This is a genomic window from Blautia sp. MCC270 (assembly GCF_018785605.1).
GTDB lineage: Bacteria > Bacillota > Clostridia > Lachnospirales > Lachnospiraceae > Blautia_A > Blautia_A fusiformis.
In genome coordinates this window covers 1-40989 of record NZ_WQQD01000053.1, presented here as the reverse complement: position 1 = coordinate 40989, position 40989 = coordinate 1, and the positions used below count along the sequence as shown (strand labels likewise).

At 44.6% G+C, this 40989-nt stretch carries 34 protein-coding genes and 6 tRNA genes; 29 read left to right on the top strand and 11 right to left on the bottom strand.

The annotated features are described in order from the left end of the window. Window positions 1-479: 479 nt before the first annotated feature. Complete coding sequence (locus GPK58_RS11760; protein WP_022426832.1) at window positions 480-1091, top strand: ECF transporter S component; 612 nt, start codon at window positions 480-482, stop codon at window positions 1089-1091. A 239-nt stretch (window positions 1092-1330) separates the two neighbouring features. On the opposite strand, the gene GPK58_RS13115 is transcribed toward GPK58_RS11760, so the two are convergent. Beyond that, window positions 1331-1633, bottom strand: coding sequence for a helix-turn-helix transcriptional regulator (locus tag GPK58_RS13115; protein ID WP_242981835.1), 303 nt, complete (start codon window positions 1631-1633; stop codon window positions 1331-1333). A gap of 309 nt (window positions 1634-1942) precedes the next feature. On the opposite strand from GPK58_RS13115, the gene GPK58_RS11750 reads away from it, so the two are divergent. Continuing rightward, entirely contained in the window at window positions 1943-3349 is a 1407-nt protein-coding gene (locus tag GPK58_RS11750) for an MATE family efflux transporter (protein ID WP_144095119.1), read from the top strand. On the opposite strand, the gene GPK58_RS11745 is transcribed toward GPK58_RS11750, so the two are convergent. From GPK58_RS11745 to GPK58_RS13260, 3 genes are all read right to left on the bottom strand, one after another. Further along, window positions 3331-4473: an RluA family pseudouridine synthase gene (locus tag GPK58_RS11745; protein WP_110103460.1), complete on the bottom strand. Its 1143-nt coding sequence runs from the start codon at window positions 4471-4473 to the stop codon at window positions 3331-3333. The genes GPK58_RS11750 and GPK58_RS11745 overlap by 19 nt on opposite strands. A gap of 65 nt (window positions 4474-4538) precedes the next feature. Then, window positions 4539-5159, bottom strand: coding sequence for a response regulator (locus tag GPK58_RS11740; protein WP_215638684.1), 621 nt, complete (start codon window positions 5157-5159; stop codon window positions 4539-4541). A 133-nt stretch (window positions 5160-5292) separates the two neighbouring features. Then, complete coding sequence (locus GPK58_RS13260; RefSeq protein WP_330627252.1) at window positions 5293-6252, bottom strand: sensor histidine kinase; 960 nt, start codon at window positions 6250-6252, stop codon at window positions 5293-5295. 570 nt (window positions 6253-6822) lie between these two features. Here GPK58_RS13260 and GPK58_RS11730 point away from each other — a divergent pair. From GPK58_RS11730 to GPK58_RS11700, 7 genes are all read left to right on the top strand, one after another. Next, the gene (locus GPK58_RS11730; protein ID WP_059086850.1) at window positions 6823-7752 is read left to right on the top strand and encodes an ABC transporter ATP-binding protein; all 930 of its coding nucleotides are present in this window, start codon (window positions 6823-6825) and stop codon (window positions 7750-7752) included. 12 nt (window positions 7753-7764) lie between these two features. Beyond that, a complete protein-coding gene (locus GPK58_RS11725) occupies window positions 7765-8889 on the top strand; it encodes an ABC transporter permease (protein WP_022426839.1) in 1125 nt (374 codons plus the stop codon). Next, entirely contained in the window at window positions 8876-10021 is a 1146-nt protein-coding gene (locus GPK58_RS11720) for an ABC transporter permease (protein ID WP_015524317.1), read from the top strand. Before GPK58_RS11725 ends, GPK58_RS11720 begins: the two co-directional genes overlap by 14 nt. Window positions 10022-10092: 71 nt before the next feature. Continuing rightward, on the top strand, window positions 10093-11064 hold the full coding sequence (locus GPK58_RS11715) for a D-2-hydroxyacid dehydrogenase (RefSeq protein ID WP_215638683.1): 972 nt from the start codon (window positions 10093-10095) through the stop codon (window positions 11062-11064). A 138-nt stretch (window positions 11065-11202) separates the two neighbouring features. Continuing rightward, the gene (locus GPK58_RS11710) at window positions 11203-11802 is read left to right on the top strand and encodes an NUDIX hydrolase (RefSeq protein ID WP_161208576.1); all 600 of its coding nucleotides are present in this window, start codon (window positions 11203-11205) and stop codon (window positions 11800-11802) included. A 176-nt stretch (window positions 11803-11978) separates the two neighbouring features. Then, window positions 11979-12770, top strand: coding sequence for a uridine phosphorylase (gene udp / locus GPK58_RS11705; RefSeq protein ID WP_215638682.1), 792 nt, complete (start codon window positions 11979-11981; stop codon window positions 12768-12770). A 36-nt stretch (window positions 12771-12806) separates the two neighbouring features. Next, on the top strand, window positions 12807-13235 hold the full coding sequence (locus tag GPK58_RS11700; protein WP_015524321.1) for a cytidine deaminase: 429 nt from the start codon (window positions 12807-12809) through the stop codon (window positions 13233-13235). A gap of 172 nt (window positions 13236-13407) precedes the next feature. Here GPK58_RS11700 and GPK58_RS11695 read toward each other — a convergent pair. Together GPK58_RS11695 and GPK58_RS11690 are read right to left on the bottom strand one after the other, a co-directional pair. After that, window positions 13408-13478 (bottom strand) — tRNA-Trp (locus GPK58_RS11695). A 127-nt stretch (window positions 13479-13605) separates the two neighbouring features. Further along, window positions 13606-13693: transfer RNA gene (locus GPK58_RS11690), tRNA-Ser, on the bottom strand. A 156-nt stretch (window positions 13694-13849) separates the two neighbouring features. Between GPK58_RS11690 and epsC the strand changes: the two genes are divergently transcribed. From epsC to GPK58_RS11665, 5 genes are all read left to right on the top strand, one after another. Continuing rightward, window positions 13850-14770 carry a serine O-acetyltransferase EpsC gene (gene epsC / locus GPK58_RS11685; protein ID WP_022426729.1) on the top strand — a complete coding sequence of 307 codons (921 nt, stop codon included), beginning with the start codon at window positions 13850-13852 and terminating at the stop codon, window positions 14768-14770. A gap of 125 nt (window positions 14771-14895) precedes the next feature. After that, a tRNA-Gly gene (locus tag GPK58_RS11680) sits at window positions 14896-14966 on the top strand. Between the two features lie 3 nt (window positions 14967-14969). Continuing rightward, window positions 14970-15042 (top strand) — tRNA-Gly (locus tag GPK58_RS11675). A 35-nt stretch (window positions 15043-15077) separates the two neighbouring features. Further along, window positions 15078-15148 (top strand) — tRNA-Gly (locus GPK58_RS11670). Between the two features lie 3 nt (window positions 15149-15151). After that, a tRNA-Gly gene (locus GPK58_RS11665) sits at window positions 15152-15224 on the top strand. Between the two features lie 105 nt (window positions 15225-15329). Here the strand turns inward: GPK58_RS11665 and GPK58_RS11660 are convergent. After that, window positions 15330-15545, bottom strand: coding sequence for a DUF378 domain-containing protein (locus tag GPK58_RS11660; protein ID WP_015524323.1), 216 nt, complete (start codon window positions 15543-15545; stop codon window positions 15330-15332). Window positions 15546-15756: 211 nt separating this feature from the next. After that, complete coding sequence (locus tag GPK58_RS11655; protein WP_244095926.1) at window positions 15757-16920, bottom strand: DUF5067 domain-containing protein; 1164 nt, start codon at window positions 16918-16920, stop codon at window positions 15757-15759. Between the two features lie 240 nt (window positions 16921-17160). On the opposite strand from GPK58_RS11655, the gene GPK58_RS11650 reads away from it, so the two are divergent. The 3 genes from GPK58_RS11650 to GPK58_RS11640 all read left to right on the top strand — a co-directional run bounded on the left by GPK58_RS11650 (window position 17161) and on the right by GPK58_RS11640 (window position 20207). Further along, window positions 17161-18099, top strand: coding sequence for an alpha/beta fold hydrolase (locus tag GPK58_RS11650; RefSeq protein WP_092071513.1), 939 nt, complete (start codon window positions 17161-17163; stop codon window positions 18097-18099). Window positions 18100-18196: 97 nt separating this feature from the next. Then, entirely contained in the window at window positions 18197-19741 is a 1545-nt protein-coding gene (malQ, locus tag GPK58_RS11645; RefSeq protein ID WP_118609046.1) for a 4-alpha-glucanotransferase, read from the top strand. Window positions 19742-19778: 37 nt separating this feature from the next. Further along, on the top strand, window positions 19779-20207 hold the full coding sequence (locus tag GPK58_RS11640) for a hypothetical protein (RefSeq protein ID WP_215638681.1): 429 nt from the start codon (window positions 19779-19781) through the stop codon (window positions 20205-20207). 129 nt (window positions 20208-20336) lie between these two features. On the opposite strand, the gene GPK58_RS11635 is transcribed toward GPK58_RS11640, so the two are convergent. Continuing rightward, window positions 20337-20867, bottom strand: a complete 531-nt coding sequence (locus tag GPK58_RS11635) for a VanZ family protein (protein ID WP_138277249.1) — start codon at window positions 20865-20867, stop codon at window positions 20337-20339. 224 nt (window positions 20868-21091) lie between these two features. Here GPK58_RS11635 and thyA point away from each other — a divergent pair, with 224 nt between their 5' ends. Then, window positions 21092-21940 carry a thymidylate synthase gene (gene thyA / locus GPK58_RS11630; protein WP_092071400.1) on the top strand — a complete coding sequence of 283 codons (849 nt, stop codon included), beginning with the start codon at window positions 21092-21094 and terminating at the stop codon, window positions 21938-21940. 23 nt (window positions 21941-21963) lie between these two features. After that, window positions 21964-22458, top strand: coding sequence for a dihydrofolate reductase (locus GPK58_RS11625; protein ID WP_015524334.1), 495 nt, complete (start codon window positions 21964-21966; stop codon window positions 22456-22458). Window positions 22459-22604: 146 nt separating this feature from the next. Here GPK58_RS11625 and GPK58_RS11620 read toward each other — a convergent pair whose 3' ends face one another. Further along, on the bottom strand, window positions 22605-23630 hold the full coding sequence (locus GPK58_RS11620; RefSeq protein WP_059085425.1) for a branched-chain amino acid aminotransferase: 1026 nt from the start codon (window positions 23628-23630) through the stop codon (window positions 22605-22607). A 149-nt stretch (window positions 23631-23779) separates the two neighbouring features. On the opposite strand from GPK58_RS11620, the gene GPK58_RS11615 reads away from it, so the two are divergent. From GPK58_RS11615 to GPK58_RS11590, 6 genes are all read left to right on the top strand, one after another. Then, window positions 23780-25015 (top strand): 5-bromo-4-chloroindolyl phosphate hydrolysis family protein, encoded by a 1236-nt coding sequence (locus tag GPK58_RS11615; protein ID WP_173746143.1) that lies wholly within the window; start codon window positions 23780-23782, stop codon window positions 25013-25015. A gap of 71 nt (window positions 25016-25086) precedes the next feature. After that, window positions 25087-26235 (top strand): toxic anion resistance protein, encoded by a 1149-nt coding sequence (locus GPK58_RS11610; protein WP_059085427.1) that lies wholly within the window; start codon window positions 25087-25089, stop codon window positions 26233-26235. 84 nt (window positions 26236-26319) lie between these two features. Further along, window positions 26320-27384, top strand: coding sequence for a flavodoxin-dependent (E)-4-hydroxy-3-methylbut-2-enyl-diphosphate synthase (gene ispG / locus GPK58_RS11605; protein ID WP_173758668.1), 1065 nt, complete (start codon window positions 26320-26322; stop codon window positions 27382-27384). After that, complete coding sequence (locus tag GPK58_RS11600) at window positions 27384-31877, top strand: PolC-type DNA polymerase III (RefSeq protein ID WP_129975635.1); 4494 nt, start codon at window positions 27384-27386, stop codon at window positions 31875-31877. The genes ispG and GPK58_RS11600 overlap by 1 nt, the downstream gene beginning before the upstream one ends. Window positions 31878-31975: 98 nt before the next feature. Beyond that, complete coding sequence (locus GPK58_RS11595; protein WP_129975637.1) at window positions 31976-33934, top strand: fructose-1,6-bisphosphatase; 1959 nt, start codon at window positions 31976-31978, stop codon at window positions 33932-33934. Window positions 33935-33994: 60 nt separating this feature from the next. After that, window positions 33995-34753, top strand: a complete 759-nt coding sequence (locus GPK58_RS11590; RefSeq protein ID WP_110103452.1) for a hypothetical protein — start codon at window positions 33995-33997, stop codon at window positions 34751-34753. Between the two features lie 106 nt (window positions 34754-34859). Here GPK58_RS11590 and GPK58_RS11585 read toward each other — a convergent pair whose 3' ends face one another. Further along, complete coding sequence (locus GPK58_RS11585; protein ID WP_015524345.1) at window positions 34860-35075, bottom strand: helix-turn-helix domain-containing protein; 216 nt, start codon at window positions 35073-35075, stop codon at window positions 34860-34862. A gap of 220 nt (window positions 35076-35295) precedes the next feature. Here GPK58_RS11585 and GPK58_RS11580 point away from each other — a divergent pair, with 220 nt between their 5' ends. The 4 genes from GPK58_RS11580 (at window position 35296) to codY (ending at window position 40823) form a co-directional block, all read left to right on the top strand. Next, window positions 35296-36831: a YifB family Mg chelatase-like AAA ATPase gene (locus GPK58_RS11580; RefSeq protein ID WP_252195805.1), complete on the top strand. Its 1536-nt coding sequence runs from the start codon at window positions 35296-35298 to the stop codon at window positions 36829-36831. A gap of 25 nt (window positions 36832-36856) precedes the next feature. Next, window positions 36857-37744, top strand: a complete 888-nt coding sequence (dprA, locus tag GPK58_RS11575; protein WP_110103465.1) for a DNA-processing protein DprA — start codon at window positions 36857-36859, stop codon at window positions 37742-37744. A 75-nt stretch (window positions 37745-37819) separates the two neighbouring features. After that, window positions 37820-39892: a type I DNA topoisomerase gene (gene topA / locus GPK58_RS11570; RefSeq protein WP_021651815.1), complete on the top strand. Its 2073-nt coding sequence runs from the start codon at window positions 37820-37822 to the stop codon at window positions 39890-39892. Between the two features lie 145 nt (window positions 39893-40037). Further along, on the top strand, window positions 40038-40823 hold the full coding sequence (gene codY, locus GPK58_RS11565; RefSeq protein WP_015524350.1) for a GTP-sensing pleiotropic transcriptional regulator CodY: 786 nt from the start codon (window positions 40038-40040) through the stop codon (window positions 40821-40823). Window positions 40824-40989: the final 166 nt, after the last annotated feature.

Here is a 40989-nt window from a genome sequence, read left to right as displayed (position 1 = left end):
GGGCTTGACCAACAAGCCGAGGAAGCGGGCAGGATGTAACAGAAATGGGGCGGAACAAGCTTGCTTGTGGAGAACCATTTCTGGTACAGACTGAACATTTGCGAAGCAAATGACATCGAACGACGGAGTCGTGAGATGACCACCGCTGGAGTAGCCAAAAGAACAGGTGATGCAGCTTTAGCTGCGAGCCCGTGAAGAAAGCTACGGATCGGTACGCAGGTTAAAATTGATTCAAAAAAGATTAACGATCATCAATAGAACATGTATGTAGTTTTGAATATACAATCATGAAAGAGTGGCTTAAACAGCCACTTTTTTATTACCCATAAAAACTGTCCCCTAAAAAAACATAAAAATTGCCCCTTGTAATATACCCAAACAAGCGGTACTATAACATCCAAGTTATTACATTCCTACATTAATACAATCATACATTAAAGTAATAACAAAGGTAATAACGAAACGAGAGGGGAATTATTATGAACACACAGAACAACACAGTAGTTAAACTTGCAGAAACTGCGTTATTAGCAGCTTTATGTTATGTATCCTTCACATTTCTGCAGATCAAGATCCCGGTGCCGGGCGGAGACGCAACATCCATTCATATCGGAAATGCTTTCTGCGTACTTGCAGCACTGCTTCTGGGTGGCGTATATGGCGGACTTGCCGGAGCTATCGGAATGGGAATTGCAGATATCATGGACCCTGTTTATATCACAGGCGCACCGAAAACCTTTGTACTGAAATTCTGTATCGGTCTGATCGTAGGTCTTGTGGCACACAAGGTTGCAAAGATCAATGAGAGTACAGATAAAAAATATGTTTTCAAATGGAGTGTGATCGCATCTATCGCAGGACTTGCATTTAACGTAATTGCAGATCCTATCGTAGGATATTTCTACAAACAGTACATTCTGGGACAGCCACAGGAACTGGCACAGGCACTTGCAAAAATGAGTGCGGCGGCAACCTTTATCAATGCAGTTGTATCTGTAATTCTGGTAGCGATCATCTATAATGCAGTACGTCCGGTACTGATCAAAAGTCATTTGATCACAGTTACCAACAACAAAAATCAGGTTGCGTAAAACGACATACTAAAAAAATAATAGAAAACAAGAAATAACACAAGACAGCGAAATGGAAGTTAAAATCCATTTCGCTGTCTTTTTATGCGGGTATAGGATCATTTTTTATATGGTTATCCGCACATAGAAAACAAATTTCGGAACAACCAAGATCTGTTTTGACGTATCCATGGCAGTGATTGCTGCGGTACTTTCCTTCGTATTTGCGGGAAGACTGGATGGTGTAAGAGAAGGTACTGTTATTTCCGCATATTCTCCCGCACCTTCGTAGGTGTGCACCCGAAGTGCTCCTGGAACATCCGTCGAAACAGCTTATAATTGTTGAATCCATGGCGTTCCAGAATCACATGCACGGGGGCTTTCGTATTGATCAGATCTTTGTAGATAAAAGAAAGTCTGTATTCATTCTGATATTCCAGAAATGTAACCCCCATCTTTTTCTTGAAAAAACGGCAGAAATATCCAGTCTGGAGATAAGCAACACCTGCGATCTCATCCAGAGAAATAGGCCGTTTGTAATTCTCAGAAATATAATTCAGCACCAGATTCAGTCGGTCCAGATCTTTTTTCTGCCGGCTTAGATCACTTTGAAAAATTTTGACACTGAAATTGTGACACAGCTGGAATAAAAGTTCAAAGATCAGGATATTGCAGACGAGAGTCGTATGGTGGAGTAAAAAGATACAAAAAAAGCGGAGATTTATCGTTATAAAGACTATTGAAAATAAAAGAAGTTTGTAGTAAGGTAGTAGCTACAACGCTTACGAAAGGGAAGAATGTTTCAGGTGGGCAGTCTCCTTTTTGTGGAGAATTTTGGATGAAGGAAAACGAAAAACAAGGGGGAAGAATTTATGGAGAAGGTAAAAGAGAAATCTTCTTTTTTCCGAAAGTTCGTAGGAGATAAGAGGTTTTATCTGATGGTCCTGTCTATTGCAGTACCGATCATGGTACAGAACGGGATCACAAATTTTGTCAGTCTTCTGGACAATATTATGATCGGTCGTATCGGTACCGAACAGATGTCTGGAGCGGCGATCGTCAATCAGCTGATCTTTGTATATAATCTATGTATTTTCGGCGGGGTGTCCGGAGCGGGAATTTTTACAGCACAGTATTTCGGACAGAAGGATCATGAGGGTGTCCGCCAGACACTTCGTTATAAACTGTGGATGGCAGTGATTCTGACAGCGATCACCATTATACTGTTTCTGACAGCAGGGGGTTCACTGATCAGCATGTATTTAAAAGGTGACGGAACCGCACAGGAGATCAGGGATACTCTTATTTATGGGAAACAGTATTTATGGATCATGCTTCTGGGACTTCCGCCATTTATGATGGTGCAGGTCTATGCAAGTACCTTACGTGAATGCGGTGAGACCGTACTTCCAATGAAGGCCGGGATCGTGGCAGTGCTGATCAATCTGATATTTAATTATCTTCTGATCTATGGAAAATTCGGATTCCCGGAAATGGGAGTAAGAGGTGCGGCTGTTGCCACAGTGCTCTCCAGATATGTGGAAGCCTGCATTGTCTTGAGTTGGACACATAAGCATACAGAAAAGAATATTTTTGCACAGGGTCTGTATTCAACATTAAAGGTTCCGGCGAACCTGACAAAGAAGATACTTATTAAGGGAACCCCGCTGCTTCTGAATGAGACTTTATGGGCAGCCGGAGTGGCCATGCTGACACAATGTTATTCAGTCCGTGGACTGAACGTGGTTGCGGGATTAAATATTTCCAATACCATCAACAATGTATTTAATATCATATTTATCGCACTTGGAGATTCGGTAGCCATTGTTGTAGGACAGCTTCTGGGGGCAGGTAAGATGAAGGAAGCCAGAGATACGGACAACAAGATGATCGCATTTTCTGTGTTCTGCTGTACCTGCGTGGCAGCTGTGATGTTTGTAATGGCACCACTGTTTCCAAGGCTTTACAATACCAATGCTGAGGCACGTACTCTGGCGAAATATTTTATTATGCTCACAGCATTTTTCATGCCGCAGAATGCATTCTTGCATGCAACATATTTTACTTTGCGTTCCGGTGGAAAGACCATCGTTACATTTCTGTTTGACAGTGTGTTTATCTGGGTGGTAAGTGTAACGATCGCATTTACCTTAAGCCGTTTTACAGGTCTGCCTGTACTTGTGATCTACGCAATGGTCCAGGCAGCGGATATGATGAAATGTGTCATTGGATTTATCCTTGTAAAAAAAGGCGTATGGCTTCAGAATATCGTTTCATAGAATTTTTTGAAATCTTCCGGGAGGGGTGCTTCCAGGGAGATTTCTTTTTTGGCATTTTTGTCATGATGCATGGAAGCCCGGGTGTCGGAAGCAGATTCATCAATTGAAAATGGAAGTTGAAATTTAAGCTTCCATGCGTGGAGTGCAGCCCGGGAAAACGGATTCGATATGTCCGATAAACAGTACAGAGAATCACCCAGAAGAGGATGCCCGAGAGATGCCATGTGTACACGGATCTGATGGGTACGGCCGGTTTTCAAACGGAGCATTACAAGAGAAGCCGGAGCTGCTGCGTCAGGGCCGTTAGATTTCAGAACAGAATAAAGGGTTTCTGCATGTTTGCTTCCGGGAAGCGTGCCATCTGTGGATACGACCATTTTCAGACAGTTATCCGGGTCAGGTGCAAGGGGAACGGAGATCCTGTGAAAAGCTCCATCTTCATCCACAGGCATGAAACCGGAAACTGCAGCCAGATAGGTTTTCTCTGAAATCCCTTCTTCACGCTGGTTCTGTAATCTGGCGGCAGCAGTCTGGTTCCTGGCAAAGAGCAGGATACCGGAGGTTTCTTTATCCAATCGTCCGATAGACCGGACTTTGGTAGGCTCTCCTTTGGAACGGAAATAGGAAGCCACCTGGTTGGCGAGACTGTCACTGTAGTGAGAACCGGAAGGATGAGTGACAATCCCGGCAGGTTTATTTATGGCGAGGATATCCTGGTCTTCGTATATGATCGCCAACTCAGGAAGAATCTGTGACGTTGCAGCCAGTGAATGATAAATGTGAGAATTGACATCAGAACCTGCAAATTCTGAAGCTGCGGAATCAGAATATGAAATTGCGTCTGCGGAGAACTGGAAATTGTGATTGGACGAATAGACGGTAAAGGATGAAGATTCCAGCTGGGCAGAATCCACATCGTCCGCTTCCAGGCATACTATGATCTGATCCCCGGGATAAGCGGTTTCCGTTACCCGGCACTGTTGTCCGTTTTTTCGGATACCACCGGGACGGAACTTCGCCTGGCTGATCTGCTTTTTTGTAAGACCTGCCTGCGTGCGAAGAAAGCGGGAGACAGGTGCCGGAACAGCTGTTTTCGGGATATAGATAGTAAGATAGCGGTTCATTGTGAGGAATCCTCCGATTCTATTAAATTAATAAATATTTACAGGAATTTGGATGCAGGAGATTTTTACTTATGCTGATAATAAAAAACAGCAACTTGAGTCCGATCCCTCAGCTGCAGTTTATCCAGAATGGAACTGAGATAATTTCGTACCGTTCCCTCACTGAGAAACAGTTCTGCGGCAATCTCCTTATTGCTGTATCCGTTGGCGATCAGCCGGATGATATCCAGCTCCCGTTCGCTGATGTTTCTGGAAGCATAATCAAATCCGTCGGAAGACTGCAGGAGTTCAGGGATTTTGGATATGATCTCTGTGCCGAATACGGTCTGGCCGGAGTAAACCGCCTGAAGAGCCGGAAGAATGCTGGTATGATCCTGCTTCAGAAGATAACCCTTTGTGCCGAGGCGGAGGGCTTTTACAATATATTCATCATCGGAAAAAGTAGTCAGAAGAAGAATTTTTGCCTCCGGAAATTCGCCCAGGATCTTTCTGGAAGCTTCCAGTCCGTCCATTCCTTTCATACGGATATCCATCAGAAGAATATCCGGAAGATACTCTCTGTACAGAGAGCAGGCTTCTTCACCATCAGAGCCGGTGGCAGTCACTTCGATATCCGGGGTTGCTTCAAGAATGGTTTTTAGTGCTCCTGCAACCAGGCAGTCGTCGTCTACGATTATAATTTTCATGTCAAAATCTCCTGTTTATGAGTTATAAAAAGTAAATTTACAGATCAGAAAAAACAGACGGATCCAATATGCCGGGAAAGTACTTTGATCAAATCAGGAAGGTTTCCGGAAAAGTGAGAAATATCTGTCTGATTCAATTAGAAACAGATTTCGGGATCGTCACAAAGATCCGAAAACCATTCTCCTGCGTAATCTGGACCGTACCGCCCAGCGCCTTTGCACGGTCACGGATATTGGACAGTCCCATACCACCGGAAGTATTTTTTGCCTTATTGCTGTCTGATCCAGTTTGAATATCCGGAATTCCATTTTCCGGTGTCCCATTATCCTCAATGCACAATTGATAAAGTGCAGGATGCTCCCGCAGAAGAATATCCACAGAATCCGCATTACTATGCCGCATTACATTGGAAAGCCCTTCCTTTGTAATACTGATCAGACTGTATTTCACCTCTCTTGGAATCTGCCTGGACATATCATAAGTAAGATTCACCGGGCAGAAGGTGAAATCCTTTACAAGTCCTTTTATGGCATCTTCCAGATCTATCGCATCGTCATGAAGATCATGTACACTGGAACGGATGCTGTTCATAGCACCGTTCAGGGATTCTTCCAGATTTCCAAGCAGAGGATCAAGAGAATCATTTTTGTTGATGGTTTTGCAGGCAGCAGTCATAAGGATAGAACGGGATAGTACATGTCCCACATTATCATGGATCTCTCTGGCAATTCTGTTTCGCTCGCGCAATGTAGCAGCATAAATCTCGTAATCCTGTTTTTCCAGAAGTGCCTTGTTTTTTTCAGAAAGAAGAAGCGTATGTTCCTCACTGTCATCCCGGATCTGATGAAAATCCTGGTAAAGAGCCTGATATTTTCCGGCATAGAGCCAGAGAAAAAATGAGAGAACGAAACCAAAAATCCCAAGCAGACAAAGAACTGCCGGAAATCTATTGATCTGAAAAACCAGAAATCCCCAAAGTGGAAGCGCAGCCACTGCCAGAGGAAAAAGCCCAGCAGATAAGGTCTGATACAGCAGCAGCGGGAAAAATAGAAGAAGATCCGAAAACCACAGGGAACATAATCCAAAGATCACATAGCTCTTCCTGCAAGAACCGGAATGATATTTCCGGCGGGTTTCAATACTGGCAAAGAATTGTGTGAACAGGATTCTGTTTTACATACCCTGCCCAGATAAGTAATGCAGCAAAGGATCACCGCAAAAAGGAGGGCAAACACAAGAGCCTGATCTGCAGGCACATAAAAAAATGTTAAAGTACTGTATAAAAGCAATAGTATGGAATCTGTAAAATAACGCATAAAAAATATACCCTCCTTTCTCAGAATTACAGCCTTTTCCGAAAGTCAGGCAGATAACCGGCTAAAATTATCGTATCCTGTTCCGGGAGAACCCCTTTTGCTGCACAAATTTCTGAAATCAATGTGCCTTTATTATAATATACCGGTTCCTTTCCTGCAAAGAAAAATCTATCCTTCTGAAAAAGACATGACATTTGTCATTTGCAGGTGGTGACATTCAACACTTGGAGCAGACAGAAGAAAAGGATATAATGGCATCATAGAAGAAATATGAATTTCTGCGAAAAAGACATAAAAGTCCTGCTTAACGGACTGTAAAAAAGGAGGAAAACATATGCCACAGAGTATGGTCCACATAGAAAATCTGGTAAAACGATATGGTGATCTTACCGCACTGAATCATCTGGAACTGGATATCCGGGAGGGTGAGATCTTCGGATTACTTGGTCCCAACGGCTCGGGAAAGACAACGGCCATCAGCTGCCTCTTGTCACTTCTGAAATATGACAGAGGTGAAATAAAGATATTCGGAGAAGAGATGAAGCCGGACAGCTATAAGCTCAAGGAACAGATTGGGATCGTGCTTCAGAATGTAGCCGTTTTTGATGAGCTGACAGTGCAGGAAAATATCGATTATTTCTGCGGCCTTTACATACGGGACAGGAAACGGAGAAAAGAGCTGGTGGAGGATGCCATTGAATTTACAGGTCTTGAAGATTTCCGCAAAATGTACCCGAAGAAGCTTTCCGGGGGCCTTTTACGAAGATTGAACATTGCCTGCGGGATCGCCCACAAGCCAAGACTGATCATTATGGATGAGCCGACGGTAGCTGTAGATCCACAGAGCAGAAACAAGATCCTGGAAGGGATCCAGACGCTGAACCACCAGGGCTCCACCATTATCTACACATCCCATTACATGGAAGAAGTGGAGCAGATCTGTACCAGGATCGCCATCATGGATCACGGAAGAGTCATCGCTCAGGGAACAAAGGAAGAATTGAAGCAGATGATCAAAACAGGAGAGACCATTACCGTAGAAGCCATTGCCCTGGAAGAAAAAAATCTCCGGGATATCCGCACACTGGAGCATGTGTTTGATGTGCAGTATGAAAAACAGGTGCTGGTCGTGCGCTGTACCGATGCGAAGCATAACCTGATCCGTCTTCTTAATTATCTGCAAAGCCAGGATATTTCTTTTGGAAGAGTCTTTTCCGAACTGCCTACATTAAATGATGTCTTTCTGGAGATCACCGGAAAACAGCTAAGAGATTAGGAGGGATGGGAGATGTTGCATTTACTGAAATACAGTTTTCTTTCCAAGATCCGGAATTTTAACATTGTATTCTGGCCGCTGGTCTTTCCGCTTGTGCTTGGAACTTTTTTCTATTTTGCATTCGGAAATATCAATGAAGCAGATTTTCAGACGGTTCCGGTGGCAGTGGTGAAGGAAGCTTCTGCGGATACGTTTTTTATGACCTATCTGGATGAAGTGGAAAAAAGCAGTCCGGATCTTTTAAAAGCAGAAGAAATGTCGGAAAAGGAAGCGCTGGAAGCACTGCAGGATAAAAAAGTAGAAGGGATTTATTATGTGGGAAAAGAGCCTTCCCTTACAGTAGCAGGAACCGGAATAGAAGAAAGTATCCTTCAGACAGTTCTCGACAGCTGTGAAAACACCAGAACGACTATCACCAATATCATGAAAAAAAATCCGCAGATGGATATGGAAACCATGAAATCCTTGTTAAGTTCCGACAGCCTGGTAAGGGAAGTCTCTCTTGGCGGCCGGACCATTGACGGAAATGTGCAGTTCTTTTACGCACTGATCGCCATGGCCTGCCTGTATGGATGCTTTATCGGATTTGGCTCTGCGATCGGGATCCAGGCCAATATCACACCTCTGGCAGCTAGACGGTGTGTAACGCCGACCCACAAGCTGAAGCTGATCCTTACAGACCAGCTGACATCTTTTGCTCTGGGCTATGTGGACGTGATCATTCTGATCCTGTATCTCCGGTATATTCTCAATCTGGATTTTCAGGGACAGATGGGAAAAATGCTGGTGGTATCTTTTTTCGGAAGTCTCATCGGTGTATCTATGGGAATGTTTATAGGCAGCTTCGGAAAAATGCAGGAAGGCGTCAGAATCGGGCTCATGCTTGGAATCTCTATGGTAAGCAGCTTTCTTGCCGGACTGATGAACGGAAATATGAAGGATATCGTGGAAAAAAGTGTTCCGTTTGTGAACCGGATCAATCCTGCATCACTGATCTCAGATGCGTTTTACTGTATCAATGTATATGATGATATGACCAGATACTATAGAAATCTGATCACACTGGCGGTAATGTGCGTGGTGCTGGTGATGGCATCCTTTTTCATGGTCAGGAGGGAACGTTATGACAGTATTTAAAGGCTATATGAGGATCATGAAAAAAAATACAGGTCTGATCCTCCTGTATCTGGGCATTTTTTTCGGAGTGACAATGGCACTTCAGGCAGCGGCCGGTAAGGAAACTTATACCAGCTATGAAAGCGAAAAAATAAAGATCGGAGTGGTGGATAAAGACAACGGACCACTTGCAGAAGGACTGGTAAAATGGCTTGAAGGTACGCATCACGTGACCATGTTGGAGGATAACAGGGAGAAGCTTCAGGAAGAGCTTTTTTACAGAAATGTAGAATACATCGTGGTGATTCCTGAGGATTTTTATGAGAACTGTATGGTAAACGGCGAAAGTATTTCTGTGACCAAGGTGCCCGGATCTTATTCGGCATATTATGTGGATCAGCAGCTGGAGAGCTGTCTGAATACAATGCGGACATATCTGAAAGCCGGTTTTTCCCAGAAGGAAGCGGCAACAGCGATCCTGGATAAAAAAAGAGGAGAAGTCACCATGCTGGATACAGATGAAAACAGTGGTACGTCCGGATGGCTCTATTATTTCCGATATATTCCATATCTGTTTCTTGCATTACTTTGCTATGTGATGGGATATGTTCTGATGGCTTTCAAAAAAGACGATATACCAAAGAGAATGCAGGCATCTGCGATCTCTGCAAGACGACAGAGTCTGGAAGGGCTTCTGGCCATGTTTGTGATGGGTGGGGGCTTATGGGGAATCGGTATGGCTGGAGCTATCCTTATGTATGGAAAAACATTTCTCAGTTCAGAAAATTTCGGATACTATGTACTGAACACTCTGGTAATGATGGCAGTGGCACTTTCACTTTCCTATCTGATCGGTCTTTTTGTAAAAAACAGCAACATGTTAAGCGGGATCGCAAATATCCTGTCTCTTGGAATGTGCTTTCTGTGTGGTGTGTTTGTTCCCATGAATATTATGGACAGAAACGTTCTGAAGGTGTCTCAGTTTCTTCCTGTGTACTGGTATGAAAACGTAAATGAGACTCTTGGAAGTTATAGCCACCTAACAGGTGAGGCAGCTGTATCGGTGTGGAAAGGCATTGGACTGGAAGCTATGTTTGCGGTAGTTTTTGTCTGCATGATCCTGGCAGTGACCAGGTATCAGCGGCAGAAATAACAGAAAATAATAGCAGATGGCTGTTAATTATGGTAGGATATAGCTGATAAAGATGATTTGCGGAGAAAAACATGAAAAAAATACAAGTTTTACTAAAACCACAATGCAATGCAGAAATTCAAAATCAGTTTGCAACAAAATTCGGAGATCAGTGCGAATTTACATTTCAGGGCAAAGAAACTGAGGATGCGATCGTAGCAGCAGAAGTAGTGATCGGAGAGCCAGAGGAAGAAGAAATCCTGAAAGCAGAAAATCTTCGCTGGATCCAGCTGACCTGGGCCGGTGCGGACAAATATACAAAAATGAAAGCATTCCCGACAGGAGTTACATTAACCAATGCTTCCGGCGCTTTTGGAAAGATCATATCAGAATATGTGATCGGGAATATCATTGCGCTGTACCGTGAACTTCCGAACTACTGGAAGAACAAACAGAAACACCTCTGGGTACAGAATAGATCATCAGAAACCATATATGGAAAAAACATTCTCATCCTGGGAACCGGGGATATAGGAAGAAATATTGCCCATAGAATGAAAGCGTTTGAAACGCATGTGACTGGAATAAAAAGAACTGCAGTCCCGGAGCATTTGCAGCAGATGAAAGAGTTTGATGAGGTATATGATCTGACAGCGCTGGATCAGCAGCTTCAGAAAGCGGACATTGTGATCGGCTGTCTCCCGGGAACACCGGAAACAAAAGGCCTTCTGAATTACGAACGGCTGTATTCCATGAAAAAAGATGCAATTCTGGTTAATGTAGGAAGAGGAAGCCTCATTCCAACAGAAGACCTGATCAGAGTACTGGAGGAAGGCCACTTAAAAGGAGTGGTCCTGGATGTATTTGAAACAGAACCATTGCCGGAGACATCACCTCTTTGGAATATGGAAAACGTCCTTATCACTCCACACATTGCAGGCCCGAGTTTCGGTGGAAACGCTGAAGTCCAGGATATGATCTGGAACATCTGCATGGAAAATATGGAACGATATCTGAATGGAAAAAAATTAAAAAATATTGTCCGGTTAAAGGATGGGTATTAAATAAAAAAGATAGTTACAAGCTCCTTCTGATAAACTGTGAAGCAGTTATCCGGTTATGAGCAAGTAGCGAAGCGGATGCTTTTATCCGCTTGACTAAAAATACATTTATGGATATTTAAGAAAGAGACAGAGTGCATAATGATAACACGCCAGAAACTGATCGATCAGATAGAAAAATACAAGCCATATAATGAGCAGGAAGAAAAAGATAAAATCCTGATCCTGGACTGGATCAGAAATAATGAGAATGCTTTTTCCAGGGAAAATGCAGTAGCCCATATGACAGCTTCTGCCTGGGTAGTAAACAGAGAACGGACGAAAGTCCTTATGGTATATCACAACATATACAATTCCTGGTCCTGGCTTGGAGGACATGCAGATGGTGAGACGGATTTACTGTCCGTTGCTGTCAGAGAAGTAAAAGAAGAGGCAGGGATTTCCAATGTTCATCCGGTGTCAGAAGAGATTTTTTCCCTGGAATCCCTGACTGTAGACGGCCATATGAAAAAAGGAAAATATGTATCCAGCCATTTGCACTTTAACCTAACATATCTCCTTGAGGCAGATTCAGAAGAGGCTGTTTCCATAAAAGCAGATGAAAACAGCGGTGTAGCCTGGTTTTCACCGGAAGAAGCATTGATGAGATCAACAGAACCGTGGTTTGTGGAACATGTTTATATTAAGCTTTTGAAGAAAATGAATCTATGTTATAATGGGATAAAGACAAAAGAGGTTTGACATTGACTGAGCAAATACGAAAATCTGACTGTAATGTAAGACAATACAGTTTTGCAGAGATCGACGGGAAGCAAGGTTAAAATAAAAGAATAAAGGACTGGATTGTATGAAAATGCAGTCTTTTTTTTATTCATAAGGAACAGGGAAACTGTTAGCTGAGAAAGGGGGAAACAAACATGAAAAATTATTCAGAGGATGCGGACAGACAGTATCACATTCAGGTAGCAAAAGGAGAAGTGGGGCGTTACGTTATTTTACCGGGAGATCCGAAACGCTGCAAAAAGATCGCACAGTATTTTGATGATCCGGTTTTGGTAGCAGATAACCGGGAATACGTAACATACACCGGAACACTGGACGGAGTGAAGGTAAGTGTGACATCTACCGGAATCGGCGGACCGTCCGCTTCTATCGCAATGGAAGAGCTTTATCGGTGCGGGGCTGACACATTTGTACGCATCGGAACCTGCGGTGGAATGCAGCTGGAGGTAAAAAGTGGTGATATTGTTGTTGCAACGGGCGCGATCCGCATGGAGGGTACCAGCAAAGAGTATGCACCTATTGAATTCCCGGCAGTGGCAAATCTGGAAGTGATCAATGCACTTGTGGAAGGAGCAAAGAAAGAAGGATGTGAATTCCACACAGGTGTGGTACAATGTAAGGATTCCTTTTATGGCCAGCATGAGCCGGAAACCAAGCCGGTCAGCTATGAACTGATGAATAAATGGGAGGCGTGGAAACGTCTCGGCTGTCTTGCGTCGGAGATGGAATCCGCTGCTCTTTTTATAGTGGCAAGCCATTTAAAAGTACGTGTGGGCTCCTGCTTCCTGGTGCTTGCAAATCAGGAAAGAGAAAAGCTGGGTTTGGATAATCCTGTGGTACATGATACCGATAAGGCGATCCAGGTTGCAGTACAGGCAATCCGTGAACTGATCCGTGCAGATCAGGCACAGAAAAAAGAAGAATAACGTATACATGCCTGATTCAGGAAAGGTGGGAAAATTATGGAAGAAAAACAGATCAAAGAAATGATCGATCTGGCGATCAGACAGATGGACTATTCCTATGCGCCATACTCACATTTTCATGTAGGGGCGGTACTTCTTGCAAAAAACGGTACCTATTATACCGGGTGTAACATAGAAAATGCTGCCTATACTCCAACAAACTGTGCGGAAAGAACTGCTTTTTTCAAAGCGGTCAGTGAAGGCATGAGAGACTTTCAGGCAATCTGTATCGTTGGCGGCAAGGATGGTGTTCCTACAGAGTATGCAGCACCCTGTGGAGTATGCAGACAGGTTATGATGGAGTTCTGTGATCCGGAAACCTTTCAGATCATACTGGCAGTCAGCAGAGAAAAATATGATATCTTTACGTTAAAGGAACTGTTGCCATTTGGATTTGGACCGGATAATCTGAAGAAACTGAAGTGATAAGCGCATGTGGATACGTGCAGAGATTTTCACGATATGAATGCAGTGAGAAGTAAAATATTGAAAAGTGATCGCCCGGATGTTGATATGACAGGCCGGGCGATCACTTTTTCTGCCATACAATAAAAAACGCTGAAAATCCTTAATTAAGGTTTTTCAGCGATTCTAATAGCAGGGGATGAGAGAATCGAACTCCCACCAAAGGTTTTGGAGACCCCTATCATACCATTTGACCAATCCCCTATATTAAATTGTGTTTTCATCACTGTTGCAATTATACATATAAAATATACAATTGTCAAGAGATGAGAGTGCTTTTTGTATAATAAAATATAAATAAAATTCTTCCTGTCATAAATCGGCAGAAAAGCGGAGATGGAGGGATTTGAACCCTCGCGCCGGTTGCCCGACCTACCGCATTTCGAGTGCGGACCCTTCAGCCACTTGGGTACATCTCCGGATGCAAACCTTTATTATTATATAAGGTATCCGGAGAAAGGTCAATCTTTTTTAAAACTTTTCTTTTTTGTATTATTGACGAATCTTCCAGACTATAATATGATAATGAGATAAAGTGTACAGACAGAAGTGGATGTGCAGAAATGGAGGGAATTATGAGCGATAAGAAATCAGCGATTCTCAGAGCGGCGAAGGGTCTTACTGAGAATTATGCTTCAGAAGAACTTTTTATGCCGAAGAGCGGTAGACGTCTGCCGAACCGTTCGGTGATCATTGATATAGTAAGAGATCTGAAATCTATTGTATTTCCGGGATATTTCAGTACGGATACCAGTGCTACCGTATTTCCGGAGTATTATGTGGGACACAGACTGAATGATCTTTATGACAGATTGAAGAATCAGATCGAGATCGCACTTCTTTATCACGGAGAGGAACCGGAAGAAGCAGCAGCTCATGCAGACAGAACTGCCTGTGGATTTTTTGAGCAGCTTCCTGAGATCCAGCGACTGCTTCTGACAGATGTACAGGCTGGTTTTGATGGTGACCCCGCAGCCAAGAGCAAGGAAGAGATCATTTTTTCATATCCGGGATTATTTGCTATCTACGTGTATCGTCTGGCACATGTTCTTTATAAAGAAGAGATTCCATTTATCCCGCGCGTGATGTCAGAATATGCTCATGGCCGTACAGGAATCGATATCAACCCGGGAGCGACCATCGGAGAGTATTTCTTTATCGATCATGGTACCGGTGTGGTTGTAGGTGAGACTACAGAGATCGGAAATAATGTAAAACTGTATCAGGGAGTGACACTGGGAGCGCTTTCCACAAGAAAGGGACAGCAGCTTGCCAATGTAAAACGTCATCCGACGATTCGTGATAATGTAACGATCTATTCTAATTCCACAGTGCTCGGTGGTGAGACGGTTGTAGGAGAGAATACGATTATAGGTGGTAATACCTTTATCACAGAATCCATTCCTGCAAATACCAAGGTCAGTGCAAAAAGTCCGGAGCTTGTGATCAAGAAACCGAAGGCCCAGGTTTCTGCCACAAATGTATGGGAGTATTGATAAAAAATCCAATAAATAAAAAAATTAAAAAAAATAAAAAAACCTGTTGACAAATAAAACAGTATGTTATATACTAATCATCGTTGCAGCGGTCAAGCGATCGGTAATCACCGAAGCGACGATGCGCGGGTGTAGTTCAATGGTAGAACACCAGCCTTCCAAGCTGGATACGTGGGTTCGATTCCCATCACCCGCTTATGCGATAGTGGCGTAGTTGGTAACGCGCGACCTTGCCAAGGTCGAGACCGCGGGTTCGAGCCCCGTCTATCGCTCTCATCGAAGGATGAAGATTTATAATTTCATAACTGCGGGTGTAGTTCAATGGTAGAACACCAGCCTTCCAAGCTGGATACGTGGGTTCGATTCCCATCACCCGCTTGTGCGATAGTGGCGTAGTTGGTAACGCGCGACCTTGCCAAGGTCGAGACCGCGGGTTCGAGCCCCGTCTATCGCTCTTCGGAACTCTGAGGATGATCAGAGTTCTTTTTTGTTGCGAAAAAATCCTCTGCTTTATTTTTATGCAGCAGAGGATTTTTCGCGTTATGTGTTACTGCGTAGCTTATTCAGTTGTTTCACCCTGATCGATCAGAGTATAGAAGGTCAGAAGATAAAGCCCACATAAGCCTACAAGTCCGTAGATGATCCGGGAGAGCCAGCTCATGCTTCCGAACAGGAATGCTACCAGATTAAAATTAAAGAAGCCGATCAGACCCCAGTTTATGGCACCGACCACAGCAATGGTCAGGGTGAAGTACTGCAGACATTTATTTGACATAAGTCACCATCCTTTCGTTATACAGGAAATAGTTTTTCATAGAATCGAAAAAATATACACAGGAATGAGAAAAAGAAAAACGGAAATTTCTGCCAGCCATGAAAAAATCATGAAGGAGAAATTTCCGTTTTCCTTTCATATGCAAGATAAAATGTAAATTTCCGGTTTATCGAATTTGGATCGTAAATATCTGCCAGGCGATTCCGATATCTTACTTCAGCTTCAGAATCTGAGAGGTTGTCTGTCCGCCGCTTACATTCAGAGTTTCTTTGCCCTGAAGCGTTACATCACTGGTAGTATCCTTCAGAAGAAATACCTGGCATACAGTGACGGTTTTTCCGGGATCAATGGTGCTCATGTAGTTATCTACAGCATCATCGCTGGCTTCCGGATAAGTTCCTTCCAGAACTTCTCCGTTCTGGGAAGCCTGCAGGGTGAAGTCTACAAATGCACTGGACTGGGAATCGCCGGAGTTTGTATAGTCGTAGTAGATCATCAGACAGGGATTTCCGCCGTAGTCCTTGGAAATCGCAAACTGTTTGAAACGGACGGAGAATTTGTCAGTTGTAATATCAATGGATGCACTTGTGCCCTCAGCAGAGGCCGTGCTGCCTGGGGTGGAAGAATCCTCTGCAGCGGCAGAACTGCTATCTGTGCTGTCATCCGTAAGCTGGGATGATATTTCGTCTTTTACGCTTTTGAAGTTTGCGCACATAACCTTGACGGTGGTGTCATCCAGAGAAACGATCTTCCAGTCGCTGCCGATTTTGATCAGAGGATAGGTAATATCGATCTCACTGTATTTCTCATCAGCTGTGGAAGCATTTTCGGCAAGAAGTGCAGCGAGCATTTCCTGGATATCATCCTGTGTCATTTCCTTTCCGGCATAGGCTGCGACAGCAACCTTACGGGTGTATTCCTGAATAGTTGCTGCATAGATATTGGTTCCGTCAATATATTTCATGTGAACCGTTATCCTGGCAGTTCCGTTCTGGATGTCAAATTTGTTTTTGGTGATCTTGTAGGTCATTTTTTTGTTGACGGTAGTGAAGAAATCTGTGTAAGCAGAATCACGGATATCTGCATCATCCAGAGCGCTGAGATCATGACTCTGGAGAAGGTTCTCCATTGTGGTAAAATCCATGTTCTGCATTCCTGTGAGAAATTTTTCTGTGGCTTCTACCGGTTTATGGCGCTGCATCATATACCAGGCGGTTCCGCCGGCTGCGGCAGCGATCAGAAGGATGATCAGACAGATCACGAGAGGCTTTTTGCTTTTTTTCTTTCTGTGGGGAGTGTCGCCTTCAAAATCATTGGAGATCAATGATCTGGAGAGCTCATCGTCATAAAAATCATTATTGTCTTCTGTATTCATTATTCCTCCTTACAATAAGTCATTCTGGTTTTCGGGTGGGTAAGTCAGAGGATATCTGTTTGCATTTGCGGGCAAACAGCATCACCCTGTGTTACCGTAACGATTATATCATAGGTTTACTGTTTGAGAAACCCCCTGTGTTATGATATACTGGAAGACACAGAAAAAGTGGTTGAGTACAGGTGACAAAGCGGAATGCGAATGCCCGCTTTATGCAGCAGAAAAGGTGAGGTGAAATATATGTTACGGACAATTCAGTATTCATTTCCTTCAAAAGCAGACGGATTGGAAATTTCCTGCCTGGCAGTAGTGCCGGAGTTGGAACGTAATGAGAAATACCGTGGGATCATACAGATCGTTCACGGAATGAGTGAGTACAAGGAACGCTACATTCCTTTTATGGAATATATGGCAGAGCGAAAATATATAAGTGTGATCCATGATCACCGTGGCCATGGGAAAAGCGTACGCAGTAAAGAGGATCTTGGGTATATGTACGGTGGTGGGGCGGATGCCATGCTGCAGGATATCCATACGGTGAACTGCTTGATCAAGGATCATTTCCCAGGTATTCCGCTGATCCTTTTCGGACACAGCATGGGCTCTCTGGCAGTTCGTGCCTATGCAGCTCATCATGACAGCTGTATGGATATGCTGATCGTCTGCGGCTCACCCAGCTATAATGTATTTCGTCCGGTCGGAGTAGCTCTGGCAAAAGCGGGAAAGACTGTTTTCGGGCCTAAACACAGTGCGGGTCTGATCGAGATGATGTCTTTTGGAAGCTATGCAATGCACTTTAAAAAAGAAAAAAACCGTTTTTCCTGGATCTGCTCTGATCCGCAGGTTGTACAGGATTATTCGGATTCAGAATACTGTGGATTTACCTTTACGGATGATGCATATCTGGCACTTTTTGACCTGATGAAAAGAGCCTATGATGTGAAGCACTGGAAGTGTACAAAGCCGGAAATGCCGGTGCTGTTTATTAGTGGGGCGGAGGATCCCTGCATGGGAAATGTGAGACAGTTTGCAAAGGCCGTCCGTGCCATGCGTTGTGCAGGATACCGGGATGTCCGGGGAAAATTATATCCGGGAATGCGCCACGAGATCCTGAATGAGAAAGACAGGGAAAAGGTTTATCATGATATATTTACATATATCTGCAAAAAAGGACTTTGAACGATCTGTGACAGAGTGATATAATAAAAATCTGAGTGCTCCTGCAGACATCTGTGAGAGGGCGCAACTACTGAGAAAACAGGAGGATTCGTAAATTATGAGAGCAAGTGGGATTTTACTTCCAGTATCCAGTCTGCCATCGAAATATGGGATCGGATGCTTTTCTGAGGAAGCATATGAGTTTGTAGACCAGCTGGCAAGAGCAGGACAGAAATACTGGCAGATTCTTCCTCTCGGACCTACCGGATATGGAGATTCACCATACCAGTCTTTTTCTACCTTTGCGGGAAATCCGTATTTTATTGATCTGGAGGCTTTTGTAAAAGAGGGATATCTGGATAAAAGTGATTGCGAGGACTGTGACTGGGGTACAAACGAGAGCTATGTGGATTATGAGAAGATTTATAATTCCAGATTTCGGCTTTTGAGAAAAGCCTTTGAAAATTATGACTGTGAGACAGATCAGGAGTACCGTAAGTTTGTAAAAGAAAATGCTGCCTGGCTGGAAGATTACAGCCTGTATATGGCAATCAAGGACAGCCTGAATGGGATCAGCTGGATCGAATGGCCTACGGAACTCAAAAACAGAGAAAAAGCTGCATTGGCTGAAGAAAGAGAGAAGCTTGCAAAAGAAGTGGGATTTTACTGTTTCCAGCAGTTCTGCTTTTTTAAACAGTGGACAGCACTGAAAGCTTATGCAAATGCTAAGGGAGTGGAGATGATCGGAGACATCCCGATCTACGTTGCGTTTGACAGTGCGGATGCCTGGGCACAGCCGGAATTGTTCCAGTTTGATAAGGAAAATATTCCGATCGGCGTTGCCGGATGTCCGCCGGATGCTTTTTCCGCCACAGGGCAGCTCTGGGGAAATCCGCTTTATGACTGGGAATATCACAAGAAAACAGGCTATGCATGGTGGACACGCCGAATGGCAAATTGTATGAAGCTTTATGATGTGGTAAGGATCGACCATTTCAGAGGCTTTGATGAGTATTATTCCATTCCGTACGGAGATAAAACTGCCCAGTTCGGTCACTGGGAAAAGGGACCGGGAATGGATCTGTTCCGTGCGCTTGAAAAGAATCTTGGAAAGCTGGATGTGATCGCAGAGGATCTTGGTCTCCTTACAGACAGTGTGATCGAGATGGTGGAAGAATCCGGATTCCCGGGAATGAAGGTATTGCAGTTTGCTTTTGACGAGAATGAGGACAGTCCGTATCTGACGCACAGATATGAAAGGAATTGCATTGTTTACACAGGTACTCATGACAATGAGACAACAAGAGGATGGTTCCGCAATCTGAGCCAGCATGATCGAAATTTTGCCAGGGCCTATATTGGCTGTGAGGGCAAGCATGAGACTGCGGCAGTGTGGAGCATGATACGTGCGGCGATGTCCAGTGTTGCAGATCGCTGTGTGATCCCGGTACAGGATTATCTCTGCCTTGGAAATGAGGCAAGGATCAATGAACCGTCAACTCTTGGTGACAACTGGAAGTGGCGTATGAAAAAAGGCCAGCTCAATGAAACAATTATTCAGAAGATTTATAAAATGACAAAGCTTTATGGAAGACTTGTAAAAGAAGAAACGGAAGAGAAGGAAAAAACAGAAGCTGACAGGGAAAAGATATCTGACAAATAGAGAAATATAAGGATATCAGAAAGGACAGAAATACATCATGGAAGAACAGAAAAGAGAAAATAAGGAAGAGCTGCAGCAGGAAACTGCTGAGGAAAAGAATTCCGGACATGGAAATTCTTCCACAAGAAGCAGTCTTCTGTGGATCTTTGCAGGAGGCTATCTTGTGTATACAGGATATCGTCTCTGCGCCAGTGTCATAAGCGGAGCAGAAGACTCCGGTGTGGTATTTCTGGCAGCGGGAGGTATTTTTGTTGTGATCGGAGCAGTGCTTTTGATCATGGCGATCCGTAATCTTGCAAAGGCTGGCGCACAGAAACATGAGCTGGAAGAAGCTGCTGCGAAAAAAGCGGCAGAGGAAGCTTCTCAAAATCCGGAAACCGTGGCAAAGAAAAAAATGTCAATTGCGGAGCGGGCGCATCTTGCGGAAAATCTGGATGACGCACCGGAGGAGAAAGACGAAAAATAAAACTGGATGCAGGTGAGAGTAAAATGCCTGCTGAGATATGACGATTAGTAATAGCAAAAACGGAACATCATAAGGCAAAAAAATCCTTATGTATGTTCCGTTTTTTAGATCAGGCAGATCGCAAAACAGTTATCTGCGTCTTTGCGCGTTTCTGCGTTTTTTTCGAGATTTTTTTCTGTTGGGGGTATGTAAGGTAGACCAGCAGAATGCCTGTACCAGCAAAATTCCGATCATTGCTCCGCAACTGTCGATCCCTACATCCCTTACGGAAGGTCCGCGGGCCTCTACAAAAGACTGATGGTATTCATCCAGTCCAGCAAATCCCACACATACAAATCCGGCAAGGAGCATCAGCCAGATTCCCCGAACTCCGTATACATAGAGGGGGAAGGAAATAGATATGGCCAACAGGCAGTATTCTGTCATGTGAGCAGCCTTACGGACATAAAATTCGATATCTGCAGCTTCCTGGGAAAGCTGTTCCAGGCTTTTGCCGGAAGCTAATATTTCGTTTTTGGTTTCTACGATCTGGTAGCTGATCTTATAGCTCAGGGCACCGGAAACATCTCCGGTCTGTGCGGAAAAAGAGTAGATCACGCACATCATCAGGATCGCAGGTGCAAAAGAAAAAGGTTTTAATAAGGTAATCAGTATTTTCATGGCTCTTAATATAGCACTCCCGCATGGAAAAGTCCAGAAAAATACAGAAAAAGAACAGGGAAAAGGAAAAACAGGGAGAGAAGGTTAAATGGGATAGGAGGTTAAAGGGGAAGTGGACAGTAAGGACTGAAATGTGTTAGAATATAAAATAAATTTCAGGGGCATTTTTAAGAAAAAAGCAGCCCGGGATCGAATAGAAGAAAATTACAGGAGGAAATCAACAAATGAGTCTTGCAGATAATATATTCATTGACATGTGCAAAGATGTCATAGAAAACGGAACCAGCACAGAAGGTGAGAAGGTACGTCCTGTGTGGGAGGATGGAACTCCGGCTTATACCATCAAGAGATTTGGTGTTGTGAACCGTTATGATCTCCGGAAGGAGTTTCCGGCACTGACTTTAAGAAAAACAGCGTTAAAGAGTGCGATGGATGAGATTCTATGGATCTGGCAGCAGAAATCCAATAATATCCATGATCTTCACAGTCACATCTGGGACAGCTGGGCAGATGAGAAGGGCTCCATCGGAAAAGCCTACGGCTATCAGTTAGGTGTGAAGCATCAGTATAAAGAGGGAATGATGGATCAGGTAGACAGAGTTCTTTTTGATCTTAAGAACAATCCGTACAGCAGAAGGATCATGACCAATATTTATGTACATCAGGATCTCCACGAGATGAATCTTTACCCATGTGCCTATTCCATGACTTTCAATGTAACCAAGGAACCCGGAAAAGACAAGCTGGTCCTTAATGCGGTGCTGAACCAGAGATCGCAGGATATCCTGGCTGCAAACAACTGGAATGTGTGTCAGTATTCTCTTCTTCTCATGATGATCGCACAGGCCTGCGATATGGAAGCCGGAGAGCTTGTTCATGTGATCGCAGACTGCCATATTTATGATCGCCATATTCCGGTAATTAAAGAACTGATCTCCAGAAAACCGTATCCTGCACCGACAGTAAAACTGAATCCGGAGATAAAGGATTTTTATAAATTCACCACCGATGATCTGATCGTGGAGAATTATGAGACATGGCCACAGATCAAAAATATTCCCATTGCAGTATAATTGCATAAAGAAAGGAAGAAAGAATGAATATTATTGTTGCAGCAGATAAAAACTGGGGAATCGGAAGAAATAATGAACTTCTGGTAAGTATTCCGGCAGATATGAAGATGTTCCGTGAGGAAACTACAGGAAAAGTGGTTGTTATGGGAAGAAAAACACTGGAGTCTTTTCCAAACGGACTTCCTCTGAAAAACAGAACCAACATTGTGATCACCGGCAACAGGGATTATCAGGTAAAAGGTGCGGTGATCGTTCACAGCATCGAGGAAGCACTGAAGGAAGTGGAGAAATATCCGGCAGAGGATGTGTACTGTATCGGCGGAGACAGTATTTACAAACAGATGCTCCCGTACTGTGATACAGCTCATGTGACAAAAATCGATTTTGCATATGAAGCGGATGCGTATTTTCCAAACCTGGATGAGGACCCGGACTGGGAGATCACAGCGGAGAGTGAAGAACAGACATACTTTGATCTGGAATATGCGTTTGTAAAATACGAGAGAAAAGATAGGTAATGTGAGCACAGATCATAAAGCAGAATGAGAATGCCCGCTTTGTACAGAAAAACAATGAAGAAATAATAAAAAAACAGACCACCGAAAAAAATACGGCGGTCTGTTTTTTGTACTTAATGTTATGTATAATGACGAAAATCCGGTAATTACTCGATTACGTGGATCCATCCCTTCGGTGCTTCGATGCGTCCCATCTGGATACCGGTCAGTGTGTCGTACAGCTTCTGGATAACCGGTCCCATCTTCTCCATTCCGCTTGGGAAGCAGATTTCCTTGCCGTGATCATTGATCTTTCCGACAGGAGAGATAACTGCAGCAGTACCGCAAAGACCACACTCTGCAAAATCTTTAACCTCATCGAAGTAGACCTCACGCTCTTCAGCTTCCAGTCCAAGGTACTCCTTTGCAACGTAGATCAGAGAACGACGTGTGATGGAAGGAAGGATGCTGTCAGACTTCGGTGTTACAACCTTGCCGTCTTTAGTAACGAAGATGAAGTTTGCTCCGCCTGTCTCCTCAACTTTTGTACGAGTCTTGGGATCAAGGTACATGTTCTCATCAAAGCCCTGTTTGTGAGCATCTACGATAGCATGAAGGCTCATTGCGTAGTTCAGGCCAGCCTTGATGTTACCGGTTCCGCAAGGTGCGGCACGGTCATAGTCGCTGACACGGATCGTGATCGGTTTGGCGCCGCCTTTAAAGTACGGACCAACCGGTGTTGTAAGGATACGGAACTGATATTCGTCAGCCGGTTTAACACCGATCACGGCGTTGGAACCAAACATGTACGGGCGAAGATAAAGTGTTGCGCCGGAACCATATGGCGGAACCCATGCAGCATTTGCCTTAACAACCTGCTCAACAGCGTCGATAAATCTTTCCTTCGGGAATACCGGCATTTCAAGTCTTGCTGCAGATGCAGCCATACGCTCTGCGTTCAGGTCAGGACGGAAAGTAACGATATGTCCGTCTTCTGTTGTGTATGCCTTCAGACCCTCGAATACACTCTGAGAATACTGAAGCACACCAGCACACTCGTTGAGTACGATATTAGGGTCTGTGCTTAAAGTACCCTCATCCCATTTTCCATCTTTAAAATTAGACACGTATCTGTAGTCGGTTGGCATGTAAGCGAATCCGATGCTGGACCAGTCGATGTTCTTTTTTTCCATAACGATTCCTCCGTTTACAATTTTTACTTTTTACCATTGTAAAACTTTTACGTGATGACTTCAATAGTTTTTTGTTCCTTTTTTTCATTTGCTTGTAATTTTAATATGATTTCGATATAATAAAAATTATCTATGGACTGGAGGGAAAAATGGACAATCACGAATTTGAAGACCTTGGAAAAAAGATGCAGGATATTGTAGATAATGCAGTGAATTCAAACAGCTATCACGAATTAAGCCATACGATCAACCAGACAGTAAATAAGGCCATTGAGTCCGGAAGCGAAGCGCTGAAAAATGCGCTGAATTCCGTGTTTGATCCGGGTGCTGATCCGGAATTCCGTAAGAAAAGCTATACATACCAAAGCCCTTATTACGGAAGAAGCAGAAAAGCAAAGCAGCAGGCTGCAAGGAAACAGTCGGAACTGCTCTACGGAAAGACTACCGGTGAGAATCTCAAAGGCATGATGATGGCAGTTTCCGGTGGGATACTTTTAAGTGGCATGGGGCTTGGAGCCATGGTGCTTTTGATCTGGATGGGCATTGGACACAGCGGTGCACTTGCAGCAGGTGTGCTTGGAGTGATGTGTGCAGGCGCAGCAGGTGGCGGTGCTCTTTTGGGAGCAGGAACAAGCCGTCTCGGAAGACTGGGACGTTTCCAGAAATATATCCGTGCGCTGGGAGACCACACCTACTGTAATTTTCAGAAGCTTGCCCAGGCAGCAGGAAAGAACGAGAAATTTGTAAAAAAAGATATCAGCAGAATGATCCAGAAGGGCTGGTTTCTGGAAGGCCATGTGGATGAGCAGGGAACCTGTCTGATCACCAGTAATGAGACCTATCAGCAGTATCTGGAAACACAGAAGCAGCTGGAGCTTCGTAAACAGGAAGCAGATCCTAAGGTTCAGCTGGAGGAGAATATGAGTCCGGAAGCCCAGGAAGTCCTGAGAAAAGGAAATGAATTTCTGGTAAAGATCCGTGAGAGCAATGACGCCATTCCCGGGGAAGAAATTTCCGCAAAGATTTCCAGGATGGAAATGATCGTTCAGAAAATTTTTGAGCGTGCAGGAGAGCATCCGGAGGTGATTCCGGATCTTAAGAAAATGATGGATTACTATCTGCCCATGACTGTGAAGCTTCTGGATGCTTATGAGGATATGGATGGACAGCCTGTACAGGGCGAGAATATCACGGCTTCCAAGAAAGAAATTGAAGAAACCATTGATACACTGAATATTGCTTTTGAGAAACTTCTGGATTCCATATTCCGGGATACCGCATGGGATGTATCCACCGATATTTCTGTGCTGCATACGGTTCTGGCACAGGAGGGACTGACAGAGGATGATTTCGAAAAAATGAAACAGAATGCGGAAATGAAATAAGTACAACGAGCAGATCAGAAGCTGGAATACAGACATCTGCCGGAAGGTACAGCTGATCAAGGAGAATGCTTATGGGAGAAGAATTTAAAGACTTTGAGGTAGAAGCACCGGTGCTGACTTTGGAACCGGATCTCACGGAAGAAAAAGAAGAAATTGCAAAAAAAGAACCGGAGAAACCCCAGGAGCCTGCAGTAGAGGAACCGGTGTTATCTCCCCAGGAACAGAAAATCGTAGAAGACTTTGCAGCAAAGATCGATATTGAAAATACAAACCAGATCCTGCAGTACGGAGCCGGCACTCAGAAGAAGATGGCAGATTTTTCTGATGCAGCGCTGGTAAATGTGAAGACACAGGATCTTGGGGAGGCAGGAGAGCTTCTTGCAAATGTGGTAGGAGAATTGAAGGATTTTGATGCCACAGAGGAAAAGGGATTTTTCGGTTTTTTCAAAAAACAGACAGCGAAGGTGGAAACTCTGAAAAACCGTTACACAAAGGCCGAGGGAAATGTGACGAAGATCACGGAAGCTCTGGAGCAGCACCAGATGCGTCTGATGAAAGATTCTGCCGTGCTGGATAAAATGTATGAGCAGAACCTTGCATATTTTAAAGAACTTTCCATGTACATTCTTGCGGGTAAAAAGAAGCTTAGGGAAGTCAGAGAAGGCAAGCTCAACGAATTGCATCAGAAGGCAGCGGCAAGCGGACTTCCGGAAGATGCACAGGCTGCCAATGATCTGGAAAGCAAATGTGACCGCTTTGAGAAAAAGCTTCATGATCTGGAGCTTACCAGAACCATTTCTATGCAGACTGCACCGCAGATCCGCATGATCCAGAACAATGATACGACGATGATCGAGAAGATCCAGACAACCATTGTAAATACCATTCCTCTCTGGAAAAGCCAGATGGTGCTGGCTCTAGGGATCGCGCACTCCACAGAAGCCGCACAGGCACAACGGCAGGTTACGGATTTTACTAATGAACTTCTGAAGAAAAATGCGGAAACGCTTCACCTGGCATCTGTGGAAACTGCAAAGGAATCCCAGCGTGGTATTGTAGATATTGAAACTCTGAAAAAAACCAATCAGGAACTGATCCAGACACTGGATGATGTGATGAAGATCCAGCAGGAAGGCCGTGAAAAACGTCAGGCAGCAGAGGCAGATATGAGACGTATGGAAAACGAACTGAAAACAAAGCTGCTGGAGATCCGACGTTAGGAGTAAGAGTAAAAAGATAGTTCGGAAAGGAAAGGCAGGGCGTTTGAAGACACCTGCCTTTCAGGATTCATAAAGGAGATTTTTATGTACAGAGATCATACAAAAGTAATAAAAATTGGAAATCGTGTTATCGGAGGAGGAAATCCGATCCTTATCCAGTCCATGACCAATACGAAAACTGAAGATGTGGAAGCAACGGTTGCGCAGATCCTTTCTCTGGAAAAAGCAGGCTGTGATATTATCCGCTGCGCAGTTCCTACTATGGAAGCTGCGAAGGCTTTATCCCAGATCAAAAAACAGATCAATATTCCGCTGGTTGCGGACATCCATTTTGATTATCGCCTTGCCATTGCAGCCATGGAGAACGGTGCGGACAAGATCCGTATCAATCCGGGAAATATCGGTTCCAAAGAGAGAATCCAGGCAGTTGTGGATACAGCAAAGGAACGGAATATCCCTATTCGTGTAGGAGTAAACAGCGGTTCCCTTGAAAAAGAACTGGTAGAAAAATATCACGGTGTTACAGCCGAAGGACTTGTGGAGAGTGCTCTTGATAAGGTGCACATCATTGAAGAGATGGGATATGACAATCTTGTGATCAGCATCAAATCTTCTGATGTTCTCATGTGCGCCAGAGCCCATGAACTGATCGCAGAAAAAACACAGTATCCTCTTCATGTGGGAATTACAGAAGCAGGAACTCTGTATTCGGGAAATATCAAATCAGCTATCGGACTTGGGATCATCCTGTATCAGGGAATCGGAGATACCATCCGTGTTTCTCTGACAGGCGCGCCGCTGGAAGAAGTGAAATCAGCCAAAAGGATCCTGAAAACGCTGGGACTTCGCAAAGGAGGCGTGGAGGTTGTTTCCTGTCCGACCTGCGGAAGAACAAAAATCGATCTGATCGGCCTTGCAAACCAGGTAGAGACCATGGTACAGGATATTCCTCTTGATATTAAGGTTGCGGTTATGGGCTGTGTGGTAAATGGACCGGGAGAGGCGAAGGAAGCAGATCTCGGAATTGCAGGAGGCGATGGTGTTGGTCTTCTGATCCGGCATGGAGAGGTTGTAAAAAAAGTACCGGAAACGGATCTTCTGGATACACTTCGTCAGGAACTTCTTACCTGGAATGAGCAGGAGTCATAATGGAGAAAGATTTTTTTGATGTATTTCCGCATCTTAAAGTGAAGAAAGAGCTGGAAGAACTTCTGGACATGGTATTTGTGACAAAGGTTTCCATGAACCCCGGAAGAACTCATCTGAGGGTTTATATCGAAAGCAGCCGCTGGATACACAAGAAGAATATTTTTGCGCTGGAGGATGAGATCGAACGGCAGTGCTTTCCGGGGATTCCCATGACTGTAACAGTTGTGGAAAAATTTCATCTTTCCGAGCAGTATACACCGGAGAACTTTCTGGAAAGCTACCGTTCCAGTATGGAGATGGAACTGCGCAACTATAACATGCTGGAGTACAATCTGTTCCGAAGATCAAAAATCATTTTTACAGGAAAAGATACCTTGCGTATGGAGCTTCCGGATACGGTTATTTCCAGACAGAAAAGCGAAATACTTGTTGAATATTTTCATAAGGTTTTCTGTGAACGCTGCGGTATGGATCTGAAAGTGGAACTGGATTTTGTGGAAGTGAAAGAGAGTAAATACCGGAAAAATGCTGCACTTCAGATCAAACAGGAAGTGGAAAATGTCCTGAAGCATGCCAAACTCAGCGGGGATCAGGAAAGCGAACCGAAGCAGGAGGATACAGCCAAGGAAGAGACAAAGAAAACCTCTGGAGATAAGAGCGGCGAAAAGACAAACGAGAAGAAATCCGTTGACAAAAAACAGCAGAAGGTTCAGAAGGGGGATTTCCGCGGTAGCTTCGGATTCCGCAGGGACAGCAATCCGGATGTGGTTTACGGCAGAGATTTTGATGGAGAAACGATTCCGCTGGAGAGCATTACCGGTGAGATGGGTGAGGTTATCATCCGATGTCAGGTTATGGATGTGGAAGCTCGTGAGATCCGAAATGAGAAAACGATCCTGATCTTCCCTGTGACCGATTTTACGGACAGTATTGTTGTGAAGATGTTTCTGCGTAACGAGCAGGTTCCGGAAGTGACGGAAAGTGTAAAAAAAGGCGCATTCCTGAAGCTGAAGGGAGTTACCACCATTGACCGTTTTGACAGTGAGCTTACTATTGGAAATATTACAGGTATCAAGAAAATCGCCAATTTTACCAGCACAAGAATGGATACCAGTCCTCAGAAGCGTGTGGAGCTTCACTGTCACACCAAGATGAGCGATATGGATGGTGTCAGCGATGCAAAGGCATTGGTAAAACGTGCCTATGAGTGGGGACATAAGGCTATCGCTATCACGGATCATGGCGTGGTGCAGTCCTTCCCGGAGGCAAATCACTGCTTTGATGCCTGGGGCGGTTGTGTTCCAAAGGAGTCTGATTTTAAGGTGCTCTATGGAATGGAAGCGTATCTGGTAGACGATCTGAAGGGTATGGTCACCAATTCCAAAGGGCAGCGGCTGGATGGAGATTTTGTTGTTTTTGATATTGAGACTACGGGATTCTCAGCACTAACCTGCAGGATCATTGAGATTGGCGCGGTAAAAGTGGAAAAAGGACAGATCACAGATCGTTTTTCCACCTTTGTAAACCCGGAAGTGCCCATTCCGTTCCGTATTGAGCAGCTGACAAGCATCAATGATTCCATGGTCCTGGATGCACCTGTGATAGAGGAAGTACTGCCGAAATTCCTGGAATTCTGTGAGGGCTGCGCGATGGTGGCCCATAATGCGGACTTTGATATGAGCTTTATTATTGAAAACTGTAAACGGCAGGGGATTTCGGATGATTTTACTTATGTGGATACCGTTGGTATGGCTAGATTCCTTCTTCCTGCCCTGAACCGTTTTAAACTGGATACGGTAGCCAAGGCAGTAGGTGTTTCTCTTGATCATCACCACAGAGCTGTGGATGATGCGGCATGTACCGCAGAGATTTTTGTGCGGTTTGTAAAGATGCTGGAAGAAAGAGATATTTTTGATGTGGATGAGATGAACAGGCAGGGTGCGGTTTCACCGGATACCATCCGAAAGCTGCCCACATACCATGCTATTGTTTTTGCAAGAAATGAGACCGGAAGGATCAATCTGTACAAGCTGGTAAGCCAGTCCCATTTAAAGTACTATCACAGAAGACCAAGGGTTCCCAAAAGCGTGCTGGAAAAATACAGGGAAGGCCTTCTGGTGGGAAGTGCCTGCGAGGCAGGAGAGCTTTATCAGGCACTTCTTCGCAATGCACCGGATCAGGAGATCGCCAGACTGGTAAATTTTTATGACTATCTGGAAATCCAGCCTCTTGGGAACAATGCGTTTATGCTTGCGGATGAAAAACATGATATGATCAATTCTGAGGAAGACTTAAAAGAGATAAACCGGAAGATCGTAAAACTTGGAGAACAGTTCAAAAAACCGGTGGTTGCCACCTGTGATGTGCATTTTATGGATCCTCAGGACGAGGTTTACCGACGGATCATCATGGCAGGAAACGGATTTTCTGATGCAGATAACCAGGCCCCGCTTTATCTTCGTACAACGGAGGAAATGCTGGAGGAATTTTCCTATCTGGGAAGTGAAAAGGCGGAAGAGGTGGTGATCACCAATACCAATAAGATCGCGGATATGATCGAGAAGATATCACCGATCCATCCGGATAAATTTCCACCGGTCATTGAGAACTCCGAGCAGGATCTTAAGAATATCTGTTTCACGAAGGCCCACGAAATGTACGGAGATCCGTTGCCGAAGATCGTGGAGGACCGCCTGGACAGGGAGCTGAATTCTATTATCTCCAATGGTTATGCGGTAATGTATATCATTGCACAGAAGCTTGTGTGGAAGTCCAATGAGGACGGCTATCTGGTTGGATCCCGTGGTTCTGTAGGTTCTTCTCTGGCAGCGACCATGTCCGGTATCACGGAGGTAAACCCTCTGCCGCCTCATTATCTCTGTCCGAATCCGGACTGTAAATACAGTGATTTTGATTCCCCTGAGGTGAAAAAATACGCGGGTATGGCAGGATGTGATATGCCGGATAAGATCTGTCCGAAATGCGGTGCCAGGATGAACAAGGAAGGCTTTGATATTCCTTTTGAGACATTCCTTGGTTTTAAAGGTGATAAGGAGCCGGATATCGACCTGAACTTTTCCGGTGAATATCAGGCCAATGCCCACCGGTATACGGAGGTTATCTTCGGAAAAGGGCAGACCTTTAAGGCGGGAACCATTGGTACCCTTGCGGAAAAAACCGCATTTGGTTATGTGAAGAACTATTATGAGGAACGGGGGCAGCACAAGCGTTACTGTGAGATCAACCGTATCGTGAAGGGCTGTACCGGTGTCCGCCGTACCACTGGCCAGCATCCGGGAGGTATCATCGTACTGCCTATGGGTGAGGAGATTGAGAAATTTACACCTGTGCAGCACCCGGCCAATGATGTGAACAGTGATATCATCACCACACATTTTGATTACCATTCCATTGACGGAAATCTTCTGAAGCTTGATATACTTGGACACGATGATCCGACCATGATCCGTATGCTGGAGGATCTGACCGGCATCAGTGCAAGAACAGTTCCGCTGGACCAGAGAGATGTCATGTCCCTGTTTGCGGGAACGCAGGCTCTGGGGATCAGTCCGGAGGATATCGGCGGCTGCAGGCTGGGATGCCTCGGGATCCCGGAGTTTGGTACAGACTTTGCCATGCAGATGTTGATCGATACCAAGCCGAAATATTTTTCCGACCTGGTACGTATTGCTGGACTTTCCCACGGCACGGATGTATGGCTTGGAAATGCCCAGGTATTGATCCAGAATGGTACAGCTACCATTTCCACAGCAATCTGTACGCGAGATGATATTATGATCTATCTCATCGGAAAAGGAGTGGAAAGTGGTCTGGCGTTTACCATCATGGAGAGTGTCCGTAAGGGAAAGGGTCTTCGTGAGGAATGGATCCAGACTATGAAAGAGCATGATGTTCCGGACTGGTATATCTGGTCCTGTAAGCTGATCAAGTACATGTTCCCGAAAGCCCATGCGGCAGCCTATGTTATGATGGCGTATCGTATCGCCTGGTATAAAGTGTTTCATCCACTGGCTTATTATGCAGCATTTTTCAGTATCCGTGCCACTTCCTTTTCCTATGAACTGATGTGCATGGGAAAAGAACGTCTGGAATATTATATGGCGGAGATCCGGAAAAAAGGTGATGAGGCATCCAAGAAGGAACAGGATACACTGAAGGATATGAGGATCGTACAGGAAATGTACGCCAGAGGTTTTGATTTTGTGCCGATCGATCTTTATAAGGCAAAGGCACACCGGTTCCAGATCATCGGAGATAAACTGATGCCTGCTCTGGATACCATAGAGGGTCTTGGAGATAAGGCAGCAGAGGCAGTTGTGGATGCTGCCGCAAAAGGCAGATTCCTTTCCAAGGATGATTTCCGTGATCGTACCAAGGTCAGCAAGACCGTTATCGATCTGATGGATGATATGGATCTTTTCGGAGATATCCCGCAGTCCAATCAGATGTCACTGTTTGATTTTACGGGTTGATATATGATACCGGAAGGGCTTACAATAAATAAAAAATACTGCCGTTTATCCTGAAGGCTGATCTGGCAGTGAGAACTCCCAGGAGGATACCAGATACTATGAAAAAAGAAGAATTAAGATACCTGCAGCGACTTGCGGAGCTGTATCCTACTATAGCAAAGGCTTCAACAGAGATCATCAATCTGCAGTCTATATTAAACCTTCCGAAAGGTACCGAGCATTTCATGTCGGACATTCATGGAGAATACGATGCGTTTTCCCATGTTCTTCGGAATGGATCAGGGGCTGTACGAAAAAAGATCGATGATGTATTCGGACATACCTTAAGCAACAGCGACAAACGTTCTCTTGCCACACTGATCTATTATCCGAAGGAAAAGATGGAGGTTGTAAAAAAACAGGAAGAAGACATGGAGAACTGGTATAAGATCACACTTTATCGTCTGATCGAAGTATGCAAGACAACGGCATCCAAATATACCCGTTCCAAGGTCCGTAAGGCACTTCCTGCAGACTATGCATATGTGATCGAGGAGCTGATCACAGAGAAAGCGGAAGTTCTGGACAAAGAAGCATATTACGATGCCATCGTCAATACGATCATTGAGATCGGCCGGGCAGAGAATTTTATCATTGCCTTGGCAGAACTGATCCAGCGTCTTGTTGTGGATCATCTTCATGTGCTGGGAGATATTTATGACAGAGGTCCGGGCCCGCATTTCATCATGGATCGTTTGATGAAATATCATTCGCTGGATATCCAGTGGGGAAATCATGATGTGGTCTGGATGGGAGCTGCTACAGGACAGAAAGCCTGCATTGCAACGGTGATCCGGAACAGCATCCGTTACCGAAATATGGATATTCTTGAGGATGGATATGGGATCAATCTCATGCCTCTGGCAACCTTTGCAATGGAGGCTTATAAGGATGATCCATGTACTGCTTTTGAGATGAAGGGAGATGCCAATAACTATAGTATTCTGGAAGAAGAGCTTGGACGGAAAATGCACAAGGCTATTGCCATTATCCAGTTTAAGCTGGAGGGGCAGCTGATCCGCCGGCACAAAGAATTCCATATGGAAAAGCGTTGTTTGCTTCATAGGATCGATCCGAAAAAGGGAATGATCACACTTCCGGACGGAAAAGAATATCCGCTGACCGATACATATTTTCCTACTATTGACTGGAAAAAGCCATATGAACTTACTACAGAGGAAAAGGATGTAATGGAACGCTTGGATTCCGCGTTCCGAAACTGCGAGAAACTGCAGAATCATGTCCGGCTTCTTCTGGACAAGGGAGGCCTTTATAAAACTTATAATGGAAATCTTCTGTTCCATGGAAGTATTCCACTTAATGAGGATGGAAGTCTGAAAGAAGTCCAGATTTATGGAAAAACCTACAAAGGAAAAGAATTGTACGATGTTCTTGAGACTTATGTGCGCCGGGCGTTTTTCTCTGTAAATGAGGATGAAAAGCGTAAAGGCAGGGATATTATGTGGTATATCTGGGCAGCTCCGAATTCACCGCTGTTCGGAAAAGACAAGATGACCACCTTTGAACGTTATTTTATTAAAGATAAGGAAACACATAAAGAAACTAAAAATGCCTACTATCATCTTCTGGAAAATGAGGAGGTTGTAGATGAACTGCTCCGTGAATTCGGACTGGATCCGGAAAAGGGTCACATCATCAACGGGCATGTGCCGGTTCACCAGAGTGAGGGAGAGAGTCCTGTAAAATGCAATGGCAAAGTTCTTGTGATCGACGGCGGCTTTTCCAGACCATATCAGAAGGTTACGGGGATTGCCGGCTATACACTGGTTTATAACTCCTACGGGCTGATCCTGTCTGCTCATGAGCCTTTTACTTCTGCGGAAGAAGCGGTAGCCAAGGAGCAGGATATTGTTTCCAACAGGGTGGCAGTTCACTACAATAACAAACGTACTCTGGTCGGTGATACCGATACCGGAACTGCTCTGAAGGAAAGGATCAGTGAGCTGATCCAGCTTCTGGAAGCTTACAGAAAAGGTATCATCAAAGAGAAAAAATAAGCAGAATTGAGAAATACAAGAAGAGTTTCCTGTATGCTATAGTAAACAGAGGTGATGCAGATGAGAAAAAACAAAAAAAGAAAAAAACGGCTGAGAGCGGTTCTGGTCCTGTTGATCATCCTGTTTATTCTGGCAGGACTTGGAGGGATGCTGTATGTTTCCCACAGGGATAAGGTGGAAAAAGAACAACGAAGAGAGGCCGCATTGGCTGCATTGGACAGTATTCCGGAGGTGACAGCAACTCCGGCAGCAACAGCAACACCGGTTCCGACAGCGACACCGACACCGTCATTGACACCGGTCCCGACAATCCTTCCGGCATTTGAACCGGAAAATTATCAGGGGATCTGGTACAGCGAAGACGGGCTGACAACGATCGATATTTATGATATCAGTCTGAAATCTGTTTCCTTTACCTATAAGAGAGTGAATGGAAAAGATCCTTCCATGACCGCAGAAGCAGATGTGACTGCAGAGGTAGCAGGAAATGCCACACAGTTCCGTTTTAAGGATTCCGAAGGGAATAAGGCAAAAGGAGAGTTTGTTTTCGATAAAAGTGGTGAGCTTTATGTGAAGGTAAAAACATATGAACGGGGAGATGGATCTCTGACCTATCCGAAAACAGAGTCTATTATGACCCGGCAGGAGTCATCCCTGGAAGTATCCGAAAATTCCGAAGAAGATGCTTCCTATAATGAAAGCAACGAAAATTCCTATGAACAGGAATCCTACAGCGAGAGCAGTGAAGATTCTTCTGATGAGAATACAGAAGAATATGAGATTCCCTACGGAGAAGAAGAAACCTATTATACGGAATGATCAAAAAAAAATAAAACACGGTAAAATAAAGAATCCCCGGATTTTGGCAATCAGGGAATCCCGATACAGGAATTCCCGAAACTGTTCCACATTTCCGGGGATCTCTTTATTTGATCATTTTTTTGCGGTCTGTGCGGCCGACGAGATAATCGATGCTGGTGTCGTAATAATTTGCCAGCCGGATAAGCATTTCGATAGGAATATTACGGGATCCCGTTTCATAATGGGAATAAGAACGCTGACTGATATGAAGAATCTCACTTAATTCTCTCTGGGACAGATCCGCGTCTGTACGTAAATCCTGAATACGCTGAAATTTCATTGTGCTCACCTCTTCTTTCTATTGAAAGTATAAAACAGAACGAAATGCACCCTTGCAAAAGAGAGCAAAATGGACTATACTAAATTTATTATCTTCTAAAATTCAGAAAATGTCTATCTGAAAATTCCCTTGTTTTTAACCAATGCGGATTTCGAATATCCGACTGACCTGAAAAGACGAAAAGATGGAAGATCGGGATCCGTTTTTTTCGCAGAAAGGAATGTATTTGTTTGCGAGTGTTTTATCAGCAGCGATCTACGGAATGGAAGTACGTGAGATCCAGGTTGAGGCAGATGTCAGTGATGGTCTGCCTTCTTTTGCTATGGTAGGATTTCCCTCTGCCCAGGTGAGAGAGGCCCAGGAAAGAGTCCGGACTGCATTTAAGAACAACCGGCTTTGTCTGCCACCAAAAAAAGTAACTGTAAATTTTGCACCTGCCGATATGAAAAAGGAAGGAGCCGGTTTTGATCTGCCTGTGGCGGCTGCAGTACTTGCGGCTGCCGGAATTCTGGAACCGGATCTTCTGGAAGGAGTTATGATCGTAGGAGAGATCAGTCTGAATGGAGAGATCCATGGGGTTGCCGGAGTTTTGCCTCGGGTGATCCGCGCAAGAGAGCTGGGCTTACGCTTTTGCGTTATTCCGGAGGAAAATATCCGGGAGGGGAATCTGGTGAAGGATATGCCGGTGTTTGGAGTAAAAAGTCTGAATGACATGATCCGGTGTCTGAGAGACCCAATCACTTATACAGCTGCGTATCAGGAAAAAGAAAAAATAGAAAACAAACCGGAAATACCAAAGGTTGATTTTGCGGACATCTGCGGGCAGGAAGGAGCCAGGCGGGCGGCAGAGATCGCAGTGAGCGGTTTTCATAATATTCTTTTTATCGGACCGCCAGGATCCGGAAAGACCATGCTGGCAAGACGTCTGCCGACCATTATGCCGGAGATGACATTTGAGGAAAGCCTGGAGATCACCAAGGTATACAGTGTGGCAGGACTTCTCACGGAAAAAGATCCGCTGATCCGGCAGAGGCCTTTTCGAAGTCCGCATCATACCAGTTCCCCTCAGGCTTTGGCAGGTGGCGGCAGGATACCGGGGCCGGGGGAGATCACTCTTGCACACAGAGGTGTTCTTTTTCTGGATGAGATGCCGGAATTTTCCAGAAAAAGCCTGGAGATCCTGCGTCAGCCGCTGGAAGATAAGGAGATCCATCTGTCCAGAGCTGCCGGAACTTATATTTTTCCGGCTAGTTTTATGCTGGCGGCAGCGATGAATCCTTGTCCTTGCGGATTTTACCCGGATATGAACAGATGTCGTTGTACGTCAGGGGAGATCACGCATTATCTTGGAAAGATCAGCCAGCCTCTCCTGGAGCGTATTGATATCTGCACAGAAGTTCCGGCAGTGAGTTTTTCAAAAATGAAAAAGAAAATTGCAGGGGAATCCTCTGCTCAAATAAGAAAGAGGGTGGAAGCAGTACAGGAGATCCAGAGAGAACGTTACAAAAAGGAAAAATTTTGCTTCAATGGGGAGCTTGACGGAAGAAAACTGGAAAAATACTGTGTAATGACGGGAGGGGCAGACAAACTTCTGGAGCAGGCATATGAGCAGTTTCAATTCAGTACCAGAGCATATCATAAGATCCTGAAAACGGCCAGGACCATCGCGGATATGGAATCTTCCGAAAAGATAAAGGAAGAACATATCTGCGAGGCGTTGGCTTACCGGGCATATGATAAGAAATACTGGTCATAAAACAGAAAAAAGGAAGGTATTTTATATGGAAGAAATACAGCAAACAAGGATCCGGTGTGCCCGGAAGGACAGTAGTGTTTATCCGGCAAGACTTAAGGAACTTCCCGGTATGCCAAAACAATTATATTACATTGGAAGCTTTCCGGATGATGCCAAACCTACAGCGGCGATCGTGGGAGCAAGGCTGTGCAGTCCTTACGGACGGATACAGGCCTTTAATTACGGAAAATTCTTAAGCGAACATGGGGTACAGGTGATCAGCGGTATGGCGGCCGGCATTGATGCTGAGGGCCACAAGGGTGCTCTGGAAGGTGGTACCCCGACCTTTGCCGTGCTGGGAAATGGTGTGGACATCTGTTATCCTTCATCCAGCAGAGGTATTTACCGGAGGATCCCCGAAAAAAACGGAGGGATCATCAGCGAATATGAACCAGGTACCAAAGGCAGGGCATATTATTTTCCGGCAAGGAACCGGATCATCAGTGGACTGGCAGATCTGGTGCTTGTGGTGGAAGCAAAAGAAAAGAGCGGATCACTGATCACAGCTGCCTGTGCACTGGAACAGGGGAAGATGGTATACGCCATTCCGGGAGCGGTAAATGATGCGCTGAGCAGAGGCTGTCACAAGCTGATCTACGACGGAGCAGGAATTGCATACTCTCCGGAAATACTTCTGGATGAGTGGGGATTATCTGTGAAAAAAAAGACAAATTTGTCTGAAAAAAGCAAGTTAGGACTTGCAACGGATTTGGATTTGGTGTATAGTTGTCTCGATTTACGACCAAAAAATCTGGATCATATTATCAGAAAAACCGGTTTTTCACCGGGAAAAACAGCCGGGATCCTGGGACAGCTTATTTTGATGGGGCTTGTGAAGGAAACCGGGAGACAGTATTATATCAGACTTGAATAAATGCTTTTTTGCCCGGAGATTTAGCAGGATTTTTTAAGCCGGACAGGAAGGCAGAATGAGATTAGGAGAGGTAAAATGGCCAAAAATCTGGTGATAGTAGAGTCACCTGCTAAAATGAAGACAGTAAAGAAATTTCTGGGGGCAAATTATACAGTAGAAGCGTCCAACGGTCATGTGAGGGATTTTCCCAAGAGCCAGTTTGGTATTGACGTGGACAATGATTTTGAACCGAAGTATATTACAATACGGGGAAAGGGTGAGCTTCTTGCAAAACTTCGTAAAGAAGCAAAAAAAGCAGATAAGATCTATCTTGCAACTGACCCTGACCGTGAGGGAGAAGCAATTTCCTGGCATCTGATGCAGGCTTTGAAGACAGATACTGCAAAGATGCATAGGATCACATTTAATGAAGTAACAAAAACAGCAGTTAAGGCGTCCATCAAGCAGGCCAGGGAACTGGACATGAATCTGGTAGATGCACAGCAGGCCAGGCGTATGCTGGATCGTATGGTAGGTTATACCATCAGTCCGCTGCTCTGGGCCAAGGTAAAAAGAGGCTTAAGTGCAGGCCGTGTACAGTCTGTGGCACTGCGTATCATCTGTGACAGAGAAGATGAGATCAATGCATTCATTCCTGAAGAATACTGGAGCCTGGAGGGTGAATTTCAGGTAAAGGGTGAGAAGAAACCGTTGACAGCCAAGTTCTATGGAACAGATAAAAAACTTCCGATCAGAAACCGTCAGGAAATGGATGAGATTCTGAAAAGTCTGGAAGACTGTAAATATGAGATCACAGAAGTAAAAAAAGGTGAGAGGATCAAAAACGCTCCCCTTCCGTTTACCACAAGTACTCTGCAGCAGGAAGCTGCCAAGACACTGAATTTTTCTACGCAGAAGACTATGCGCCTGGCACAGCAGTTATATGAAGGTGTGGATGTAAAAGGCAGTGGTACGGTAGGTCTGATCTCCTATCTGCGTACAGATTCTACTCGAATTTCAGAGGAAGCAGATGCAGCAGCAAGAACTTATATTTCTGAGCAGTATGGTTTGGATTATGTTTCTCAGACAGAGAAGGCAATCAAAAACGGACAGAAGATACAGGATGCTCATGAGGCGATCCGTCCTACAGATATTGCGAGGACACCAGTTCTGGTGAAGGAATCCCTGACCAGGGATCAGTTCCGTTTATATCAGCTGATCTGGAGACGTTTTGCGGCGAGCAGAATGGCACCGGCACGTTATGAGACCACGTCTGTCAAGATCGGAGCAGGTGAGTATGTGTTCACGGTTGCAGCATCCAAGGTTGCCTTTGATGGCTTTATGTCTGTGTACACAGAAGAAGGCGATGACAAAAAGGGCAATGTTTTAAGTCAAAGTCTGGAAAAGGGTATGGAGCTGAAGCTGAAAGAACTGAAGCCGGAGCAGCATTTTACACAGCCGCCGGCACATTACACAGAGGCTTCACTTGTAAAGACTATGGAAGAGCTTGGAATCGGACGTCCGAGTACGTATGCGCCGACCATCACAACGATCATCAGCAGACGCTATGTATCCAAGGAACAGAAAAATCTTTACGTCACAGAGCTTGGAGAGGTTGTTAATAATATTATGAAACAGGCTTTTCCAAGTATTGTGGATGTAAACTTTACAGCAACTATGGAGGGACTTTTGGACTGCGTGGAAGCAGGTACCGTACAGTGGAAAACGGTTGTACGTAACTTCTATCCGGATCTGAAGCATGATGTGGATGAGGCTGAGAAAGAGCTTGAGAAAGTTGATATACAGGATGAGGTTACGGATGTGATCTGTGACAACTGTGGCCGCAACATGGTGATCAAGTACGGTCCTCATGGAAGATTTCTTGCATGCCCCGGATTTCCGGACTGTCGTAATACAAAACCATATTATGAGAAGATCGGTGTTGCATGTCCGAAGTGCGGCGGCGAAATTGTCATGAAAAAAACGAAAAAAGGCAGAAAATATTACGGATGTGAGAATAATCCGGAATGTGATTTTATGTCCTGGCAGAAACCTTCTGCAAAGAAATGTCCGAAATGTGGTAATTATATGCTCGAAAAGGGAAATAAGCTGGTTTGCAGCCAGGAAACCTGCGGATATGTGGAACAAAAACCAAAAGATGAAGATTGATTGAATAAATGCTTTTCCACCAATTTTCAGAAAATCCCGTTAAAAATAAAAAAATATAAAAAAGTCTTGTAAATTTCCAGAATAACGTGTAATATTAGACTAGAAAAACGATTTCTTTCAAAGTACGAAAGTGAAAGGAGGAAAAATGAGCGTTCAGTTGCTAGATAAAACTAGAAAAATCAATAAGCTTCTGCATAACAGCAGCTCAAGCAAGGTAGTGTTTAACGACATTTGCCAGGTGCTCATGGAAACCTTAAGTTCCAATATCCTGGTACTCAGTAAGAAAGGTAAGGTTCTGGGAGTCAGTATCTGCCCGGGTGTGGATGAGATCACAGAGCTGATCGATGACAAAATCGGCGGACATATCGACCCGTTATTGAATGAGAGATTTCTTGGTGTTCTTTCCACAAAGGAGAATGTCAATCTCCAGACACTTGGCTTTGAGCATGTACCCGGAAATTATCAGGGAATCGTGAATCCGATCGATATTGCAGGTGAGAGACTGGGAACGTTATTCATGTACCGCAATGATCATCCCTATGATATTGAGGATATTATTGTCAGCGAGTATGGTACAACAGTTGTAGGCTTGGAAATGATGCGTGCGGTTCATGACGAGAACGCAGAAGAAGACAGAAAACAGCAGATCGTTAAATCGGCATTCAGTACACTGTCCTTCTCAGAACTTGAGGCGATCATCCATATTTTTGATGAGCTGGATGGGGATGAGGGTATCCTGGTTGCCAGCAAGATCGCTGACCGTGTAGGTATCACCAGATCCGTGATCGTAAATGCACTGCGTAAATTCGAGAGTGCAGGTGTGATCGAATCCCGTTCATCCGGTATGAAGGGAACTTACATTAAAGTTCTTAATGAAGTGATCTTTGATGAGCTTGAGGAGATAAAAGCACAGAGAAGCAAGAAGGCATAATGTGATCAGCACTGTCAGATGCTTGATATAAGATAAAGAACGTGACAAAAGAGACTTCCCGCTAGCGTGGGAGTCTCTTTTTTGTCTGTGTGCGCCCGGCGGCGCACGTTTCTAACGGGTGCAAGTCCCGAATCCGCCTGGTAGTGGGAAGGATATAGCCGAAGGC

Bases quoted from the DNA above. Each gene is read 5' to 3' on its own strand.
- GPK58_RS11760 (WP_022426832.1), top strand. From the start codon at position 480: ATGAACACACAGAACAACACAGTAGTTAAACTTGCAGAAACTGCGTTA.
- GPK58_RS11750 (WP_144095119.1), top strand. From the start codon at position 1,943: ATGGAGAAGGTAAAAGAGAAATCTTCTTTTTTCCGAAAGTTCGTAGGA.
- GPK58_RS11745 (WP_110103460.1), bottom strand. From the start codon at position 4,473: ATGAACCGCTATCTTACTATCTATATCCCGAAAACAGCTGTTCCGGCA.
- GPK58_RS11740 (WP_215638684.1), bottom strand. From the start codon at position 5,159: ATGAAAATTATAATCGTAGACGACGACTGCCTGGTTGCAGGAGCACTA.
- GPK58_RS11730 (WP_059086850.1), top strand. From the start codon at position 6,823: ATGGTCCACATAGAAAATCTGGTAAAACGATATGGTGATCTTACCGCA.
- GPK58_RS11725 (WP_022426839.1), top strand. From the start codon at position 7,765: ATGTTGCATTTACTGAAATACAGTTTTCTTTCCAAGATCCGGAATTTT.
- GPK58_RS11720 (WP_015524317.1), top strand. From the start codon at position 8,876: ATGACAGTATTTAAAGGCTATATGAGGATCATGAAAAAAAATACAGGT.
- GPK58_RS11715 (WP_215638683.1), top strand. From the start codon at position 10,093: ATGAAAAAAATACAAGTTTTACTAAAACCACAATGCAATGCAGAAATT.
- GPK58_RS11710 (WP_161208576.1), top strand. From the start codon at position 11,203: ATGATAACACGCCAGAAACTGATCGATCAGATAGAAAAATACAAGCCA.
- udp (WP_215638682.1), top strand. From the start codon at position 11,979: ATGAAAAATTATTCAGAGGATGCGGACAGACAGTATCACATTCAGGTA.
- GPK58_RS11700 (WP_015524321.1), top strand. From the start codon at position 12,807: ATGGAAGAAAAACAGATCAAAGAAATGATCGATCTGGCGATCAGACAG.
- epsC (WP_022426729.1), top strand. From the start codon at position 13,850: ATGAGCGATAAGAAATCAGCGATTCTCAGAGCGGCGAAGGGTCTTACT.
- GPK58_RS11660 (WP_015524323.1), bottom strand. From the start codon at position 15,545: ATGTCAAATAAATGTCTGCAGTACTTCACCCTGACCATTGCTGTGGTC.
- GPK58_RS11655 (WP_244095926.1), bottom strand. From the start codon at position 16,920: ATGAATACAGAAGACAATAATGATTTTTATGACGATGAGCTCTCCAGA.
- GPK58_RS11650 (WP_092071513.1), top strand. From the start codon at position 17,161: ATGTTACGGACAATTCAGTATTCATTTCCTTCAAAAGCAGACGGATTG.
- malQ (WP_118609046.1), top strand. From the start codon at position 18,197: ATGAGAGCAAGTGGGATTTTACTTCCAGTATCCAGTCTGCCATCGAAA.
- GPK58_RS11640 (WP_215638681.1), top strand. From the start codon at position 19,779: ATGGAAGAACAGAAAAGAGAAAATAAGGAAGAGCTGCAGCAGGAAACT.
- GPK58_RS11635 (WP_138277249.1), bottom strand. From the start codon at position 20,867: ATGAAAATACTGATTACCTTATTAAAACCTTTTTCTTTTGCACCTGCG.
- thyA (WP_092071400.1), top strand. From the start codon at position 21,092: ATGAGTCTTGCAGATAATATATTCATTGACATGTGCAAAGATGTCATA.
- GPK58_RS11625 (WP_015524334.1), top strand. From the start codon at position 21,964: ATGAATATTATTGTTGCAGCAGATAAAAACTGGGGAATCGGAAGAAAT.
- GPK58_RS11620 (WP_059085425.1), bottom strand. From the start codon at position 23,630: ATGGAAAAAAAGAACATCGACTGGTCCAGCATCGGATTCGCTTACATG.
- GPK58_RS11615 (WP_173746143.1), top strand. From the start codon at position 23,780: ATGGACAATCACGAATTTGAAGACCTTGGAAAAAAGATGCAGGATATT.
- GPK58_RS11610 (WP_059085427.1), top strand. From the start codon at position 25,087: ATGGGAGAAGAATTTAAAGACTTTGAGGTAGAAGCACCGGTGCTGACT.
- ispG (WP_173758668.1), top strand. From the start codon at position 26,320: ATGTACAGAGATCATACAAAAGTAATAAAAATTGGAAATCGTGTTATC.
- GPK58_RS11600 (WP_129975635.1), top strand. From the start codon at position 27,384: ATGGAGAAAGATTTTTTTGATGTATTTCCGCATCTTAAAGTGAAGAAA.
- GPK58_RS11595 (WP_129975637.1), top strand. From the start codon at position 31,976: ATGAAAAAAGAAGAATTAAGATACCTGCAGCGACTTGCGGAGCTGTAT.
- GPK58_RS11590 (WP_110103452.1), top strand. From the start codon at position 33,995: ATGAGAAAAAACAAAAAAAGAAAAAAACGGCTGAGAGCGGTTCTGGTC.
- GPK58_RS11585 (WP_015524345.1), bottom strand. From the start codon at position 35,075: ATGAAATTTCAGCGTATTCAGGATTTACGTACAGACGCGGATCTGTCC.
- GPK58_RS11580 (WP_252195805.1), top strand. From the start codon at position 35,296: ATGTATTTGTTTGCGAGTGTTTTATCAGCAGCGATCTACGGAATGGAA.
- dprA (WP_110103465.1), top strand. From the start codon at position 36,857: ATGGAAGAAATACAGCAAACAAGGATCCGGTGTGCCCGGAAGGACAGT.
- topA (WP_021651815.1), top strand. From the start codon at position 37,820: ATGGCCAAAAATCTGGTGATAGTAGAGTCACCTGCTAAAATGAAGACA.
- codY (WP_015524350.1), top strand. From the start codon at position 40,038: ATGAGCGTTCAGTTGCTAGATAAAACTAGAAAAATCAATAAGCTTCTG.